This is a genomic window from Romboutsia lituseburensis DSM 797 (assembly GCF_900103615.1).
Classification (GTDB): Bacteria; Bacillota; Clostridia; order Peptostreptococcales; family Peptostreptococcaceae; genus Romboutsia_F; species Romboutsia_F lituseburensis.
This window is the reverse complement of the sequence record NZ_FNGW01000003.1, coordinates 403,701-461,371: the sequence shown is the minus strand read 5'-3', so window position 1 is coordinate 461,371 and position 57,671 is coordinate 403,701. Positions and strand designations below refer to the sequence as shown.

Genomic DNA, 57,671 nt, shown 5'->3' with positions numbered 1-57,671 from the left:
CAGACAAAGTTATAATATCTACTGGTGGTAAAAGCTACCCTCATACAGGTTCAGATGGTATGATGTATGAAATACTTAGAAAATACAATCATACTATAACTAAAATTTATCCAGCTCTTACTCCTATTACAGTAAAAGAAGGGTGGATTAAAAATTTACAAGGTATTTCTATGCAAAATGTAGAAATTTCTTGCAAAATAAAAAAGAAAAAAATAGCTATAATTGGTGATATGTTATTTGCTCATTTTGGTTTAACTGGTCCAGCTGTATTAAAGTTTTCATCTCATATAAATAAATATATAGATGAAAATGAATTAGAATTAAATATAGACTTTTTACCAAATATCAGCGTGGATGAAATATCTAACACTATAAGAGAAAACCCGAATAAAAATGTGTTAAATAACTTGAAAGGAATATTACCACAAAACTTCTTAAAGGAAGTATTTTCTATATTAGAATTGACAGATAAAAAAGCAAATGAGTTAACTAAATCTGACGAAAATAAAATAGTAGAAAGTATAAAAAATATGAAGTTAACATGTAATGGAAGTAAAGGAATAAAAACTTCTCAGGTAACCTGTGGTGGTATTTCTGTTAAAGAGATAAATTCATCAAATATGGAATCAAAAATTATAAACAATCTATTCTTTACGGGGGAAGTAATAGATATAGATGCAGAAACTGGTGGATATAATCTACAAATAGCTTTCTCAACGGGGTATCTTGCTGGAATAAGCGTGTAGGTGATAATATGAATGTATTAGCAATAAGAGGTGCTACAACTGTAACATCTAATAATAAACAAGAAATTTTAGATGAAAGTGCAAAGTTAATTCAAACTATAATAATTGAAAATTTACTTGATGTAGAAGATATAATAAGTATGTGCTTTACTATGACAAGTGATTTAGATAAGGTATATCCTTCTGTCGCAGTAAGAGAAATTTTAAATATTTGTGATGTTCCTATGCTAAACTTCGAGGAAAAATATATAGAAGGTAGTTTAAGAATGTGTATAAGAGTTATGATGTATGTAAACACTGAAAAAAACAAAAGTGATATAAGACATATATATCTAAATAACTCTAAAAATTTAAGGACAGATATAACAAAGGATGAATTATAAATAGGAAGCCTTGTTTTTGGAAAGCAATATTTAAAAATTTAATAGTTAATTAGGAGAACAACATATGAAAAATTTAGTAATAGCAGTTGATGGACCAGCAGGTGCAGGTAAAAGTACAATAGCTAAAATAATAGCAGAAAAACTAAATATAAATTATATAGACACAGGTGCAATGTATAGAGCAGTAACATACAAATGCCTTCAAAATAAAATTGATATAAATAATGAAAATGAAGTTATAAAGATAGCTAAAGATACACAAATTGATTTTAAAGATAACAATATATATATGGATGGAAACTTGTTACAAGAAGAAATAAGAACAATGGAAGTTAGCAACAACGTGTCTAATGTAGCTAAAATAAAAGATGTTAGATATTTAATGGTTGATGTTCAAAGAGAAATAGGTGAAAAAAACTCTGTTATACTAGATGGTAGAGATATAGGTTCTTATGTTTTTCCTAACGCAGATTATAAATTTTTCTTAGTGGCAACGCCTGAAGAAAGAGGTAACAGAAGATATAAAGAACTTGTAAATAAAGGATATGAAGTTAAACTTGACGAAATAATAAATGATATAATAAAAAGAGATGAAATAGACTCAAATAGAGAATTTGCACCTTTAGTTAAGGCTGAAGATGCTATAGAGATAGACACTACAGGAAAAGATATAAATGAAGTTGTAGAATCTGTATTGTCTAAAATAAATTTATAAATTAAATTACAATTATTAAAGTACCTTTAAAATGAGGTACTTTAATAATTGTAATGTTTAAATTGAAGGGAGATAAGCGTGAATTTTTATAAGTTTGTAACAAGTGTATTAAGATGCTTTTCTAATGTATTTTACAAATATAAAGTAATTGGAGAAGAAAACATTCCAGATGAAGGAAATATCATAATAGCAGCTAATCATAAATCTAATCTAGATCCAATATTTTTAGCTTCTGCTATAAGAAATAGAGAGGTAGCAGCAATAGCTAAAAAGGAATTATTTAAAATAAAACCTTTAGGATTTATTTTAAATAAGTTAAATGTTATTCCTATAAATAGAGAAAAGCCTGATGTGTCTACGATAAAAAATATTTTAAGATCTATAAAAGATGGGTATGTATTAGGTATATTCCCTGAAGGGACTAGAATTAAAGAGCCTGGATTTGGACAAGCAAAAGCGGGACTATCAGTTTTTGCAATAAAAGGAAAAGCTCAAGTAGTACCAATATCTATTATAAGTAATTATAAACTTTTTAATAGAGTTACAATATATATAGATAAACCTATATCTTTTGAAGAATACTACAAACAAAAGCTTACAACAGAAGAGAATGAAAGGTTGGCTCAAAATGTATTAGAGGTTATAAAAGAAAATTATTATATACATTCTAAATAAATACATAAATTACACAAAAATCTATAATTTAAATAAGAACTATAGGGAGATAAGAAATGAATGTAAAAATAGCTAAAGAAGCAGGATTTTGTTTTGGGGTTAAGAGAGCTATGAAAATGGCTTGGGATAAATTAGAAGCTAATGAGGACGGAATTTATGCTTTAGGTCCTCTTATTCATAATAAGCAAGCTGTAAGTAAATATGAAGAAAAGGGTCTAGTAACTGTAGAAGATATTTCAAGCATTCCAGATAAAAATAGCATGATAATAAGATCTCATGGAGTAGGAGAAGAAGTATATATAAATGCAGATAAAAAGCAAATAGCTATAGTAGATACTACATGTCCATTTGTAAAAAAAATTCATAAAATAGTTAAAGAATATAGTAAAAAAGGATATGAAATAATAGTTATAGGTGATAGTAAACATCCAGAAGTAATAGGTATAAATGGATGGTGCAATAATAACTCAATTATAGTAAAGACGATAGAAGATTTACAAAAAGTTAAATTAGATAAGTCTAAAAAATACTGCGTAGTAGCTCAAACAACGATCAATTCAGATTTATACCTAAAAATAGTAGATGAAATTTCTAAAAGAACTAATGATGTAATATTTAATAATACAATATGCTCAGCAACAAAAGTAAGACAACAAGCAGCTAGAGAGTTATCTAAAGAAGTAGATTGTATGATTGTTATAGGAGGAACACATAGTTCAAATACTCAAAAACTAGTTAATATATGTAAAGAGTTTGTAAATACATTTGCAATAGAAACCAAAGATGATTTAGATTCAAATTCTTTAAAAAAATATAATACAATTGGTGTAACAGCAGGAGCTTCTACTCCAGATTGGATAATAGATGATGTAATTAAGTTTATAAAATCAATATAAATAAAAAAGTATGTATATTTATTAAATATACATACTTTTTTTATACATCCGTTTAATATAATTTATAGAGTGCTATTTTAATAGTTATATATATTAATATAAATTTGTAATAAAAAAATAATTGTGTTTTAAATTATAAATATCGGGTATTAATATAACATGTTAAAAAATTACCAATATGGAGGGATAATTAATGAAAGTTATAGTTATAGGATGTACACATGCAGGTACTGCTGCAGTTGTTAATATAAAAGACAAATATCCAGAAAGCGAAGTTGTTATATATGAAAAAAATGATAATGTATCATTTTTATCTTGTGGAATAGCACTAAATGTTGCAGATGTGGTAAAAGATACGCAAAAACTATTTTATAATTCACCAGAAAACTTACAAACATTAGGTATAAAAACTAATATGCAACATGAAGTTTTAAATATAGATTTTGAAAATAAAAGTATAATAGTTAAAAATTTATTAACAAGCGAAACGTTTGAAGACAGTTATGATAAACTTGTTTTAACGTTAGGTTCTTGGCCAATAGTTCCAAATTTTGAAGGTGGAAATCTTGATAATATAGTTTTATGTAAAAACTATGATCATGCTAAGACAATAACAAGTAAATGTAGTGATGCTAAGAATGTAGTTATAATAGGTGCAGGATATATTGGTGTAGAGCTTGCAGAAGCATTTGAAATACAAGGGAAAAATACTACTCTAATAGATGCAGAAGATAGAATAATGGCTAAATATTTAGATAAAGAATTTACAGATATTGCAGAAAAGGAATTTAAAGAAAAAGGTGTTAATTTAGTATTAGGTCAAAAGGTTCAAAAGTTTGAAGGAAATGATTCAAAAGTAAGTAAAGTAGTAACAGATAAGGATGAATTTGAAGCTGATTTAGTAATACTATGTATAGGATTTGCTCCTAGTACAAAATTAATACAAGGAAAACTAGATACGCTACCAAATGGAGCTATAATAATAGATGAATATATGCAAACTAGTGAAAAAGATGTATTCGCCGCTGGAGATTGTTGTGTTGTTAAATTTAATCCAGCAAATGATACAAGATATATACCATTAGCAACAAATGCAGTTAGAATGGGTACTCTTATAGGTAAAAACTTAGTTAAACCTACTCTTAAATATATGGGAACTCAAGGAACATCAGGCATAAAAATATATAGCCAATGTATAGCGTCTACAGGAATGACAGAAGAAGTTGCAAAGAATACAACAAATTTAAATATAGATTCAGTAATAGCTACAGACAATTATAGACCTGAATTTATGCCCACATATGAAGAAGCTACTTTAAAATTAGTATTTGATAAAGATAGTAGAAAAGTATTAGGTGGTCAAATAGTATCTAAAATAGACTTAACTCAGTTTGCTAATACTTTATCAGTAGTTATTCAAAATGAAATGACTATTGAAGAATTAGCAATGACTGATTTCTTCTTCCAACCACATTTCAATAAACCTTGGAGTTTATTAAATATAGCTGCATTAAAAGCACTGTAAATGTGAATCAAAAATAAAATACTAAGATATACTATAAAAAATAAAATAAATAATTGAAAATGAGATATACTATAAATAAAAAGACATGGGTTTAGAATTCATGTCTTTTTATTTTAAGATTAAATTTAAAGTACTAAAAATAGATGAAAGGACTTATAAATAAAAATTAATGGAAAATACAACTTTAAAAAAATTAAGACGAAAAGCAAGAAGTATTAATAGAACTTTAGTTTATAGCTATATAAGAGATTTTAATATAAAAGGAAAAAAAATAAAATATGGAGAAAATAGAAAGCAGTATTATAAATTATATCAACCATATACTTCTTTAAATGAAATTAAATCAACTATATTTTTTATCCATGGTGGTGGATGGTGGCATGGAAGCCCATCACTATATAGCAGTGTAGGTAAATATTTTTATAAAATGGGTTATACAACTGTATTAGCTGGATATAGATTAGTTCCGGCTTATAGGTATCCAACACAAATAGAAGATGTATTTTTAGCTTTAAGTAATTTTATAAAAATCAATCCAAATGTAAATAATATAATTGTTGCTGGATACTCTGCAGGAGGAGAACTAGCAGCTCATATTGTATTTGACCACGAAAGACAAGAAAAGTATGGGATTAATCCATCAATATTAAAAGGATTTATTTCAATATCAGGAGTATTAGACTTTTTTAAGTGTAGTTCTACATACTCTAAAATTCTTATAAGAAACTATGTATATAAAGGTAAGGTAGATAAAGCTAATCCTATCAATTTAATTAATAATAAAGAAGTTGATATACCTATTATGTGTATACATGGTGATAGCGACTCACTTATAGATGTAAATACTTCAATTTCTTTTATAGACAAAATACAAAATTTAGATGAAAATACTCTATTAAAAATAATAAAAAAGGCAGAGCATGAAGATACTATAGAACTTGTAAGAGGAGAAGGTAATAAATACTCTAAGTATATTTTAGATTTTATAAAAGAGGTAGAGAACTTGAAAGAAGTTGAAAGATAATGCAAATGATTAAAATGAGGTGCACAGATGGAAGATGTGAAAAACAATTACTTTATAGATAACATTAAATTTATATTAATATTTTTAGTTGTCTTTGGCCATTTAATAGAGAGATATATAAATACAAATACTACACTAATGGGAGTTTATATGTTTATATACATCTTTCATATGCCTTTATTTATATTTATATCAGGTTTTCTTTCAAAAAATATTAATAAAAGTAAAAAAATATATTTAAAAACACTTTTAATTCCATATATAGTACTTAATATAATTTGGTATACTCTAGCTTATATTTATACTGGACAAAATAGTTTTCCATTATTATATCCTGGTTGGACTTTATGGTTTTTACTCAGTTTATTTTTTTGGAGGATATCTCTTAAATACTTAGTTAAAATTAAGTATATATTACCTATAAGCTTTGCATTAGGATTAGTAGTTGGACTTGTTTCGAATGGATCTATATTATCTTTTTCTAGAACTGTAGTATTCTTACCATTTTTCTTGCTTGGGTATTATACAGATATGGAAAAATTAAAAAAAGTAGATGATAAGGTAAATATATGGATTGCTATTTTAGGATTGACTATATTTGTTGCTATAGCATTGTTTATAGCAGAAAATAAAATATTGGATTATAAGTTTTTATATGGTTCTTATTCTTATACTGAACTAGGTTTAAATATATGGCAAGGTATATTTTATAGAATAGTACTTTATTTAAGTAGCATTATTTTAAGTATATTTGTATGTGCTATAACACCAAATAAGAAAACTTTCTATTCTGAAATGGGAAAATCTACAATGTATGTGTATGCATTTCATATTTACGTAGTTATTTTAATTTTTTACTTTATACCAACATGGGATAAACATATTTTAACTAATTGGGTAATTATAATAAGTCCATTGTTTATAACATATATATTATCTTTAAAGATTTTTGAAAAAATATATAATGGTTTATTTAAGTCTATTTTTAAGTTAATAAAATAAAAATCAAAAAAAGCTACAGCATTGATTGCTGTGGCTTTTACTTTTAATATTTAGTTTAATATGATAGCAAAACTTTTAATCTAGTTTTTTTATAGATATGACAGAATTTAAAGGAATATAAAGATCATAATTTTTACTAGAAGCTTTATCTATATGTTCTCTATTTAAAACTATTTCAGCAGGAGTTACTTTGATAATTGTTCCGTATAGCTTTTGTTGAGATAAATAAGTATAGATTTCTACATATTGATGTAAAAATTTTAAAGCATATTCATACATATTATCAACTCCTATATAAGATTTTAAAATCTTACTATAATATATGTGAAGTTATAAAAAAATGTGAATATAACAAGTATTAAATCATATACTTAAATAATTTATACATTATTAAAGCTATAACTAGTTACTTGATTAAACAGCATAAATAAATTAATTGTGGTAAAATAATTATAAAATTAAAAAATATAAAGGGGATGATTATATTGAGTTGGATTAATAGTATAAAAAAATATAAGCCATTTAATGAACAAGAATCTAAAGATAAAGATATTATATTAAAAAGTGCAGATATCTTTGATGATATACTTACACGAAATAATGAAATAGCACATCTTACTTCATCTACATTTGTAGTTAATAAAAATCGTGATAAAGTACTTATGGTACATCATAATATTTATAATACATGGTCATGGATGGGTGGTCATAATGATGGAGATAGTGATTTTTTTAATGTTGCTATGAAAGAACTTGAAGAAGAAACAGGTGTTAAAAATGCTATTATAATCGGTGATGGTATTTTCTCATTAGATGTTTTAGATGTAAAAAGCCATATGAAAAATGGTAAATACGTAGCACCTCATTTACACTTATCTATTGCATACTTAATGGAAGCTGATGAGGATGAACCTTTAAGTATTAAAGAAGATGAAAATAGTGGAGTAATGTGGATACCAATAAATAAGCTAGATGAGTATGTAATAAATGAACCTCATATGCTAAAGCTATACAATAAGTTCATAGAAAAAGCTAATATATATAAATAATACATAAATTCATGTATTATCATCTTGATTTTGACTAATAATAAATCAAGGTGATAAAATGCATATTTTAAATTTAGAAACTAGAGAAAAAAAAGATAAATTTGAAAAAAGCTTTTATAATGAAAATGATTCATACCTAATTTTAAGTTCTGTCGATGAATTAAAGCTTCTAAAGGATATTTTAAAAATAGACGAAATTACATTTAAAGATTGTCTTAAATTTGATGAAAATATAAAGCTTGATTTGTTTGAAAAATATGATTTTCTAAGTGTGAATACTTTTGAAATTGTAGATAATAAAGCTGAAATAGAAGAAGTAAATATCTATCTATCAGATAACTTTATATTGGTTGTTTGTAGCGAAAATCACTTTATATATGAGTTTGTTAAAAATATGATCTTAAATAATATAAAAATGGAAGATACACCTAGCATAGTAAGTCTTTTTAAAATTAATTATTTAATATTTAAAAATATAATAATACATGAATTTGAAAGTCTTGAAAAGGTAGAAGACATGATTCTTAAGTTAGAAGATGAAATTTTAGAAGGTGCTATAGATGATCATGTATCAAAGATAAATTATATAAGAGGAATAACTAGGACTGTTGTAAAAAATACAAGACCACTTTTATATATAGGTGATAGAATCTTAAAAGAAAATATAAGGTATTTAAAATATTCAGATGTAAAAAAATATAATTTAGACAACTTACAAGGTATTGATTTTGGAATAGATAAATTATACAGCTTTGCGTTATCTACAAGAGAATTAGCGGATAAGCTATTAGATATATATTCTTCTCAAGTTGCAGAAAAAACAAATGTATTAATTACAAAGCTTACAGTTCTTACAGGAATAGCAGCTCCACTTACTATTATAACCGGTATTTATGGAATGAACTTCAAAGTTATGCCAGAGCTTGAATGGACTTTTGGATATCCGTTAACTATTTTTGTAATGTTAATTATAATTGTTGTTGGAATAGTTATATTTAAATTGAAAAAATTACTTTAATATTGTTCTAAAAAGCACCTTTAAGAAAAAATTATAGGTGCTTTTTCTATATATATAAAAAGTAATTCAAATTATATAATTTTAAACAATGACTTAATTATTTTAAGTCGCTTCAGTGGATAAAATCGCATTTTACTTTAAAAAATAAATTCAAATGAATAATAAATTTTATTTTTTAAAATTTGAGAAAATAAAAATGTATACAAATAATACTATTTTATACATAAAAACTTTATAAAAGTAACCAATTAGTGTAAAATTACAATTATAAAATAAATTTAATATTATATTCTAACTTATTGGAAGCTAAGATATATGTTAATAGGAGGAATAATGGAAAAATTATATTATAAAGATCAGTACATAAAAGAATTTACTGCAGAGATAGAAGAAATATTAGAAATAGATAATAAATTTCATATACTTCTTGATAAAACAGCATTCTTCCCAGGAGGGGGAGGTCAATTCTGCGATTTAGGTAAAATAGATGTACATGATGTCATAGATACTTATGAAAAAGATGGGAAAGTTTATCATGTTGTAGAAAAAAAACCTATAAAGATACATAAAGTAAAATGTTTTATAGATTGGCAGCGTAGAGAAGATGGTATGCACCAACACTTTGCACAGCATGTACTTTCAGGATGTTTTTATACTTTATTTAAGAAAAATACTGTTGGTTTCCATTTAGGGAAGGAAGTAAGCACAGTAGATATAGAAACAATTCTTTCAGCTGAAGAAATAAAAGAAGCTGAAGAATATGCAAATAAAATCATTGGTGAAAATATACTTTTAGAAACTCTTACCCCTTCTAAAAAAGAATTGAAAAAGATTTGGATAAGGAGAGATTTACCAGACACTGCAGAAGAAATTAGAATTGTAAAAATAGGAGATTTAGATAGTAATGCTTGTTGTGGTGTTCATCCAAAGTCTACTTTAGATCTTAGAATGATAAAGATAAAGAGGTGGGAGAAGAGTAGAGGAGCAACTAGAATAGAGTTTTTGGCGGGTCAAAGAGCAGTTGATTATTCAGCAAAAAGAGATTTATGTTTAAATGATATATGTAAGTATTTACGTTGTGGAGAAGAAGAAGCTATTAAAGGAATAAAAAACTTGCATGAAAGATTAGAAATTGCCTTAGGAGAGAACAAAAAATTAGAAGAAGCTGTATCTGATTATGAAATAAAAGAAATGTTAGCAAATAGCGAAAAGGTTCAAAATATAAATATAGTCAAAAAGGTTTATGATAATCAAAATTCAAAATACGCACTAAAAATAGCTAATAAAATAGTAGAGTTTGAAAATTCTGTTGCATTAATAGGAATTAAAAGTGAAGATAGGGTTAATTTGATATTTGCTTGCAATGAAAACTTGTCTAAGATAAATATGAACAACTTATTGAAAGATACTATCACTCTTGTTGATGGTAGAGGAGGAGGAAGCTCAACTCTAGCACAAGGAGGAGGAAAAAATAACGGTAATTTAGAAGTTGCTATAGATTATGCAATAAAGAAGATAGAAAAATGTATATAATAATATGATAATTTGATTAAATAGGTAGCAGATAGTATCTTGCTGCCTATTTAATTATTCAAAACAATAATCTAAATATAAACAACTTATTTAATAGAAACGTTGGAGGGAAATATGTTTATAGAAACAAATGATAAATTAAAACTATATGTTAAAAAATCTGGAAAAGGCATACCTTGTATTTTTATACATGGAGGACCAGGAGCATGGAGCAAAGACTTTGAAATTTTCTGTGGAAAACAATTAGAGAAAAATTTTGAAATGATTTATTTAGATCAAAGAGGATGTGGAAGATCAGAAGGTTATGAAAATACAGATTACTCTATAAATAAAATAGTAGAGGATATTGAATTAATAAGAAAAAAGCTCAATGTAAAAAAGTGGGTATTATTAGCTCATTCTTTTGGAGGGATAATAGCAACTAGTTATGTAAATAAATATCAAGAAAATGTAGACGGATTAATTTTAGCAAATTGTACTCTTAATTTTAATCAGAGTCTAGAAAGTCAAATAAATAAAGGCTGTGAACTATTAAATATTACAAGAAAAGAAAATGAAATAAGTTTAATAGAAGAGTGGAAACAAATAGCCTACAATTTAGTCAAAGAAGATAAGTATTACATATTACAATATAAAGATTATAATAACTACATTAAAATGAATAGTATAGATGATGAAATTGTAAATACAAATATGTCTAATCAATCATTTGATAATGAAAGTTATTTTTTAGATTATTGTAAGTTTAGTGAAAAAATTAATACTCCTACATTAATAATAACAGGTAGTGAAGATTATGCTATAGGAGTAAGACATTTTGAAAATTTCAAATTCAAAAATGAAGTAATTAAAATAATAAATGGAAAACATACTCCTTATCTAGAAGATACAACTGAATTTATAAAATCAATTACAGAATTTATATTTTCTATTATAAATAGACAATATAAAACAAAATAGTTTACATAATAATGTTAAAGGAAACGAAAAAACTCATTTTTACGTTAAATAACATTTATAATTGTTAAAATCGATTTTAAGCTAAATTCAAGTTATTACGATTAATTATATTAAAACAAAAAACAAACCTTTTACAATAGGATATAAAAGGTTTGTTTTCTTACCAATAATCAACCTAATCTAAATAATGATTCGGAAATTTTATCGCTTGCTTCTGAATCCATTTCTTTAAGTGCATGAGCATATATATTAAGAGTTGTATTAATATTTGAGTGACCAACTCTTTCTGATATAACTTTTATTGGAACTTTTGAATTTATAAGTAAAGTAACATGAGAATGTCTAAGGTCATGAAATCTTATATGTTCTAAATTATGTTCTAATAAAAATCTACTGAATTTTTTACTAATTACATCTTGAGCTATAGGGCGTTCATTCTTGTCAAAAAAGAGTAAGTTTAATTTATTCATAGCTTCTCTTTTTAATTTTAATTCAAGTTGTGATTTTTTATGATTTTTTAACATAAGCATAATTTCACTAGGTGCAGAAATAGTTCTTTCAGATGTTTCAGTTTTGGGATTTTTTAAAATAACTTGTCCGTTATCTCTAACTGTAATTTTATCTATTGTTATAGTGTTTTCGCTAAAGTTTATATTATCCCATGTTAAACCTAATATTTCAGAAATTCTTAGTCCTAGTCCGCTGGCTAAATGAATATATAATTCTAGGGGTGTTCCTTTTGAAATCTCCAATAACTTAATTAAATCGTCTCTATTATATATATTATTTTTAAACTTTTTTATCCTAGGTACATCTATACAATCAACTACATTTTCTCTTATTATTCTTAATCTATAAGCTTTTTTTAGTGCTAAATTTAATATATTTATATGTACTTTTATGGTTTGAGGAGTGAGTATTCCGACTAAATCATCTACATAATTTTGAACATGAACCGGCCTTAACTCATTTAATCTGTAATGACCTAGCATAGGAATTAAATACTTTTTACAAATTCGTAAGTAACAATTATAAGTAGTTATAGATAAATTGACTTTATGTTTTTCTAAAAAATCGATTAAAAAACATTCTAAATTCATAGAATCTGGTGAAGCTAATTGATCGTTATAAATACTATCTCGAAGTTCACTTAGCTTCTTAGAAGCATCTCTTTTTTTCTCGAATGACCCCATATTTTTTTGTTTATTTTTACCGGTAATACTATCCTTATATTCTAAATAAACTATGTAATTTTTACTTCTTTTTCTTATAAATGCAAAACTCATTTTCCCCTCCTTGAAATAACAATTATTAAGTAATTATAACATAAAAACAAAATAAAAAACATTTTAAATTCTGACATATCACTGACATAATATATAAAAAATAGCATAAAGCTGTTGAAATTACTTATTTTATGTAAAATGGCATAAAAGTATATATTTTATGTTTAATAAGAACAGTTATTATATTAGTTTCATAAATTGTATTAAAGATACTTATATAATTTTTTGAAAGGGATATAAAATATGCACAACTCTAACAATTTTAAAATGAAAACTTTAGAGACTTCAAGGTGCATTTTAAGACCTATTTCTTTAGAAGATGCACCATACTTATTTGATTATTATCAAAAAGATATTGTAGTAAAGTACTTGCCATTTAAGCCACATAAAACAATATCAGATACCAAAAAGTTTATAAAATTATTCTTCTTGAAAAATTACAAAGAAGGCAAAATAGGTCATTATGCAATAGTTTTAAAAGAGGAGAATGTAGTAGTGGGTAATGTAGGATTTAATAATATATCACCATCATCTAAAGAAGGGGAAATGGGTATTTGTATAAATCCATATTATTGGGGATATAATCTTTCAACTGAATTAGCTAAGGAAATGATTAGATATGGATTTGAAGATTTAGGGTTACAAAAAATTTTTGCAATAACATTTGAAGACAATAAGTATTCTCAAAAACCGTTAGAAGTTTTAGGCTTCAACTATATAAAGACATTTAATAAAAAGCTATATTCTAAGAACCAATATGTTAAATGCCATAGGTATGAAATGTTAAGAAGTAGTTATATAAAAAATAAACCTAAATTAAATAAAAAGGGATGATCATCTTGGAAATAGATATAAATAATAATTGGATAGATAACCATTTAAGATTTGTCCTATCAAATTCACAAAATAAAGATATTGAAGAAATAACAAAGGATTATTTGCTTACACTTAGAGAATTAGATTTATCCGATTGTGCAATAGAAAAATTAGATGGTATTCAATACGCTACAAATTTAAATAGTCTAAATTTAAGCAAGAATGAAATAGTAGATGCTACACCTCTTTCTAAGTTATCTAGACTTACAAACTTAGAGCTTTCAGAAAATAGAATAGAAGATGTATCTTTTTTAACTAATTTAAAAAAATTAAAAAGTATTGGGCTAGATGGAAACAATATAGCTAATATTGATAATTTAAAAAGTCTAAAAAACTTATCCTTAATAAATATTTCAAATAACAAAATAAAAGATCTTTCTTTTATTGAAACAATCCACTCTAAAAATGTAAAAGTTATAGCTACAGAACAGTGTGTTGTTTTACAACCTATTCATATTAAGTATGGAGAAAGTTTTATATTTAAAAGTCCTATTTATTGGAATAAAGAAACTATAGTACTATTAGACAATGTTCAATTAGATGGAAAATATACTTCTTTGAAGACGAATAAAAGGCCCTCTTTATTATATTCAATATCTAAGATACTAGTTGAAAACATCTGCTCAGATTGCATATTAAAAGCAGATTTTTATCATGAAGTACCTTTTTTAAAGTCTGGAATTTTAAGCGGTATTTTATTACAGCCTATAAAAGTAAAATTACCTAATCAAAATTTAGGGATTTGTCAAAATAATGAAGGTGTTATTTATGGTAAACTACAGATAAGAAGCTTAAATCAAGAGGAAAAGTATAAGTTTAAAAATAAATTAATTACACTTATAAATAGCGATGGGGATAAAATATCTTGTTTAACTGATTTAAATGGATCATATAAATTTAATAATCTAAAAAATGGAAGATACACAATACTATTTCCCTTTTTAAACACTCATAAATATATAACACCTTCTTTATATGTATGCAATTTAAAGGAAGGAGAAATTTTAGAAGTAAATGCAGTGACTGAGAAAAAATAAAAGCGGCCCAAAAGCCGCTTTTTTAATTTTCAAGTTTTTTAAAACCTTCTCCCAAAACTTCATGAACATTGCTTACAATTATAAATGCAGATGGGTCTGCTGTTTTAACCAGCTTTTTCAAGTAAACTTCCTGATTCTTGGATACTACAACTAAAAGAACTTGTTTTTCTTCATTTGTGTAACCACCTCTACCATCTAGTATAGTAAGTCCTCTATCTAGCTCTCTAGTTATAACACTTTTTATATCATCAGCATGATTTGATATTATAAAGAATGCTTTTGAATAATCAAATCCTTCCATTATAGCATCTGCTACTTTTACAACTACATATAACGCTATAGCCGAGTAAAGTGCTATTTCAATATTTTGACTAGCTATTCCAGAAGATATAACTACAAATGCATCTAAACAAATCATAAACTTTGTAGGTTTTATACCTGGGAATTTTTTACTTAATATTAGAGCTATTAAATCTGTTCCCCCAGTAGATGCATCGACTCTAAACATAATACCAATACCGATACCTAATAATATTGCTCCAGATATAGATGATAACAATAAATCGTTAGTAGCCCCTAAATTAGCCAGTGGAGAAGTGATGTTTACTATTAGTGAAAATAGTATTGTTCCAATTAATGTCTTTACTGAATTCTTTGCACCTAATATTTTAAATGCGAATATTACTAATGGAACTCCTATTAATAACATCATAGTTGAAATCGATATCCCAGTGACTTTGTTTAAAACAACCGATAAACCACTAAGTCCTCCTGGCGCTATAGTATGAGGTTTTAAAAATGTGTTTATACCAACTGCCATTGATATGCAACCTACAACTAACCCTAAAAATTCAATTATACCCGTAACCCTTTCTTTTTTCATTAAAATTCCTCCTAAGATGCCTAAATTATTTATATTAATATATTATAACAACAAGATATTGCACAATCAAACATTATTAGCTAAATTTCACTTAAATAAACATATTGTTTATTAATATATATTTTGGGTATATTAATAATATCAAAAACTAATTTTTATCATATTATTAATAAAATTGTCGTCAAAAAGATCGTTTTATGTTAAAAAAATTTAGTTTTTGGAAAAATTTTATATAAATAGTAAAAATCAATTGATTATATACCTAATTAAAGTATATAATATATATGAATTTAAGAAAATTTGAAAGGAAATGATGATATGAAGGTTACTTTACCAGAAACAGCGGTTAAAACGTTAACAGACATCTTAAAAGATAACCAAGATAGACCTAATAATATAAGAGTTTATTTTGCAGGTGTTGGCTGAGGCGGTCCATCATTTGGAATTGCTCTGGATGAGCAAAAGGCTGACGATTTAGAATATGATGTAGAAGGATTACACTTTATAATGAGTAGTGATGATTTTAATAAATATGGAAACATAGTTATAGAAGATACTGGCTACGGATTTAGAGTAGCTCCTGAGGATATGCAAGATGAAGGTGGATGTGGCGGAGGATGCTCTGGCTGTGGTCACTAAAAAATAAAAGAGTATTAGCTTATAAGCTAATACTCTTTATTTTTTTTTAGTATTAATGTATTATAAGAAGATAGTGCATTATTGTAGAACAAATAAAGCATTAATATAGAATATAATTAATAAGGAGTTAGACATGAGAAGAAGAAAAGTAAAAGGTGCAGATCAAAAGCTTTTAAGTTATACAGATTATGTACTTAGAGATGACATAAATGAGTTAAAAGGTAAATGGAATGAAAAGTTTAAAAATAACAATCCTATATATGTAGAATTTGGAACAGGTCGTGGAAAATTTATAACAACTTTAGCTAAACAAAACCCAGATGTAAATTTTATCGCTTTTGAAATAAAGGAAGAAGTATTAATAAAGGGCGTTGAAAAAGCAGATGAATCAAAGTTAAATAATATATTATTTGCTTGGGCAGATGTTAACAATGTACTTGATTATTTTGAAGAAGGAGAATTATCAAGAATTTATGTTAATTTCTGTGATCCTTGGCCTAAGAAAAGGTGGGCTAAAAGAAGATTAACTCATTCTAACTTCTTAAATAAATACAAGTTATTATTAAATAAAGATGGTGAAGTTCACTTTAAAACGGATAATGAAAAACTGTTTGAGTTTAGTTTAAATGAAATATCTAGTAATGATTGGGTTCTTAAAAACATATCTTTAAACTTAGCTGAAAGTGATTTTGAAAATGTTACAACAGAATACGAAGATAAATTCATGTCATATGGTATGAAAATTTTTAGATGTGAAGCTAAAAAAAGATAAACAGGCATAAACAAAAAGAAAGATTAAATAATTAATCTTTCTTTTTTTATGTATTTAAAATATACCATTTTTTTGACTTATCGCATATAATCCAAATATAACTATTAATGAATATATACCGTATAAAGCAATTTTAATAGTTTCCAGTGTAATTCCGAAGAATTCTAAATTAGTACTATCAGGAAGAACAGCTAATACAGCAGCTATTCCTATAAGCAAAGGATTTATAACTATTTGCTTATCAGTTCTTAATACCATAATCTTACCAATCCATATAACAGAAAGTATTAAAAATAATATCTTTACAATAAATTCTATATTTTCTAACATAGTCAAACTCCCCTTAACTCAGTGGATTTATTAGTAGTATTTCCATAATAAGTATGTTTAATCAATTAATACAAATCATGCCTTTATATTTTATGTATATTTCTACTAAAAACATACATAAAATAGATTATAATACTTTTTTATATAAAAATAAATATAAAAGTGATAATAATCTAGTTAAATGTATATTAAGAATTATTAATGATTAAAATATAAAATAGAATATTTGAAAGGAGAAAAATTAAGAATGTGCTTATATAGTTATAATAATAAGTTTCAAACAAATACTATTTTAAACGATGAGGAATATGAATTACTTAGCAAAATATATAAATGTATAGAAGAAAATGACAATGAAAATGCTCAAAAATTAACACAACAGCTAATATCAATTCAAACATCTAAAGAAAATATAGAAACACTTCAAGATGCAATGAATTCATTAAAATAGCCATAAAAAAGGGTTTCAATTTTAAATATGAAACCTTTTTTTATGGCTATTTATTTAATGTATAAAAGTATTTTTAATTTTCTTCTAGGTTTGTAAATATTTGAGAGTAGACTTGCATATTAATTTTATATATGCATTTAGGGAGTGATAATATGAACTTACGGTTTACAAATTGGTATACACAAGCTTTGGGAGGTACATTAGGTATTGCTGCTTGTTTATATTCATATTTAAATGGAGACATGATTATATATAGCAATATAAATACATACTTTGATACATTAGGATTTGGATCATTACTTTCTAGTTATTTACTACTTCCACTTTGTATAATTACATTATTACTAGCAGTGATTAGATCTTATGCATCAAATAAAGAAGTTTTTAATGTTCCATTAGAAAATATCAATATAGTAATTATAATTTCTACAGTTATAATTGGTTTTATGGGTGCTAAAATATATTTTTGTATTCCTGCTATTTTTATTTTATTTAATTTATTAACATATTATAAAATGAATAAACTTTGCAATAAAGAAGATGGCAATATAAAAGAAAAGGAAATTAAAACTTTCAATTATGACTCAAAAAAATATAAAACTAATAAATTAATAATAAAAAAACAAAATACTATAATATTTGATGAAGTTCAATTAGATAAAGACACACTAATTGATGAAAAAATAGTTTCTAACAAGCAAAATGATTCTGATCCATTAAAAATTAAAATAGAAATGGCTAAGGAGCTTTTAGAAAAAAATGCACAAAAACAGTTTATAATGGAACTTACAGGTTTAACATCTGAAGAACTATATAATGTAGAAGACGAATTAAAAAAGAGTTAATTTAACTTAAGTAAAGCACTGATTGATTATCAGTGCTTTTTTATGCTTAAAATTTAATAAATATCAAAATATATTTACAAAGGTAATTTTTGTGATATAATATTAGTACCAGGTAATAATACGAGGGGGTAATTAAAAAAATATGAAAATTAATGAAATCAAAGAATTATTAAATGTTATAGATAAAACTAATTTAGAATTTGTAAAAATAGAGAGCAGTGACTTAAAACTAGAAGTGTCTAAGTCTAGTAATAAAATTGATAATGCTAATAATGATTCGCAAAATAATCACCATGATTTAATGGAAAGTTCAGATTACGAAGAAGTTGTTAGTGATATATGTGAAGAAATTATTGAAACAACAATCGAGGAGAATGTAAATACACATGTTGTATCAGCACCATTAATGGGAACATTTTACTCATCTCCAAATCCTGAAGAGGGAAACTTTGTTAAAGTAGGAGATTTAATTAAAGTAGGTGACACACTATGTATTTTAGAAGCAATGAAGCTTATGAATGAAATAAATAGTACTGTTAGTGGTGAAGTCATTGAGATATTAGTGGAAAATGAAGAACTAGTAGAATATGGTCAGCCTATGTTTAAAATTAAAGCACTATAGGTAGGAGGTATTAGAAAATGATAAAAAAGATACTAGTAGCTAATAGAGGCGATATAGCAGTTAGAATAATAAGAACTTGCAAAGAGCTAAACATTAAAACTGTAGCCATATACTCTGATGTAGATAAAGAATGTTTACATAGATACTTAGCAGATGAATCCATATGCGTAGGACCTAATAATATAAGCAAAAGTTATAATAACATTGATAATATAATTTATTTAGCTCTTAAACTAGAATGTGATGCTATACATCCAGGTTTTGGATTCTTATCTGAAAATATTGAGTTTGCACAAAAGTGTGAAGAAAACAATATTGTTTTAATTGGACCTAAGAAAGAACAAATGGCGATAATGGGTGATAAATCACAAGCTCGTGAAACAATGATGAAATTAAATATTCCAGTTGTTCCTGGTTCAGAAGGTATTTTAGAAAGCAAAGAACAAGCTTTAATTCTTGCCAACAAAATAGGATACCCTGTAATTATAAAAGCATCAAATGGTGGTGGTGGAAAAGGTATGAGAATAGTTACTTGCGATGAAGAACTTTTCTCTAGCTTTGATATGGCAAGTTCAGAAGCTTTATCAGCATTTGGTAGTAGTGCTTTATATATGGAAAAGTTTATAGAAAATCCTAGACATATAGAAGTTCAAGTATTTGGAGATAACTTCTCAAATGCTATTCATCTTGGTGGTAGAGATTGCTCTATGCAAAGAAGAAACCAAAAAGTTTTAGAAGAGTCTTTGACAGACTACTTAAATCCACAAGAAAAAAGCAAACTATATAATACTGCAGTTGACATAGTCAAAGGTATTGGATATTTAGGAGCAGGTACAATAGAGTTTATAGTAGATAAAGATAAGAATTTTTATTTTATTGAAATGAACACTAGAATTCAGGTTGAGCATCCTGTTACAGAAATGATTACAGGTGTAGACCTTATAAAACTTCAGATTTTAATTGCAAGCAATGAAAAAATACCTTTTACTCAAGATGAGATTAAATTCAATGGTCATGCAATAGAGTGTAGGATAAATGCAGAAAATCCATACAATGATTTTAAACCATGTCCAGGTAAAATAACATCTATAAATATACCAGGCGGATTTGGCGTTAGATTCGATACGTTTATATATTCTGGATACACAATTCCACCTATATATGATTCAATGATAGGGAAGCTTATTTGTTGGGCAGAGGATAGACAACAGTGTATAAATAAAATGAATAGAGCTTTAGAGGAAATCATTATAGAAGGTATAGATACTAATATAGAATTTCAAAAAATGCTTATAAATAGTGAAGTGTTTATGAAAGATTGTCATTATACAAAATTTATAGAAAATGATTTTATTGCTGAAATTGCTATAGCTACAGAGTAATCAAAAATGTAGCATTAAAGGAGTAGATAGTTATGATAAAAAAATTTTTATCTTCCAACGAATCGTCTATAAAAAAAATTACTAAAGATAACAAATACGTAACAGTAACTTTAAATAACAAATTTAAAGAAAACAGTGTAGATGATAGATTTTGGATTTATTGTAAGGGTTGTAAAGATCATGTATTTAAAAAAGATATAGAAGAAAATTTAAATGTATGTCCTAAGTGTAATACACATTATAAATTAAAAGCGAGGGATAGAGTAGATTTATTAATAGATAAAGATAGTTTTAAAGAGTTTGAATTTGATTTATCGATACAAGACCCTTTAAAATTTCCTGATTATATAGAAAAGATAAATTCATATAAAGAAAAAACTAAGGAAGAAGAAGGTATAATCTGTGGAGTTGGAACGGTAAACAGCATAAATACTGTTTTATGTGTAATGAACCCAGACTTTATGATGGGAAGCATGGGAAGCGTAGTAGGAGATAAAATAACGTATTCAATTGAATATGCTGCTGATAACAATTTACCTATAATAATTTGTACTGCTTCAGGTGGTGCTAGAATGCAGGAAGGAATGATTTCTTTGATGCAAATGGCTAAAACGTCTCAAGCCTTAAGTAAATTAGATGATAAGCATTTACCTTATATAACAATACTTACAGATCCAACTACAGGCGGCGTTACAGCAAGTTTTGCTATGCTTGGAGATATTATTTTATCTGAGCCAAATACTTTAATAGGATTTGCAGGTCCAAGAGTAATTGAGCAAACTATTAATCAAAAACTACCAGAAGGCTTTCAAACAGCAGAGTTCTTACTAGAACATGGCTTTATAGATATTATTGTAAATAGAGAAAATATGAAAGACATGATATTTAATATACTGTCTCTTCATTAAGATACCCATAATTAAATAAATCAAATCAACGAATAAATGATAAAAATTTATTCGTTGATTTTGTATATAGGAGGAAGTTAATTGTTTATGCTTATTAACGATATAAAAAATCAAATACAAAATCTTGAAGATGATATAAAGAAGCTAAAATTAATCTCAACATCAAATGATATTGACTTAAGTGATAAAATTAACCATTTAGAACAAAAGCTTAAAGAGCTTCAAAATAAAGCTTGCACAAAAACTCCATACGAAAAAGTGTGCATAAGTAGAGATATAAAAAGACCAACAACAAATGATTATATAAAAAGAATTTGTTCTACTTTTATAGAACTTCATGGAGATAGACTTTTTAAAGATGATCCTTCAATAGTAGGTGGGATTGGAAAAATTGACAATTTCAATGTTACAATTATAGGGCATCAAAAAGGAAATGATGTTCATGAAAATATAAAAAGGAATTTTGGAATGCCTCATCCAGAAGGCTACAGAAAAGCACTTAGACTTATGAAACAAGCAGAGAAGTTTAAAAGACCTATAATAACCTTTATAGATACACCAGGAGCCTTTTGTGGTTTAGAAGCAGAACAACGTGGTCAAGGTGAAGCAATTGCTAAGAATTTACTAGAAATGAGCAAACTATCTGTACCTATCCTATGTTTTGTTATAGGAGAAGGGGGAAGTGGAGGAGCACTTGGAATTGGAGTAGGTAATGAAATCTGTATGCTAGAACACTCAGTTTATTCTGTAATTTCTCCAGAAGGGTTATCTAGTATACTTTTTAAAGATCCATCAAAATCTAAAGAAGCTAGTGAAGTCATGAAGTTAACGAGTCATGATTTAAAAAATCTAAAAATTATTGATAAAATAATAAAAGAACCTTTTAATGGAGCACAGGAAGATGTTGACTTGATCTCTAAAAAGATTAAAAGCTTTATTGTAGATAGACTTAGTTATTATGAAACGCTTAGTGAAGCTGAAATAATTTCTCAAAGATACAACAAATTCAGAGAAATTGGAAGATGTTTGTAAAAAAAATAAAGGTTTTTTTTGGTATATATAGAAATATAATTTAAATATATATATTGAGTTGGTACTTTTTTTATAATTAGTCTATATATGATATGGTTCAAACAAGGGAGGTTGTTGAAATGGAAGTCTTAAAAGTTTCATCAAAATCTAATCCAAATTCTGTAGCAGGAGCTTTAGCTGGAGTACTAAGAGAAAAGGGAAGTGCTGAAATACAAGCTATTGGCGCAGGAGCTCTTAATCAAGCTATTAAATCTGTAGCTATAGCTAGGGGATTTGTAGCACCTAGCGGAATGGATTTAGTTTGTATTCCTGCGTTTACAGATATTTACATTGATGGAGATCAAAAAACAGCAATAAAATTAATAGTAGAACCTAGATAAAACATAAATTATAAAATCATAATAAAAGCTATTTGTAGGAAATTTTCCTATAAATAGCTTTTTATTTTTATAAAACTTGTTTTAATTTTAAGTAGAATAATTTTTAAAATAAAAGGTTAATTTAATATAGATTTTAAATATTATATATATAAATGAGGAGGATAATTATATTATGCAATTAAGAAGGGCTGCAGAAATAGTAAATTCTAAAGAAAATGAGAATACAATAGTTTATTACCAAAACAAGCCAGTAACTATAGTTACAGTTGATAATAATATAGGAACTGCATATGTAAAATCAGTTGATGAAAATAATAGATTTGAAGTAAATTTAGAAGATTTAAGCGAAAATCATTAATTGAATTGGAAATTTAAATTTTAAGTATAAAACAAATAAAATTTAAAATATAATATTATTATAAGTATATTTGATTTTATTAACTTAAAGGGACATTTAAATTCACTTAGCAAGATAATCAAGATAATTATGATGTTAAAATCATAAATCTGCATGCAGATTACAAAAAATAATAAAAAACAAATTTGCATGCAGATTATATAAATACATATCAAGAGTAGTTATAAACATATATAATGTATTGGATTTTTGACAATATATAACTAGTCTTTAAATGTATATTTAGGGAATAGTTATTAAAATAAAAAATAACTATACTTTAGTTTATAAATTATTACTTATAATTACTCATTTCTAAAATTTATAAATCTGCATGCAGATTTACTTCTCTTTTTGATTATTATTTTAATAAAATGAAAATTTAATTATAAATATAAATATTATAAAGAATTTTTGTTTTGATGTTTAATTTAACATGATATATATAATTAACACTAAAATATTAAATATTATGTCTTAGTTAACTTGTTTTTCTAACTATTCCTTATTATTATAATCCATTTACTTATTCAGTTGCTTAAATCTACATTTTTATCATTTTATATATTATCTTAATATTTAAGCCCCTAAACTTTAAATAACCTATTTTAATATTTATCTATTACATTAGATTCTATTTATACTAATCTTTATTAAGCTTCTTTATATAGATTTTTACACTAAAATCTATATTGTTTCTTATTTTTAAGGAATAGTTGAAAACAAAAAAATCTTATGTTATTTTATATTTATAATATATAAAATTTGGAGGTAACATTTTGTGAGTAATTCTAAATCTTTAAAAATACATAATAAGTCAGACAAACCAGACAATATTGTAATTCGAGATAATAACGTAATAGAAAGATGTATATCAATCGAAAATAGTCTTCCTAAATTTATGAAGGATTATTTTATTTATTTAAAAGGATCAGTTGCCGTCTCTACTCGTTTAGCATATTTAGTAGATATTCAATTTTTTTGTTCTTATTTGGTAGAGATGCAAGAACTAACAAGTGCAAAAGATATCAAGGATATTAGTTTAGAAGAGTTTAATAAAATAAAAGCTAGAGACGTTAACTTATTTCTAGGTGATTACTGTACAAGGTACTATAAACAAACTAGTAAGAATACGTTAATTTTTGAAAATAACAATAGAGCTTTAGCTAGAAAAAAATCATCTATCTCTACTCTATTTAAATTCATGTATAGGAACGAACAACTAGATAATAATATTACTGATGGATTTAATCCAATAAAGCTTCCTAAGCCTCAACCAGACGCTATAAAGCGACTTGAAATAGATGAAGTTGCTAAGATGTTAGATTCCGTTGAAAATGGTGATGGTCTTACAGAAAAAGAAAAAGTCTATTGGAAAAAGACTAAACTTAGAGATAAGGCAATTTTAGCACTATTTGTTACATATGGTCTTAGATTAAATGAGCTTCGAGAATTGAATATCTCTTCTTTTAATTTTTCTAGAGGTGAATTTAAAATTTATCGAAAAAGAGGTAAAGAAGTTTTAATGCCTATAAACCATACTTGTGAGTTAGTTGTTAAGGATTATATTTATAATGAAAGACCTCAAAGTGAACTATTAAATGATGAGTACAAGGATGCTCTATTTTTATCATTACAAAACAAAAGATTAACAGCAAAAGCAATTAGGCAATTGGTAAAAAAATATACATCTATCTCAATGGATACATCTAGAGATAATGGGTATAGTCCTCATAAATTAAGAGCAACTGCGGCAACATCTCTCATTCAAAATGGTTTTTCAATTTATGACGTTCAAAATTTACTAGATCACGATAATGTAACTACTACTCAATTGTACGCTGCCCATAAAAAGCATGTTAAACGTGATATTGTAAATAACTTTGAGTGGATTGATGATGAAAGTGATTTAGATAGCTTAGATTTACTAAATGAAGAGATAATTAATTTGTCAAAAGATAACTAGCATAGATTGTGAAAATAGGCATGGAATGAGCAAAATTTGTAAATTTTGATTGATAATAAAAATAAATTTCCTAATTTTAGGAACGAATGTTTGTAGAAATAGAATCATTGTGCTACAATATAAATATAAAATGACAAAAATAAGAAAGGAGAGGTTTTATGTATTTCGACTTAAGTAGTAAGCAAATATTAATCCTGGAGTTTATAAAAGAACAAATCGCGTTAAAAGGATATCCGCCATCAGTAAGAGAGACTTGCTTAGCTGTAGGCTTAAAGTCTACATCTACAGTACATTCTCATTTAAATAAATTAGAAAAACTTGGATACATAAGAAGAGATCCAACTAAACCTAGAGCTATAGAGGTTTTAGATCAAAATAAGTATCAACCAGATTATGGACATATGCCTGAAATTTTACAACTTCCATTAGTTGGTCAAATAACAGCAGGTGCTCCTATTTTAGCTAAACAAAATATCGAAGAATACATTTCTCTGCCAGCAAACTTAGTAAAAGGAACAAATAACTTTGTTTTAAAAGTTAAAGGTGATAGTATGGTAAATGCAGGGATATTAAATGGGGACTATGTTATAGTAGATAAAAAACATTCAGCTTCTAACTCTGAAATAGTAGCTGCACTTATACATAAAGAATACGCTACTGTCAAAAGATTTGAAAAAGATGGAGATGTTATAACTTTAAAACCAGAAAATGATTTTATGGAACCAATAGTTCTTACATCAAAAGATGTTGAAATTATAGGAATTGTAACAGGTGTATTTAGAGTATTATAATAAAAAAGAGTAATTAGCAAATTTAAGATGTTTTGCTAATTACTCTTTTTTATTTGTAAGCTATAAAATCAACCCTAAAACTAAAGCAGATACACCTGCAAATAAGAAAGTAGTTCCATTTTTCTTTAATTTATCTAACTCTTCTTTTTTAGTTTTATTTAGATTTTTAGTGTTTTTGAAAGCATATATAGAGTATGTGTTTAAGATAAGACCTAAGACAATAAATAATACACCTAATATTTTTAACATATGTATCTCCCCTATTTTTTTAACTATGCTAACTCTAATGCGATTTCCATCATTTTAGTAAATGCTACTTGTCTGTCATGAGCAGAACATTCTTCTCCAGTAAAAGGACAATCTGATATTGTAAGTATAGCAAGAGCATTTACGCCCGCTCTAGCTGCATTCATATAAAGTCCAGCAGCTTCCATTTCTACACAAAGAACGCCCATTTTTTTCCATTTAGCTAAATTATCTAAACCTGCATCAGAGTAAAATACATCATTTGAAAGTATATTACCTACTGTTACCTGAGTTCCCTGCTCTTTTGCTTTTTCAATAGCTTTTTGCATTAATTCATAACTAGCAATAGGAGCATAAGTTCCTGGTAAATCGTATTGAGCAGCATATCTTGAATCTGTGCAAGCTCCCATTCCGATAACAACATCATGTGGTTTTAAGTTTTCATTTATAGCACCAGCTGATCCTATTCTAACTAAATTCTTTACTCCATAAAAATGTATCAATTCGTAAGAGTAAATTCCTATAGAAGGTATTCCCATTCCACTTCCTTGAACAGATATTTTTTTACCCTTATAATAACCTGTATATCCAAACATACCTCTTACAGTATTATACTGTACTACATCTTCTAGATAAGTTTCAGCTATGAATTTAGCTCTTAGTGGATCTCCTGGAAGTAATACCGTTTCTGCGATATCTCCTAATTTTGCATTATTATGTGGTGTTGGTGTACTCATTATAATTCCTCCTCAACTTTTATGTATAAGACATATGTAAATTAAAATCTTAATAAATTTTTAACCCTTTAATTCATTTTTTATGTCTATAGTAGTATACTATAAATAAGGAGATATTTTCTAGACATAAAATTCAAATCTACTATCGTTTATTAGTATATTTAACCATTCTATTAAAATTAATTCAAAGTAATGTATTATAATTTATAGAATATTTTGGAGGTGTTTTTATTAGGAACAATGCACGAAATAATCAGTTAATAGCATTTTTAATACTTGTACCGATGTTAATATTTACATTCTGTGTGACAGTAAAATCTGAGGGGTTTGGACCTATTGAAGATGCTGAACAAGTAGTTCGTGAGTATTTTTTATTAAAAAACGAAAAAAATGTAGATAAATTATCTAGTCTACTTGTGACTAATGAAAGTTTATCTTCTATAGAAGAACAATTAAAGTATTTAGATAAAACTTCATTAATCTATATAAAAGAAGAAACTAATGAAAGCATCTTAAATGCATATCTTAAGAACAATCAATTAATCAATCCACAAAATTTAAAAGTTTATAAAGTTAATTATGAAGTTTCATATAATGATTCGTCACCTACCCGTTATAAAAATGGTATGTATGAATCTTGGTTTTTTGTAGTTCGTAAAAATAATAATTCAAAATGGCTAATTGACATCAATGATATTCATTAATTATATGATAAATTAAAAGAGTAACCCTTATTGAATTATTAAGAGCTACTCTTTTTTATTACTTATCCAAACTTATTTCGTACTTTATTTCAACTCTTCGTGAAGAATCTCTATCTATACTTCCATCTTTATTTTTAATTAATTCAGCTTCGGATCTTCCAATTGCTTCAATATCTTTTAAAACTCTTTCTTTATACTTATAGTTTCCTATTTCATCTCCAACAATAAACTGAGCTACACTAAATGCTCTTTTTTGAGAAAGGTCTAAATTGTATAAATAGCTCCCTACATCGTCTGTATGGCCTTTCACTACTATTTTAGATATATTTTCACCGTAGTCTTTATAAATAGCTTCTACATACTTAGGAATAAATATTTTAAGCATTTCTTTAGCTTCTGGCTTTAACTCAGAACTGTCTACATCAAACATAGTTTTTTCACCAAAAGTAACTAATCCTGTAGTTTCATCTACGGTAACAGGTAATCCACTTTCTTTTAGAGTTTCTTTAACAGAGGTATCTACTTCTTTAGCAAGATCTTTTTCTACAGAACCGGTAATAGACTCAACGCTAAATAACATAAGCATTACAACCATTAATACAGTTGAAATCATGTCTGTAAAAGTAGGCCAAAAGCTACTTTTCTCAAATTCTCGATTAACAGTTCGTCTGTACTTATTTATCATGTTTATCATCTCCAAGTAAATAATTTGATGACTTGTTTTCTAGTCTATTATTTTGTTTGGACTCTACTCTCTTTCTTAAATAAGGATTTGTTCTTTTTCTACCTCTAACTAATTCATTTGATTGATATGAATTTTTTTTGATAGAGTCAATACCGTAATCATCTATATCGTAAATTTCATCTTCAGATCTTTTATGATTATCATCTTGCATAGATGCCATTGTAACAGCTTCTTTATAAATATCTACATAATCAAATATCATATTTAGCTTTTGTTCTATATCTTGAGTAGAGATGGCTATAACAGAAGCTAAATGTTTTACAGTCTCGTCTAGGTTTATTTGTTCATTATTTAAATTTGATTGAGTGTCTGTTATCTGTTTTTCATGATTAACTAACTTTTGCAATAAATCTTGAGCAGTCCTTTCATACAATGCAAAGCTAGATGATAGATTTCTTATGTATTCTCTTATTTTAAATTGATTTTCAGTAGACTCAAATACATTTTTAGATGTTTGCTTTATATCTATTAAAATTTCTTTATTTATATCTTCTTGATTATCATACTTATCAAATAGTTTATTGAATTTGATATTCATTATATTCATTTGCTTATCTAATTTTCGAACACTTTGATCAAAAGTTTTTATAGAGTCCTGTGAACCTAATAGCAAGTTTTTAAGAGCTTCTATTCCACCCATAAACTCATCATTGAATTTATGTAAATCTTTAGCTATTTGATCAAATTTCTCGATAGATTCAATAGACTTACTAATTTGTTTTATTGTATTTTTTACATCTTCAATTTTAGAATCTATTGTTTGTGACTTTTCGTGAGTTATTTCAGATGTAAGTAAATTTTCACATTTTAACATTAGTTGAATCAATACTTGCTCACAGTCATTATAGTTTAATAAAACATTTATGATTATAGAGCATATAATACCACAAATACTAGTAATAAAAGCTGTTTGCATAGAACTAATAGTTGCTGGTAGTGAATTTATTATGTCATTAGTATTTATAGTAAGCAACATTAAAGATAAACCTACAAATGTTCCTAGGACACCTAGTAATATACATGTAGATGATGAATTTTTGATAGATTTAATTTTTTCGAGAATAGGTCTATTTTTGAATTTAAATCCTGTGCAAATTTCTTCAATAAAAGTAGTTATGTTTATTTCAGCATAAGAATTATCCATTAAATATAAACTGTATTTAGTTTTTATATTGTTATATATGAGACTTCTCTTATAATCTTCCTCCAGCTTCCTCAAATCGTCATTAATATAATTGTATAGCTTTTTATTTGCGATTATATTTATTATAGAATATGTAATTGTAATAATTAGAAATACTATTGTTATTATGTTTATCAAAATACTCTCCAAATTAATCTCCTCCCCTAGCCTTGTAAAGGCTGTTTATTTTATATAGTTAATTTATATGTACGTGCAGTAACTATAATACAAAAAATAAAAAATTCGCTTCGCTCATGTCGCCAACGACTTCGTCCGTTGCTCAAAATGTTTTTTTTGCCTAAAAACAATTTATTGATATAACTTACTTTTATGAGTTATCAATAGAAAATAAAGTATCATAATATCATTAAGCATAAAAAAGTAGCCTGAAATTTCAAGCTACTTTAAAACTATTATACCAGCCTACATTTAAAATGGAATTATTGGTTTTATCTATATGTTTCTAGATAACTTTTGTCTCAGAAGTTATTGTAGGGGGTATTTAATAGTGTTAATAAATATTATGATTTTAATATTAAAAATGTTACTAAAAAAATAATTATATAATAAAATTATAATCAAGAAATAATTTTTACAAAGTTCGTAAATGAACGTATATTTTTACAGTGAACAAAAATATAAACCTCGATATTTTTAGCATTTCAACGAATTATTTCATAAAATATTTTTTAAAAATTCGACAATCCGTTCCATTCAATACTCTTATGGCTTTGTTTTTCTTCGTCAAATATATAAATATATCTAGAATTGAATGTTCTACCAAATATCTCCCATTGAACTGGACTTACTTTATTTATAAATAACTTAAGATCGTCTATATCTTCTTTAGAAACTAAAAGACCATAGCACTCTCTTAAACTATTATATCCTTTTATATTTTTTTTACATGATTTTCCTATAATTATATTACCAAAAATATTTCTGAAATTTTTTTCATTATTAAAGATTCCTGTATATAATTTTACATATTCTAAGTCATCTATTATTTCACAGCTGCTATTATATTTTTCATTGTCTATATATATCTGTTTAGGATTCCAGTATGTTTCAAATTTTTTTAAAAGTATTTCATTATAATACATAATTTACCACCTCTTTATGTATTATTGTACACATATAGATTTATATTCATAACATTTTAGACATTTAACAATACTTATTAATTAAATGAAAAAAATTGCTTATTTTGATAACATTTTGTCGTTTAATTCATAGTATATAGGGAGGGTGACTTCAAATAAAAATATTTCAGGAGTGATTTTTAAATGAGAAGAAATTGTAAATTTGGCTGTAATAATAAATGTGGATGTCAAAAAGAAAAAAAAGTAAATTGTAACTGTGTAAAACCTTCTATAGATTCTGAAAAATGTGAAAATCTTGCTGAAAAATCAAGAGAACTTTATGACCAAGCTCTTTGTTGTAATAAGAAAATAGAAAAATTCACTACGCTAGCAGCTCAAGCAGAGTGTAGAGCTAAGCAATTAGAAGAAGAAGCCAGAGCAGCTTGGTGTGAATGCAACCAATTAAAACAACAAGCTAATAATGCAGCTGTTAAAGCAGAAGAGCTAATGAACCAATCTTGTCAGTTTTTACAAAAAGCTCAAGATTGTTATAGCCAATTAAATAATAATAATTGTAATAATAATAACAATACTAATAATAATGGATGTAGCTGTAACTGCAGTTGTAACTGTAACTGTGGTCGCTAAAATAAAAATCAAAGCCCTTATTGGATATAAGGGCTTTGATTTTTTAATTTGTTATCATATTTATATAAATCATTTCATAAATTTAACTAAATGCTTGTTTAAAAATTTTAGTTAGTTGGTGATAAATTGAGATTCTTAAGAAACTATAAAAAACCTGTAAAGTTAGAAGTTCTAACTAGCGTTTTTTTAATTTTAGCTACTGTATGTGCTTTATTCATGTACAATAGTCCTTTAAAAAGTACTTATGAGTATATTTTTGAAGAAATTTATATTACTAAAAACTTTTCATTACATATGTTTATAAATGATTTTTTAATGGCAATATTTTTCTTAGTTGCAGGACTTGAGATAAAACATGAAATACTTCATGGAAACTTATCCTCGTTTAAAAAAGCTTCTTTCCCTGTTATAGCATCATTAGGTGGTGTTATCGTTCCTGCCATAATATTTATAGCTTTTAATAAAAATACACCTTTTATGAGTGGATTTTGTATTCCAATATCAACAGATATAGCATTTGCTGTTGGTGTTTTTCTTATATTTTCAAAAAAACTAAATCCTTCATTAAAAATATTTTTATTATCACTTGCTGTCGTTGACGATTTAATGTCTATACTTGCTATTGGTATTGTTTACTCTATAGACATAAATTTAAAATTTTTAATAATTGCTTTTATCATACTAATTACTCTTATAATTTCTAATAAAGTATTAAATATTAAAAGTATTTTTTATTATTTAATAGCTGGTTTATGCATGTGGTACTTTGTGTATTTAAGCGGTGTTCATTGTACCATAAGTGGCGTTTTACTTGCTATTGCAATACCATCTGATAGTAGCTCAGGTACAAGTACCCTTGAGAAGTTACAACGAATTTTAGTTCCTATAAATAGTTTGATTATTATTCCGCTATTTGCTTTTGCAAACACAGGGATTTCCTTTATGTATAATATCGATATATCATCTGCAAATTCATTAGTATATGGTATAGTACTAGGTCTGTGTATAGGAAAACCTCTAGGGATTATGCTCTTTAGCTTTATAGGATGCTCTTTAAAGATAACTGAAAAACCATCAAATATAAGTTGGACGGCTGTATTTTTAGTATCCCTAATTGCAGGTATAGGATTTACAATGTCTATATTCGTATCAGAAATTGCATTTATACATAATTTAACTTTAGTTAATATTGCTAAAATGTCTATATTGTTTTCCGCATGTTTATCCATAATATCTAGCATCATGGCAATACTTATAGTAGATTTGAAGTTAAAACTAAAAATGAAAAATCATTCTGCTATTGTAAATAAGTACTATATATCCTAACCACATAATAATTAATAAAAAAGTATTAAAAATAGTTTTAATAAGCTACTTTTAATACTTTTTTATATTATAGAATGATTTATTATACTATATAAAACCTTGATTAAGATATATAACTATAATATACTTAAATGTATTGTTTAAAATATATTAAGAGTAAAATAAGTAAGGAGATAAACATGAGATTAAATAACTATATTAGCTCTACAGGAATGTGCTCTAGAAGAGAGGCTGATAAGTTAATTCAGCAAAGAAAAGTTTTAATAAATGGTAAAATCGCTCAAATTGGACAAGCTGTTGAACCGAATGATGTTGTAAAAGTAAATGGAAGAAAAATAACACCTAAAAAACAACATGTCTACATAGCATTAAATAAGCCTGTTGGAATTACTTGTACAACTGAAAGACATATAAAAGATAATATAATTGATTATATAAACTACCCAGAACGTATATTTCCAGTTGGTAGATTAGATAAACCATCAGAAGGATTAATAATATTAACTAGTGATGGAACTATAGTTAACAAAATACTAAGATCAGAGAATAATCATGAAAAAGAATATGTAGTTACTGTTGATAAAAATATAACTGATAAGTTTATATCTGATATGCAAAATGGTGTACGTATTTTTAATCCTGTAAATAATAAATATGTTATAACTAATAAATGTAAAGTAACTAAGGTAAATAATAAGACATTTAAAATAATATTATCTCAAGGTCTAAATAGACAAATTCGTAGAATGTGTGAAGTATTTGGATATAATGTTACAAAACTTCAAAGAATAAGAATAATGAATTTAACAGTTAAAGGAATAGCTCCTGGAAAATGGAGAAAGTTGACTGATAAAGAAGTTCAGTCTTTAATAAAATAATTAAATAAAAAAAGAAGTGCTTATTTAAACACTTCTTTTTTTATTATCATATATAATTTCTTTTAGAATTACTATTCATATAAATAGCTTTATATGCTCTATCGAATCCATTTATAGCAGGTTTAAATACCCATAAACCTATAATGAAATTAGATATAGCATGTATTATATCAAATGAAATTCCATTTAGCCAATATGTTATAGCATATGTTTTATCAATTGGTAAATAAACAATAACAAATAAAAATCCAAAACATATACCAAATAAGCCTAAAATTAAAGCCGCTCTAAATTCATTTGTAATAAATCCTTTTAGCAAGCTACATGCTATAGCAAAAGCTCCCCAGACTCCAAAATATCCAATAGATGCTGGATTAATTCCCCAGATCAGCATATTTAATACAGAAAATACAGTAGTTATATAGAGAGTCTTTTTAGCTCCTAATTTTATAGCAAATACTAGTATTAAAAGACTAACAATTTCTATATTAGGTAAGAAGCTTAGAATTGCTTGTGATGCTTTAAGCAGTGCAGCTAGTAAACCCACCAACACAATATCTTTAGTAGTCATACATTCACCCATTCATCTTAAAATATTTATACGGTAATTATAACATATTTTTAAAACTTAAACATACATAAGCATAGATATAAGAGCTATAAAGGATAGCAATATTCTACTTATATTAAACTTATTTTTATATAAGAATAGACTTAATAAAGCTAGAACTATCAAGGTTAGACAAATAAATCTTTCTTTTATGTAATTAGAAGGGAGCGCTGTTATATTTATAAATAAACCTATTAATACAACAAAATCTATAATTATAAACATTGAGTTTCTCTTTACAAATTTTCCTTCTTTATAATTTAATAAAAATACTATTATAAATGTAAGTAATAAAAATATAATAGTAAAAAGACCCATAAGAAATATTGCCATATTACTAATTCTCCTTTCAAATTTATAATTAATCATATAGTGAATTAATTATAATAATAGTATCTCACATTTTACTATAATTTACATGTAAAAAACAAGACTTTGAAGTGTTATAATAATCTTGCAATATACAAAGGGGAAATTTTGTATAACGTAAATATAATTTTGGGGGATCTAGTGTAATGAAAGGTATTTCAGAAAGAGAAAAATTCGTATGCCCTAAGTGTAATAGCACAAATTTTGATTTAATTACTTCTTCTACTAATTTTGCATATGAATATTGCACAAAGTGTAAATACAATTTAAAGGAAGCAAAAAAACAAGTAGAACTTGATTTAATATTCAAGTATCTAACTGATTACTTAAAAAATAATAAGTATAAAAATTTAAACATTGAACTTATAAAAAATAGTGATTCTTTTGAACTAGTTATAAATGGGATTTCTATATTAAATCATAATTTTACATATGAAATATCAAATAAAGATATATACTTCATTGAAAATACAGTGTTTGAATTAGTAGAAGATATTACTAAAGATTTAAATATTGAAAGTAATATAATAATTTGTGCATAAAAAATATTAGAAAAAACAAAAGCTCTATTAATAAGGGTTTTTGTTTTTTATTTTTTTGACTCTTTAAAAATATGTGGATTTGCAATATAATGATTGTATTCGATTAATACATATGAAAGGAATTTAACATATATGAGTAATAAAACAGTACTAATAACAGGTGCTTCTAGGGGGATTGGTAGAGCCACTGCTAGATTATTTGCACAAAATAATTATAATGTTTTAATAAACTATAATAAATCAGAAAAAGAGGCATATTCTCTTCTTAAAGAATTAAAAGATAATGGATATAGTGCAGATATTTATAAGGCTGATGTATCTAATCCTTTTGAAGTAAATTTAATGGTAAAACATTGCATAGGTACATTCGGAAAAATAGATGTTCTTATAAATAATGCTGGAATAGCTACAGCTAGATTATTTACAGATATAACACATGAAGAATGGAATGAGATGATAAACACTAATTTAAATAGTGTGTTTTATACAACACAAGCTTCTCTTAAATATATGATTAGCGAACATGCTGGAAAGATAATTAATATCTCTTCTATATGGGGAATGGTTGGAGGATCTTTAGAAGTTCATTACTCTACTTCTAAAGCTGCTATAATAGGAATGTCTAAAGCTCTAGCCAAGGAATTAGGTCCATCTAATATTCAAGTTAACTGTATTGCTCCAGGAGCAATTCAAACTGATATGTTAAAAAATGTTAGTGAAGAAGTTCTAGAGGGCTTAAAAGAAGAAACTCCTTTAATGAGATTAGGAACACCAGAAGATATTGCTAATTGTGCACTTTTTTTAGCTAGTGATAATGCAAGCTTTATAACTGGACAAGTAATAAGCCCTAATGGTGGATTTGTAATAGTTTAATATTTTAAAGTTATACAAAAAATATTAGAAGCTCTGATTTTTAACAATTCAGAGCTTTATTTTACATTGAGTATACATCTGAAAACTCAACATTACATTTTTCAATTCTTAAATGTTCATTATCCATATCAAATTTCTCAATGCTATTTTCCTGTATTACCCTTATTGGAATTTCAAATATAAATTCAGAACCTTTTCCAAGTTCACTATTTACGTAAATATCTCCATCATGCATATTAACTAAAGATTTTACTAGTGATAAACCTATCCCACTACCTTCAGATTTAACTCTATATTTACGGTCATCTTGCACATATCTTTCAAAAATATGAGGTAATTTTTCTTGACTTATTCCGCTTCCGTTATCTCTTATAGACACACGAACTTTTGATGGGAATGTGTTTATTAAAACATTAATTTCTCCACCATTATCTGTATACTTAATTGAGTTTGATAGTAAATTAAGTACTATTCTTTCTATTTTATCTGGATCACAAGCAACTGTTAGTTCTTCACAGTCTGTATCAAATACTAAATTTATTCCTTTTGTTTCCATATAACTAGATACAGAAAGAGTAATCTCTTCTATTATATTTATTATATTATGATTTCCTAATTGTAATTGATAGTACCCAGTTTCTATTCTAGTCATATCTATAATATTGTTTGCTAGTCTTAATAATCTATATGAGTTTTGCTTTATACACTTTGTATGTCTGTTTAAATCTGTACCATTCACTGAATTTATATTCCCTTTAGCAACGTTTTTTTCTATTAGCTGAATTGTCCCTAAAATTAAATTTAATGGTGTCTTGAATTCATGAGATATGTTTCCAAAAAATTCATTTCTCATCTCTTCTTTATCTGTACTATTACAATTACAAATTATAACAAAAGCATCTTTATTTTCAAAAGTAGATTTTTTTATATTTCCATTAAATAAAACTTTATCTTTTGCACTATTGTAAAAGTATAAATCTATATTATGTACAGATTTATTTTCATTCAATTGCTCTATAATAAAATTAAAATCTTTATCCACTAAAATTGAATTTAGGTCTCTAAGTTCATCAAGTGTATATTTTAGCTTGTTTAATAAGGATGTATTGGCAAACATTATACACCCATTTTCATCAACAACTAATACATAATCAGTTATTGTATTTAAAATATCTATCATTAGTAGCACTCCCCCTAAAAACTTTCCCCTAATTCTATCTAGCTATATACATTATAGCATGTTATTTAACAAAATGTGAATTATTCTATGAAAATTGTTAATAAACGTTTTATTACTGTTGATAAGTTGCAAGTTTCTGTTAACAACATTTAACAAATTACTTAAATTCTATTAAAATTATTTTGAGTAAATTTTCATTTTATGGTAATATTAATAATTGAAAATGATAGAAAGATATAGGTGATTACATGGACTTATTACAATTTACAAATCCAAATTTATTTAAAAGTATCTCATTAGATCAAGAAACATTAATATTGGTTAGTAAAGACTCTAAATATACTTTCCATATAAACTTTAAAGATGAAATAAAAGGTGTAGATTTTTATGAATTAGCTTTAGCAACTAAAAATTCATCTGGATATATAAACAAATCTGGTACAGTAAAAGTAATACAAAAATTTGTACTAGATGTTTTAAGTGATAAAATTAAAAATGTAGAAGATGAAGACACTACAGAAAATAAAAATTATAAATCAAATAATGATAAAAAAATAGCTAAAAAATCTGTTAATAATAATACTAAAAGTAAATTTTATAAAAACTTAAAGAAGCGTTAATAACTATTACACAACATGGAAAAATTTTTAAAAAAGTTCATGTTGTGTATTTTTATTTACAAAATCCAGCTTCTTTATTTGTCATTACTTTACTAGAATTACAAAGCGGACAAGCGATTTTATTATTTAAATAATTCACCATGTAGGTTTCTCCGCATACAGCACATCTAAATTTACAAATAGTAGTTATCTTTTTTTCAGGTATATTTTCTTCTATTGTGATTGGTATATTTTCTATAATTGATGTTGCAATTTTTTTTCTAGCACTTAATACTAGATCACTAAATTCATCATCTGACATTTTAAGCCTCTTAGCACATCTTTTGTTTTTTAAATTCTCTATATCAATAAGTTTTATAGCTTCTACTTCAATAGGTGTTATCTTGATACTTTTTTCTGAAGGTTTATTTATATCTTGATTATTAATATGATTGATACTCATATTTCACCCTCCTTAAAAAGTTATAAAACAATTAATGATATATACTATGCTTATTAAAGATAAATGTTAAATTACTTATTTAAGATACAAGTTTTTATATGTTTTTAAAAATCCAGAAGCTAATTTATCTACTTTACCATCCCAATTTTTACCTTTTCCTTCATCTGGGCAATAATTTATCTGTACATCATCAACAGCAACACCTAGATAATATGGTCCGCTTTTTGATAAATAGTTTTTTGATAAATGCCTGGCAGTTTGTACTACAGATTCATATTGACTTGAAAATAAATGTCCTTCTGAATCATCACTATAAACTTCATATCCAGTTAAATTATTATCCTCTACTGCTCTTCTTGATGTAGCAAATCCACTTTCTAAAGCTACAATTGCTGCCATTGTAAAAGCATTTACACCATATTTTCTCTCAGCATCAACAATTGCTCTTGACAAATGAGCCATAGTAGATGCACCTGTATAATTCATAAAAACATTATTTAGTTCTTTCTCAGTAATACCACTTACTAATGTCATATCATCTCTACTATAATCTACGCTTTGTTTTCTTATTTTTTCTTTTAATAAAATTTGTTCTCTTTGAGAATTATCAACATTTATACTAGTACTGCTTTTAACAATAGTCTGTTCAATTACAGTATTTTTGCTATAATAATCAAAGTCTATTGAGCATAAATTTGAATCATTATATGATGAACTACTTTTAGATGAAGAATTAAATCCTAGCATTAAAGAAGTCAAACATATTAAGCTAATAACTTTTTTACTCAAATTCATATTATTTGTCTCCTTGCTTTTATATAAAATCACCCCTTAGATAGTTATATATAGTTCAATATGTTACTAAAATATCCTTTATGTAAATTTATATTGCATTTTATCTAGTTTTTATATTTTTTTGCATTTAAAAATTTTTTTCGACTAGTTTTTATATAAGTTTTAAGTGTTTATTGTAAGATTATATTTATTAAAGTATTTTATTTTTGTCGTAATAGATAAATAATTCTTGTATAATTTTTTTATGTCAAATAAAATACCTACACTAATATATAAATCAAAGTGTAGGTATTTTTGTTATCTTATTAGTTTTTAAGTTTTTTATACTGTTCTTTTGTGGCTCTAAGTACAAATTTTACAATTTCATTTAGTAAAAGTACTGTTGATGCTAAAATTACTATCTTGAACCACATTATATGACTTAGCGAAACAGAATTAAAGAAACCTTTAAATACTTGTGTAAATAATATCTGTGCTATAGATGTTATAAGTATAACTTGTAGTGCTAGTTTATTTTTAAAGAAATTTGGTATAGTACTATTTAATCCAAATTCTCTACAGTTTAAAGCGTTAAATAGTGCACAAAATGCAAATAATGAGAATACAACAGTTGGTTGTTCTGTTGGCGTAGCTTTTAATATATTAAATAGATACTGTCCATACACAATTGCTATTATTAAAAATGCATTTATAAATATATTTACTGCCATGCTTCTTGCAATTATACCAGACTTTCTATTTATAGGTTTCCTATTTAAAACGTAGTCTCTCACAGGTTCTAAGCCTAATGCTAAAGCTGGGGGTCCATCCATTATTATATTTACCCATAATAGCTGAATAGTTGTAAATGGCATTTCTTTTCCCATAAGCTGAGAAATAACAGCTATTGCAAATGCAACGATATTTACTGTAAGCTGAAATTGTATAAATCTTTGAAAGTTTTCATATATACCTCTACCCCATTTTATACCATCAACTATTGTACTAAAGCTATCATCAGTTAATATTATATCTGCTGCATTTTTAGAAACTTCAGTTCCTGATATCCCCATAGCAATACCTACATCAGCTTTATTAAGGGCTGGAGCATCATTTATACCATCACCAGTAACAGCAACAACTTCTCCATTTTTTTGAAGAGCTTGAACTATTCTCATTTTAGTATCAGGTTTTGAACGTGCTACTATTGAAATATCATTTATCTCATTCATTAAATCTTCATCGGTTAAAGCATCTATATATGTAGCTTCTACAGCTTTCTTACCATTTTTTAATAATCCAATTTCCTCTCCTATTGCTTTTGCAGTATTTATATTATCTCCTGTTAACATTTTTACAGAAACACCAGCATTTTTTGCAATATTAATAGACTCTTTTACTCCATCTCTAAGTGGATCTATTATTCCTACGAAACCTCCGAAAACTAAAGATTCTCCTCTATCTAAACTAATGTCAGATGTAAAAGCCGCTTCTATATAAGCTCTACTTACTTCTTTATATGCAAATCCTAATGTTCTCATTGATTTTGTTTGTAGTTTTTTTATCTCCGCTATCATATTCTCTCTAAGGCTATTTGTCATAGGTACTACTTTTGAACCTTTTTGCATATACATGCATTCTTTTAGAAGAACTTCTGGTGCACCTTTACAAAGAATAACACCTTGATTATCCTTTACTATAGTAGAAGTCATACGTTTTTTTTCTGAGCTAAAAGGTATTTGAGAAGCTATCATTGTACTTTGTCTCATATTTTGATAGTCTTTTTCTTTATGATATAAAAGTAATGCACATTCTGTTGCACTTCCTATATATTTAAATGAATTATCTTCTTTTTCTATATCTGCAGTCGAATTTATTATACAGTTTTCTTCAAAGTAACTATTACTTTTATAACTTGAGCTATCTACATAATTACCATCTATATATGCAATTTCAACTTTCATTTTATTTTGTGTTAATGTACCGGTTTTATCAGAACAAATTACTGAAACAGCACCTATAGTCTCACAAGCTTCCTTTTTAGTTACAAGAGCATTTATTTTAGCCATTTTTTGCATTGTGATAGCCAAAGTAACATTTATCATAGTTGGTAGTCCCTCTGGAACTGTTGCAACTATTAAAGCAATACATACCATATAAATATCTTTAGTTGGTTCTAATGATTGTAAAAAAGGTATAAAACCTGAAGTATTTATTTGTATTTGACCTTTTAACTGCATTTCCATTATCATGTAAAGACAAAGCAGTGTAGCTACTAAACCAGATATAGATGCTATTTTTGTGCCTAATTTTCCTAATTTTATTTGAAGAGGTGTTTGTACATTATCTTCACCTAGATTTTGAGCTATCTTACCCATTTCAGTATTATCGCCTATAGAGGTAACAACCATGACACCTCTACCGTAAGCCACTAAAGTTCCTCCAAATACCATATTTATTTGCTTAGCAGGTATTGTATCCTGTTCCATTATTTCTGTTTTTCCATAAATAACATCCATATCTACAATAGCATTTGCATCTTTTAATACATCCGCAGATTCTCCTGTTAACATATCTTCTCTTAGCTTTAAGTCATGAGATTCTAATAGTCTGCCATCCGCTGGTATCATATCACCAGTTTCTATATGTACTATATCTCCAGGAACTAAGTCATTTTTAGATATTTGAATTATTTTCCCGTTTCTAATAGCTTTAACCTCTATATTTTCTGTCATTTTAGATAAGGCTTGAGCAGCTTTTTTAGATTTGCCCTCTGTCACTATTCCTATCGAAATACCTAATAAAATAGCTATAATTATTCCGATTGAATCATGTATTTCCCCAACAAATGAACTAAGAACTGCAGCTCCTAATAATATAAGTATCATAGGTTCCATTAAGCTTTCACTTAACTCGTCCCAAAATGTAGGTCCATCTCTTACTGTAAACTCATTTTTACCATATCTTTTTTTTCTCTCTTCTATATCTACATCATCTAAACCATGTTTTGAGTTTACTTTTAGATAATTTAATGTTTCTGATATAGATTTGTTGTAGTATCTCATATAATTCATCCCCTTGGTTCTTTTATATACTTTAAGAAATTATATGAGCCTGTCCTTAGAGTTATTCCACTAAATCTCCTTTTAACATAATCTTTACTTTAAAATGACAATAAAAAAATGATGTAATAAAGCTATTATGCTTTTTACATCACATTTTTAAGTAACGGACGAAGTCGTTGGCGACATGAAGTGTAGCGCCCACACAGTGGCTTAAGCGAAGCGGATTTTTTATATCTTAAAGTTTATTTATATTTTCTTTTATATCATTATAAAAATCAGATAAATTAATTACCTTGTGACTTATTCTAGAATATTCTGCTGCAAAAGCCATAACATGACTTTGTACTGATTTTATAGCAGTTGTTTTTAACTCTCCATCATTAGAACTTATAGAACTTATAAAATCTTTAATAAGTGAATAATCACCTCCGCCATGCCCACTTTGATTTAACTTTGGATTAATTATAGTATGAGTATTGGTACCAAACTTATGAATATCTATTATATTTTGTGTAAAATTACCTCCAACTTCTCCATGGCTAAACATTAGTTTTATAGTTCTACTACATTCTTGTGTAAAAGCAGATAAATTAAAAGTTGCAGTAACTTTGTTTTTAAATTCGATTATATTTACCATATGATCTACAACATTATTATCACATTTGTATACACATCTTCCATATGGACCATTTTGTAGTGCTTTTTTTAAATTATACTTTGTAGGATGGGGGTGAACTGCATTTAACGATCTAACTATTTTATCTTCTTCTAGATAAATTTTGACTGCAGAGTAAGGACATGTCTCTTGTAGATCACATTTTACACAGTGATCTTTCATACTTGTTTTAAATGAAGCACTTGTCAAATGACTTAAATTTCCAAATGAAGATATATATTCACCAGGACTATCAACTAACCATAAAAGTATATCTAAATCATGGCAGCTCTTGGCTAGAATTAAAGGGCTAGTTTCAATGCTATTTCGCCAATTACCTCTAACATAACTATGAGCAAAATGCCAGTATCCTATATTTTCATTGTGTTGTATGCTTATTAGCTCCCCTAGCTCTTTGCTTTCAACAATTTTTTTTAACTCATTAAAAAATGGTGTGTATCTTAGTACATGGCATACCATGAACACCTGATTATTATATTGTTTTGCCAGTTCACCTAAGCTTATAACTTTATTTAAATCATTAGACATAGGTTTCTCTAACAATACATGGTATCCTTTTTCTAAGGCTAATTTAGCAGGTTCAAAATGAGAGTCATCATTGTTAGCTATTATTATAGCATCAGCAATCTTATCATTTGCCAGTAAGTCTTGCCAAGAGTTAAATATATTTTTTGAATCAAGATTATATTTATTTTTAAAAAGATCTCTTTTTTCATCAATAGGTTCTGCTATTGCAACAATTTCTCCTAGTTCTGGGTTATCCAATAAATAAGGTGCATAAGCATACATTCCTCTAGACCCAGCACCTACTACAGCTATTTTTACTTTTTTCATAAAATCTCTCCCGTATTAAGAATATTAATATATACCTTATATAAATAGTATCTAAATAAAAAAAATATTCGCATTGTAATATCAAAAGATAATCAAACTTAAAAAAAGCCATAAATTAAACTTATACAAGTTAATTTATGGCTTTAGTTGATGTATCTAATAAATTAATATAGTTTTTAAAAGAGCAAAAAATTCACGTGTATAATATACAGGAATAAAGGCTAACTTGGATTTACTAGAATAAAACGTAACATTGGTATATTCATTTCTTTTAGCTAATACAGAGCTTCTTAAGCTATGAAAATCTGTTGTAACTACCTTTATTTTAAGATCTTTTATAGAAGATGAGCTATGTTTTTCAATTTTCTCTCTAGAATATTTAAAGTTCTCAAAGGTATTAGTTGACTTATCCTCTAATAGTATTTTAGATGGATTTATATTTTTATCTACAAGATATTCTTTCATAGCTTGAGCTTCAGATGTTTTTTCATCTGAGCCTTTACCACCAGATACAACTATAAAGCAATCATCTTTAGTTTTATCTAAATACTCTATTGCTGAATTTAATCTCGCTCTTAAGGTAAGGCTTGGCCCATTTTTTTTAACCGCAGCCCCTAGTATAATTAAATAATCACACTGATTAGTTATGTCACTTTTAGGATATAAAATCATCAAAGCTTCTCCTATTATAAAAATTGCTACAATAGTTATTATTGTTAACTTTATTATTATATTTTCAAGATAGTTTTTCTTTATCTTATTTTTTATAACTCCATATAAAATAAAACAAATTCCAAGGAATAAGAAAAATTCATCAAATGCTAATCCTCCAAATGCAATATTTATATAAGAATAATAAATAATAGAAATTAATCCTATTATAAAGTAAATATAACTACTTTTTAATATAGACATATGTTTTTTAATTGTTATCACCCCCAAGAAATTATATCAATTATGTAAATATATGTAAATAAAAAAGTCGCTTCGCTCATGTCGCCAACGACTTCGTCCGTTGCTAAAAAATGTAAATTTTTCCTTTTACAAAGATATTGATGTTACTATACTCTATAGGTTATCAACTGTTTTTGATGTATCATAATATCCTTAAACGTAAAAAATAAAGTAGGATATTCCTACTTTATTTTTTATTACATATATTAAAGAGCTCTAATAGTTAATATAGGCTTTCTTAACATATAATCTTTTTCAACATCTATATCTAACTTCATTTTTACTATTTGTCTTGCATGAGGAGCTGATTCTATAGGTTCATTTTTTTCATCATACATTTCTAATATGTTAGCTTGCATAGTTTCCTTAAATGGACCAATAATTTCTATTTTATCTCCTACATTCATCTTATTTCTTTGTTCTACTATAACTAAATCAGAATCTTCTTCGTGACCTCTTACAATACCTATGAAGTCATAATTTCTTATATAAGAAGCTGACTCATAGTTATGAGCAGTATCATCTGGTCTATTGAAATAAAACCCTGTTGAATAATCTCTGTGACTACCTTTTTTTAGTTCATCTAACCACATAGGATTAAACTTCCAATTTTGAGGATCTTTATAATATTCATCTAAAGCCATTCTATATGCTCTAACTGTTGTAGCTACATAATAAGCTGTTTTCATTCTACCTTCTATTTTTAAACTTGTTATTCCGCTTTGTATTATTTGAGGTATGTATTCTATCATACATAAATCTTTAGAGTTAAAGAAGAACGAAGAATCGATTCCTTCTACTACTGGTTCATATTCTCCTAAACTTACTTCATCAAATAAAGTATATTTCCATCTACATGGTTGAGCACAAGCACCTCTATTTGCATCTCTACCTGTTGTATAGTTACTTATAACACACTTACCAGAATAAGACATACACATAGCTCCATGAACAAAGGCCTCTATATCCATATCCTCAGCGGCATTGTCTCTTATTCTTTTTATCTCTTCAAATGATAATTCTCTTGCCATGACAACTCTTTTAGCGCCTTGATTATACCAGAAGTTTGAAGCTAATGAATTTGTCGTACTAGCTTGAGTACTTATATGTATTTCCATATTAGGAATAGTTTCTTTTACTACACTAAATACACCTGGATCACTTACTATAACTGCATCTACACCTATTTGATCTAACTCTAATAAGTATGCTTTTAATTGGTCTAGCTCTTCATTTCTAGGTATTATATTTATAGTTACAAATACTTGTTTACCTCTTTCATGAGCGAATTCTAAACCTTCTTTCATATCTTCTATTGTAAAATTTTTAGCTGCAGATCTCATACCAAATATTTCGCCACCTAGGTATACCGCATCTGCACCATAAGTAAATGCTATTTTTAATCTTTCTAAATCACCTGCTGGTGCTAGTAGTTCTACTTTTTTCATATGTTTCTCCTTTGCTTATATATTAAATTAAATCATAATATTTAATGTCACAAATCGTTTTATATACTTATATTTTACCCAAATACATGGTTATAAAACTTGCTTAAATTATTAAAAAATTTATTATAACTAATTTATTATACATTATATTGTCGATTTTATAAAGAATTCTGTTTGATTAAAATTAAATATTAAAATATATATGAATATAAAAATAAAAGAGAGTAATAATTTTAAGTTACTCTCTCTTAGTATTAATTCTAGTTTAAATTTTTAAAATGATTAAATTACTCATAAACTCAACTTCATATAAAGATGATTAAAAATATTTATTTATTTCATCTAAAAATTGTTGTTTTTTATTATCATTACTTGATGCTAAGTTGTTATTTATCCATTTAATGTTATTCATTCCTACAACCTTTAAAGTTCCATTTATTATAGTATTTGTTATAGGATCATTGAGTTCATTTTTTATATATTCAGTGTCTGATTCTGATGTTGTTATTAATATACCAGATTTTATGTTTGTTAAAAGTCCCTTAGGTCTTTTGTATTCTTCCGTAAATGCAAATTCTTTTACAAAGACTTTGTCAAAAAATCCTTTTAACATAGCAGGTACATTATTGTACCAAATAGGAAATATTAATATTATTTCATCACTTTCCTTTAAATTAGACTGATACTCTTTAACTAAATCATCGTCAGTTTGTCCACTTGAATAAAGCTCTAATTGTTTTTGTGTCATAATAGGATTAAAGTTGTCTTCGTATAAATCTATAATATTATAACTTTTATTTTTTCTATCTAATCCATTTTTAACTGATTCTAATATTTTTTTACTAAACGAGTCTTTAGATGGATTAGATACTATTATTGTTGTATTCATTTTGTCACCTCTAAATATAAATTTTATATTGTTTAGTATAAATATTTATATATATTTGTATTCATAATAAATACAAACTTTAAATAAAAGTTAAACAAATTGCTATTTATTCATTTCTTGAGATTTTTTTATACAGTTTTCCATAGCTTTTATAACAGCATTTCTTAGGCCTTTTTCTTCTAATGTTTTAACTGCTTCTATAGTAGTTCCTCCAGGAGAACAAACCATATCTTTAAGTTCACCTGGATGTTTACCGCTTTCTAAGACCATCTTTGCTGAGCCCATTACAGCTTGTGATGCAAATTTATAAGCTTGAGGTCTAGACATACCCGCACTAACTGCAGCATCTGCCATAGCTTCTATAAACATAAAAACATATGCTGGAGCAGAACCACTAACACCTATTACAGCATCTATCATATTTTCAGAAACAACCTCGCTTTTACCAAATGAATCAAATATACTTTTTACAGTATCTAATTCATCATTAGATATATTTTTATTTTTACAAAGAGCACTCATTCCCTCGTTAACAAGCGCTGGTGTGTTTGGCATAGTTCTTACTATTTTTTTATCGTTTCCTATAATGTTTTCAATTGATGCTATTGTCTTTCCAGCTGCTATAGTAACTATTATCTTATTATTGTCTATTAAATCTTTTACAGATTCTAGAACTAAATCATATACATTAGGTTTTACTGCTACAATAACAATGTCTGATTTTTCAACTACATCCCTTGAATCTGTAGATGTATTTACATTAAATTCAGCATTAACCTTATTTAATGTGTCTTGATTTAAATCAGAAACATTTATTTTATTTGAAGGTACTAATTTAGACTTAACTATTCCACCTATCATAGCTTTAGCCATATTACCTGATCCTATAAATCCTATTGTTTTATTCATTTACATTTCTCCTTTGATTTCAAATTTATTTATTAAAATGTTTGCTCAGTTCTTCCTATTATTTCATCTTGCAAAGCTCTACTTAAGTTGTTAAAGTGATCACTATATCCTGCAACTCTTACTATTAAATCATTGTATTCTTCAGGATTTTTTTGAGCTTTAAGTAATATATTTTTATCAAACACATTAAATTGAATATGATGTCCATCCATATTAAAATATGCTCTTATTAAGTTAGACATATTTTCTATACCTTCTTTATCCTTTACTACAGAAGGTGCAAAACGTTGATTTAATAAAGTTCCTCCAGTTTTTAAGTGATCCATTTTAGAACAAGACTTAATTACAGAAGTAGGTCCATTTATGTCGGCTCCTTTTTCAGGAGAAATACCCTCTGACAATGGCTTACCTTTTAATCTTCCATTTGAGCTTGCTCCCATAACTTCTCCAAAGTAAACGTGGCAAGTAGTAGGTAACATATTTATTCTATAAGTGCCACCTATAGGTGATCTTCTCCCTGTTACTTCTTGATAAAATGAATTAAATACATTTACCATTAAATCATCAACATAATCATCATCATTGCCATACTTAGGTGTTTTATTTTTAACTAAGTTGTGAATTCTTTCATATCCTTCAAAGTTATTCTCAATAGCATTTAACAATTCTTCCATTGTAAACTTCTTATTATCAAATATATTATATTTTATTGAAGCTAAACTATCTGTTATAGTTCCTATTCCTACACCTTGAATATACTTAGTGTTATATCGAGCCCCTCCTGCATTATAGTCTTTTGCCGTTTTTATACAGTCATCTACAATAACACTCATAAGAGGAGATGGCATGTGTTTTGCATAAATAGATTCTATTACATTATTTCCCTTTATCTTAATATCTACAAAGTGTTTAAGTTGGTTTTTAAATGCATCAAATAAATCTTCATATGTACTAAACTCTTTAGCATCTCCTGTTTTTAATCCAATTTGTTTTTTAGATATAGGGTCAAATCCATTATTTAAAGTAATTTCGAGAATTTTAGGTAAATTTAAATAACCAGTTAAAACATAAGCCTCTTTTCCAAAGCATCCTGTTTCAACACATCCACTTGTTCCTCCATGCCTAGCATCTTCTAAGGTCTTACCTGCATCTAAAAGCTCTTGTAAAATAGCTTCTGTATTATAAAATGCCGGTTGTCCCCATCCTTGTCTAGAAATCTCACAAGCCCTTTGTAAAAATTTCTGTGGTGTTTTTTTACTTATTTGAACATTAGAACTTGGCTGCAAAAGTCTCATTTCATCCATAACATCTAATATAATATAACTTACATCATTTACACCATTTTTACCATCACTAGTTATTCCACCTGTGTTTATGTTTGCAAAATCGGTATATGTTCCACTTTCTTTTAATGTTATACCAACCTTTGGAGGAGCAGGCTGATTATTAAATTTAACCCATAAACATTCTAATAATTCTTTTGCTTTGTTATAGTCGATTATACCATTTTCTAAATCATCTTTATAAAAAGGATATAAATGCTGATCTAACCTACCAGGGCTAAAAGCATCCCAAATATTAAGTTCAGTTGTAACACCTATATGAACAAACCAATACATCTGAAGAGCCTGATGATATGTATTCGGTTTATTCATTGGAACGACTTCACAATTGTCTGCTATTAGTAAAAGTTCTTTTTTTCTATTTTCATCAGATTCATTTTGTGCCAATTCTCTAGCGTATTTAGCATATCTTTGAGCATAAATAATAATTGCATCACAAGCTATATCCATAGCTTCTAGTTGAGTTTTTTTATCATAAGCATTTAAGTCATTTATAAAATCAAGATTATCTATTTCATCTTTTATCTCTTTTTTTAAATCTAAAAATCCTTTTTTATATATAATATCACCACATACAGTATGACCTGGAGCCCTTTGTTCCATAAATTCAGTGAAAATTCCATTTTCATAACAATCTATCCATTGTTTATCCATTGAATTTATTATTTTACTTCTTAATTGCCTATTTTTCCAAAAAGGTATAATTTCCTCTTTTTGTATTTGTCGTACATCCTCACTTACTTTAAAAGATATCTTATCTCTCTTATCCATAATTTCTAAGTCATCCATTGTATGACAGCAAAGCTCCGGATAAGTTGGAGCGCCTTGTGCAGAACAACCCTTTTCTCCTACAATTAGCTCACCTTCATTTATACAAAGACTTCTATTTTCCATGTAATACTTAAACGCTAATGCCCTAAGTATCGGAGTTTCAACACTACCTTCATATTTTTTATATGCTTCTGTTATAAGCTTTGCTCTTTCTATACTTATATATGGTTTTGTATCTACACTTTCTTTTCTTAGTTTTTTAGTTCTATCAAAGCTTCCCCTTAACATATTCATCCCCCTATTTTAGTTATAAAATGATTATTTTCAAATAATGAACTGATCTCTTTTAATTTTTCTTCACTTGGAGCTTTAAATTCTGTACCATAATATTCTTTATTTAACTTTGTGTATTTATAAACTCCTATATCATGATATGGAAGAAGATTTATGTGTTTTATATTTAATGGTAATAAAAATTGTATTATTTTTATTATCTCAGTGTTGTCTTTATCTACATTTACACCTTCTATTAACGGTATTCTAATAGTGATACTAACATCTTCTTTAGATAATCTTTCTAGATTATCAAGTATTAGTTTATTGTCTACATCTGTAACTAATAGATGCTTTTCGTTATCTATTAGTTTAACATCATATAAAAATAAATCTGTGTATGGTAAAATTTCTTTAAAATTTTCAAATGAAGTAAAACCACAAGTATCAATTGTAGTATGTATACCTTTATCTTTGCATGATTTAAGTATTTGTTTAATAAAAAATATATCTGATGTCATAACTTCTCCCCCAGATAAAGTAACTCCACCATTAGATTCTTCATAGAAAATCATGTCTTTTTCAATTTCATGAACTAGTTGATTGACAGTGTATGTTTTACCTACTATTTCACGAGCATTATTTAAACAATAGTCTAAACAAGTTTCGCAAAATTCACACTTTTCTTTATGCAAATATATTCGATTATTTTCTTTATATATAGCATGATTAGGGCAATTATTCATACATGAATTGCACTGTGTACATTTTTCTTGATTATATAAAACTTCTTTTGTGTATTTCTGACTTTCTGGATTGTGACACCAAGTACATTTTAGAGGACAACCCTTAAAAAAAATAGTAGTTCTAATACCCGGTCCATCGTGAATGCTACATTTTTGTATGTTTATAACTAATGGATTATTCATTTTACCCCCTATTTAAATTGAATTTTCATCTATATTTTTAACATACTATACTAGTAATACTTTGTCTATATAAGTTTTTAAATTTCTATACACTTACTTCAAAAACTAAAAAAATATCTTAAAATATGTTAGATTAAGATATCTTTTTTTTAGTTTTAAATCAATTATCTTTAAATATGTATTGCTTAATATAATTTATAGATATAGCTTTTTATCTATTCGTCTGTCATACTCTGACCAACTATTTTCTTTGGTAACTTCTTTTATCTGGTTGATTCTATTTAAAGTAGCATCTACACTATCTGCATAATTTAATATAAAGGATTCTTCCATGTTAGCCTCTCTTGGAGAACCATATTCAATTTTTCCGTGATGTTGTATTATACATCCTTTTATTCGTCTTATAAAGTCATCACTAAATGGATAGTCGATATTATTAAAAGCTCTGTCTATTAATTGAATACCTATGGCTATATGCCCTTCTAATTCACCTTGTAATGTATACTTAAAAGGACCATTGTAATCAAGCTCATAAATTTTACCTATATCATGCAATTTAGCACTAAGAACTGCTATTTCTCTCCGTCTACAATTGTATCTATCACATAACACTTTAGTTAAATACATTACACCTAGTGTATGTTCACATAATCCACCTATGTAATTATGATGCATAGATATTCCTCCAATAGCTACTTTAAATTTAGATATAAAATCTTGATCTTTAAAAAAGTAATCATTTAGAAGCTTACCTTCTTGTGAAGTTATACATTCCTCTGATATTATTTCTATTTCATTAATAATGTCATCGATAGATCTATTTACAGTAGGAAGATAGTCTTCCAAGCTGTAATCTGTTAACTTTTCAATTTGTGAGATATCTAATATAAAAGTTTTTTGAGTATTAATGCTTATGACATCTCCTATCTCTAGCTTAATTCGAGCAGGTATTTTTGCTTTTATTTGTTCACTTTTATCACTTAATAAATAAACTACTTTGTTAGTATCTTTGTATAGTCTCTTCATGACTAAAAGAGATGTATTAAATTGTTGTCCATCTTCTATATCTTTTAAAAAAATTTTTTTACCCATAATTTATATACACTCATTTCTTTTAAATAGTTTTATTTAAGTTTATTATTTCTATAGTTAATCTTTTTTATAAGTATATTTAAATTATAGGAAATAGAATTATTAATATATATCAGAAAATTCAATACTCATTCTTTCTACTAATTCATTCGTATTTATTAACTTATCATTTATTTTTGAAACTTTTTTAGTATTTAAATGCTCCTTAGTAGATGGTATTTTCACTATAAACTCAGTTCCTAAACCTATTTCACTGTTTACCGATATATTTCCATTATGAATTTCAACAAGTGACTTAGTTAATGATAATCCTATACCACTTCCTTCACTATGTTTTGTTAGTCTATTATCAATTTGTTTAAACCTTTTAAATATTTCATCTTGCTTCTCTTTAGGTATTCCAATACCAGTATCTTTTACCTTTATTTCAAATATATTTTGCTTTAATTTTAAAATTACATCTATCCTTCCATGAGGTTTGTTATATTTTATTGCATTAGATATTAAATTTAACATTATACGCTCTATTTTTTCCATATCAAAACTCATAATGCATTCTTCTATATAAGTATCAAAGATTATAGTCAATCCTTTTTGATGTACAAACTCCGAAACAGAATCACAGATATTTTCTATAAATTGTACAATATCACCATTTTGAGCATTTAATTCTAAATATCCATTGTTTAACCTATTAGAATCTATAAAATTATTAATTAACCGTAATGACCTTTTAGAATTTTGTTTTATAATATCTAGATATGATCCACATGAAGCTTTTATATCATCATTGTCTTTTATTTTTAAGTCTATCATCTGTAAACAACTGAATATTAAGTTAAGAGGTGTTCTTAGTTCATGTGATAAATTAGCGAAAAAGTCTGCCTTTATTTTTTCCTCTTCTACTTCCCTTAATACACGATCTGTAATATCTCGTGATATTCCAACAATCCCAAGGATTCTATTTTCACTATCAAAGCACGGTGCTTTTATAGTTTCAATATGCCTTAAATCATTTCCAAAGTAAATTACCTCATGGAATACTTCAGATTTTTTACTTTGAAGTATTTTATCATCAGATTCTTTAAAGTTTTCACTAAGATCTCTAAATATTTCAAGATCATAATTAGTTTTTCCTATAACATCCTCTTTTAATAACTTTGTATCTTGCAAAAAACTTCTATTTACATCCATATATCTACCTTCTAGATCTCTATAAAATATATGGTCCGGAATAGAATCGCTAACAATATCCAATATTTTTTTATGATCAAACTCTAGAGCTATTTTTTTATTATATTCTAAAATATTTTCGGTATCATTATAGCCTTCATAGGTAGGATAAAAGTAAATTATAAAATAACTATCATCTATATTTTGAATAGTTATTTTAAACCATTGTAAGGCTTTAGCTATGTAGCATATAAAATTTTGATTACATAGTTCAGTTTTGCAACCATCTTTATTTAAATTGTAATTAACTGTTTTAATAAAATCTTTCAAAAATTCTTTTTCTGATAAATTATAGTCTTTTAATAAATTATTTATTAAAGAGCTATAACTTTTTATCGAAGTTAATTCTATACCATTTGTATTTATTTCAAATTCTCCCAATACAGCTGGTATAGGTATATTTTCTATCATATTAATAACTACACTACTTAAACTCTTCATTATATATCCCTTCCAAATAATATTTACATTTAATTAATCTTTCCCCTTTATGCAAATTATATCATTTTAAAAGTATTTATGACAACGATTGAGCGTAAGGTTTTCATAACTTTCATTTTATAGATTGAAAAATAATAAACACCCTTTATAAAATATCTAAATAAAGGGTGTTTATTATTTTATTTATTCTTTTTTACTTTTACAAAATATTTTGTATGTAAAAGTTCATGAGCTTTGTGGCTTAAAGGATGATCTAAGTATTTATCATAAATTGCAAGTACAGCTGGATTTTCATAAGATCTTCTAATTGGAAGAGATCTATCTATGCTATTTAATCCTTCAGCTCTTTTTTGTAATACTTCATTTCTTTTTCTTGCTTTTGGTTGTCCACCACCGCCAACACATCCATATGTGCAAGCCATGATTTCAATAGCATGGAAAAACTCTTCGCCTTCTTTTATTTTATCTAACATTTTACCTGCTTCTTTTAGTCCATACGTTATACCTATTCTTAGCTTTAAATCTCCTACTTCAAGTTCACATGCTCTAAAAGAATCCCATCCTCTTAATTGTTCAAATTCTATATTATCAACTCTTTTACCTGTCATTTTCTCAACTGCAGTTCTTGTAGCTGCTTCTATAACCCCACCTGTTCTACCAAATATGACTCCTGCCCCTGTATATTCACCTAACACTTGGTCTATAGGCTCGTCTTCAATTGTACTTAAATCTATACCTGAATCTTTAAAAATCTTTACAAGTTCAGCTGTTGTAATTACATAATCAACATCGTAGTTAAGTCCTCTAGAAAACTCAGGTCTTGAAGCTTCATATTTCTTTGCTATACATGGCATAATTGCTACTGATGTAATTTGATCTCTTTCTAGTCCATGTTCTCTTCCCCATAAATCTTTAGCTACCGTTGCAAACATTTGCATTGGTGACTTAGCTGATGATGGTACATCTAGCATATCCCCGTAGTTTTGTTCTATGAATTTTACCCATGCAGGGCAACATGATGTAAGAATAGGAAGTTTTACATCCTTATCTCCAGCTAAATGTTTTTCTAGCCTTTCTTGAAGCTCAGCTGCTTCTTCCATTATGGTCAAATCTGCAGCCCATGTAGTATCAAATACATATTCTACACCTAATTTTCTAAGACCTGCAGCTATTTTATTTTCAACATTTGTACCTGGTTCAAACCCAAATGCTTCTCCGATAGCAACCCTTACTGCGGGTGCCATTTGTGTTATTACAACTTTATTTGGAGTAGCTAAATCTCTTAAAAACTTAAATGTATTATCTCCTGCTGTTATAGCATTTACAGGACATGCAGCTATACACTGACCACAATGTGTACATCTTGTATAATCTATGTAATGTTGTTTTTTAGGTTCTCCATTTATACAATCAACAGGACATGCTCTTTTACAAGCTCCGCATCCTATACATTTAGATGTTATTCTTAGTTTTATTAAATGATTACATTGTGATGTATAACATCTATTTTCCTCTATATGTTCTTTGATTTCTTCATAGAATTTATCTATTATTTCCTCTATTATGTTATGTTTTTGATTTACCTTTTCTTTAACAGTACCTGTGAGTCTTCTTAATAGGTATACATCTCTCATATTAGCTCTACCTTTACTTATTCTATCAAGAAGCTTCCAAATCCTAATTATCTCCTTTTTAGCAACATCATATTCCTCAAGTCCACCGTCTTGAATTTTACCCAATAAATAATCTACATAGAATTTAGCATACTGTATTATACAATCCTCTTGAGAAAGTATTATTATATTTCTACTTGTTACATTATCAAAAAGTTTAAAATCTAATTCTTTATCTAAACTATCTTCTGTTAAAAAACCTCCAAATGGAATACCAAGTTGGGCAGCTTTAAAACCACTATCATTTAATAAACCTCCAGCTTGAGTTATTACTTCAGCTAAAGTAGCATTTTCAGGTACTTCTATTATCCCAGGGTTATTTATTTTACCAGATATAGCAACAGTTCTTTTATTCTTATCTGTTATTTTTTTTAACTCATCTTCACTAAAAACTGAAAATACAGATCCTAATGAACTTTGTATTAATGTTTGTTTTTTGTTTTGCATTTTTTACTCCTTATATATTTAATTTTAAGATTTTATTTACTTTATTTACTATTTAATTTTTCCATCTATATCTAATCTTATACTAAAAAAGGAATAAGAGAGTTTTCATATGAAAACTCTCTTGGTTAAATTGATTTATTTTAATTTTTCTATAAGTTTTTCTAGCAATATTTTTTTTAGCTGTTGATTTAAATCATTAGTAGATGCTTTTGATTTATTTTTACTTTTACTTAATTTTTTTGAATTCTTATTGTTCTTAGGTACTCTACCTTTATTTGATTTATTGTTTGTGTGCATGTATATACCCCCAATAAGTTCTGTAAATTTTACTTCTTATTGTATAAATATGTATTTTTTTTCATATTGTTACATTTTACTTATAAATAAAATAAAGCTATCTCATTGAAATGAGATAGCTTTATTTTAACTCTCTTCCTATTGGAAAAATAATATTAATTTCTGTTCCTTTATTATGTATAGAGTTTAGCGTTAATCCTATACCTAATTTATCACATAGCTTCTTACATAGATACAATCCTATACCAGTAGATTTGCCATATAACCTTCCATTTTCACCAGTAAATCCTTTTTCAAAAACTCTATTTAAATCTTTTGGTGAAATACCCACTCCATTATCCTTTATTGTAAGTATAGTATTATTTTCATTTTTAGTAGAATATATACTTACCTTAGGATTTTCAGTTGTACTATACTTTATAGAGTTTGATATAATCTGATTTATTATAAATTCTATCCACTTTGAATCACTATATACAAATCCACTTAAATTGTGCATATCTATAGCTATTTTTTTATTTATAAAATCACTAGCATTTTTCTTTACTACATTTCTAACTACATATTCTAAATCCATCTTTTTTATTATATAATCTTTACTTACATCATTACTTCTTGAATAATATAAAACTTGATCTATATAGTTTTCAATTTTTTTGATTTCATTTTTCATAGAATATGGAACTAGTTCCTCATTATTCTCTATTATAAGCATCGTAGAAGCTATAGGTGTTTTTATTTCATGTACCCAAGTCTCTATATATTCTTGATACTCTTTTTGAATATTTTTATAGTAATTAATCTGTTCTCTCATGCTACGATTAGTTTCAGTTAATATATCTTTAATTTTTTCCTCTTCATGGTTAGATGGCTTTTTCATAATTTCAGATAACAAATATTTTTTATCAATATTTGCAAGAATATCTTCTAATTCATCATAAAATTTTTTCTTATTATTAAATTCTAATAGAATATATGACATTAATGGAACAAACCATATGAACATTATTATAGCTATTAATTCAATTTTAAACTTGAATGCAACCATAATTAAAACTATAGGTAAAGCCAGGATTAAATTTATTGATAGAAAAAGGCCTCTATCTTTTAAGAATTTTGATAGCTTCATTTAATTATATACCCCAATCCTCTTCTTGTTTCGATATAGTTATCTAGTCCTATTTCCTCTAGTTTTTTTCTAAGTCTATTAACATTTACAGACAATGTATTATCATCTACAAATACATCTGAATTCCACATATAGTTCATTATTTTATCACGAGATACTATTGTTTCTTTGTTTTTCATAAGATAA

General features: G+C 26.5%; 61 protein-coding genes (2 of these 61 cut by a window edge). 33 read left to right on the top strand and 28 right to left on the bottom strand.

Going from position 1 to position 57,671, the window contains the following annotated elements:
- The 8 genes from BLP75_RS08055 to BLP75_RS08020 all read left to right on the top strand — a co-directional run.
- A protein-coding gene (locus tag BLP75_RS08055; RefSeq protein ID WP_092725151.1) for a BaiN/RdsA family NAD(P)/FAD-dependent oxidoreductase crosses the window boundary here: on the top strand, positions 1-746 show its 3' portion. Its footprint begins 469 nt before the window's first position; 746 of the gene's 1,215 nt are visible here — the last part of the coding sequence; its start codon lies off the left edge, out of view; its stop codon occupies positions 744-746.
- Between the two features lie 8 nt (positions 747-754).
- Positions 755-1,129: a chorismate mutase gene (gene aroH, locus BLP75_RS08050; RefSeq protein ID WP_092725150.1), complete on the top strand. Its 375-nt coding sequence runs from the start codon at positions 755-757 to the stop codon at positions 1,127-1,129.
- A gap of 64 nt (positions 1,130-1,193) precedes the next feature.
- Positions 1,194-1,844 carry a (d)CMP kinase gene (gene cmk, locus BLP75_RS08045; RefSeq protein WP_092725149.1) on the top strand — a complete coding sequence of 217 codons (651 nt, stop codon included), beginning with the start codon at positions 1,194-1,196 and terminating at the stop codon, positions 1,842-1,844.
- Between the two features lie 78 nt (positions 1,845-1,922).
- Entirely contained in the window at positions 1,923-2,519 is a 597-nt protein-coding gene (locus BLP75_RS08040) for a lysophospholipid acyltransferase family protein (RefSeq protein ID WP_092725148.1), read from the top strand.
- A gap of 56 nt (positions 2,520-2,575) precedes the next feature.
- The gene (locus BLP75_RS08035) at positions 2,576-3,415 is read left to right on the top strand and encodes a 4-hydroxy-3-methylbut-2-enyl diphosphate reductase (protein WP_092725147.1); all 840 of its coding nucleotides are present in this window, start codon (positions 2,576-2,578) and stop codon (positions 3,413-3,415) included.
- Positions 3,416-3,608: 193 nt separating this feature from the next.
- A complete protein-coding gene (locus BLP75_RS08030; protein WP_092725145.1) occupies positions 3,609-4,940 on the top strand; it encodes an FAD-dependent oxidoreductase in 1,332 nt (443 codons plus the stop codon).
- Between the two features lie 169 nt (positions 4,941-5,109).
- Entirely contained in the window at positions 5,110-5,964 is an 855-nt protein-coding gene (locus BLP75_RS08025; RefSeq protein ID WP_092725144.1) for an alpha/beta hydrolase, read from the top strand.
- Positions 5,965-5,991: 27 nt separating this feature from the next.
- Positions 5,992-6,966, top strand: coding sequence for an acyltransferase family protein (locus BLP75_RS08020; RefSeq protein ID WP_092725142.1), 975 nt, complete (start codon positions 5,992-5,994; stop codon positions 6,964-6,966).
- A gap of 75 nt (positions 6,967-7,041) precedes the next feature.
- Here the strand turns inward: BLP75_RS08020 and BLP75_RS08015 are convergent, their stop codons facing one another.
- A complete protein-coding gene (locus tag BLP75_RS08015; protein WP_092725141.1) occupies positions 7,042-7,245 on the bottom strand; it encodes a hypothetical protein in 204 nt (67 codons plus the stop codon).
- Between the two features lie 206 nt (positions 7,246-7,451).
- Here BLP75_RS08015 and BLP75_RS08010 point away from each other — a divergent pair, with 206 nt between their 5' ends.
- The 4 genes from BLP75_RS08010 (at position 7,452) to BLP75_RS07995 (ending at position 11,526) form a co-directional block, all read left to right on the top strand.
- Complete coding sequence (locus BLP75_RS08010) at positions 7,452-8,015, top strand: NUDIX hydrolase (RefSeq protein ID WP_092725140.1); 564 nt, start codon at positions 7,452-7,454, stop codon at positions 8,013-8,015.
- Positions 8,016-8,073: 58 nt separating this feature from the next.
- Complete coding sequence (locus tag BLP75_RS08005) at positions 8,074-9,033, top strand: magnesium transporter CorA family protein (protein WP_092725139.1); 960 nt, start codon at positions 8,074-8,076, stop codon at positions 9,031-9,033.
- Between the two features lie 333 nt (positions 9,034-9,366).
- Complete coding sequence (locus BLP75_RS08000; RefSeq protein WP_092725138.1) at positions 9,367-10,566, top strand: alanyl-tRNA editing protein; 1,200 nt, start codon at positions 9,367-9,369, stop codon at positions 10,564-10,566.
- A 114-nt stretch (positions 10,567-10,680) separates the two neighbouring features.
- A complete protein-coding gene (locus tag BLP75_RS07995) occupies positions 10,681-11,526 on the top strand; it encodes an alpha/beta fold hydrolase (protein ID WP_092725137.1) in 846 nt (281 codons plus the stop codon).
- Positions 11,527-11,696: 170 nt separating this feature from the next.
- Here BLP75_RS07995 and BLP75_RS07990 read toward each other — a convergent pair whose 3' ends face one another.
- Positions 11,697-12,812 (bottom strand): tyrosine-type recombinase/integrase, encoded by a 1,116-nt coding sequence (locus tag BLP75_RS07990; RefSeq protein WP_092725136.1) that lies wholly within the window; start codon positions 12,810-12,812, stop codon positions 11,697-11,699.
- 243 nt (positions 12,813-13,055) lie between these two features.
- On the opposite strand from BLP75_RS07990, the gene BLP75_RS07985 reads away from it, so the two are divergent.
- Complete coding sequence (locus tag BLP75_RS07985; RefSeq protein ID WP_092725135.1) at positions 13,056-13,646, top strand: GNAT family N-acetyltransferase; 591 nt, start codon at positions 13,056-13,058, stop codon at positions 13,644-13,646.
- A gap of 5 nt (positions 13,647-13,651) precedes the next feature.
- On the top strand, positions 13,652-14,725 hold the full coding sequence (locus tag BLP75_RS07980; protein WP_092725133.1) for a leucine-rich repeat domain-containing protein: 1,074 nt from the start codon (positions 13,652-13,654) through the stop codon (positions 14,723-14,725).
- Between the two features lie 22 nt (positions 14,726-14,747).
- On the opposite strand, the gene BLP75_RS07975 is transcribed toward BLP75_RS07980, so the two are convergent.
- The gene (locus BLP75_RS07975) at positions 14,748-15,608 is read right to left on the bottom strand and encodes a YitT family protein (protein WP_092725131.1); all 861 of its coding nucleotides are present in this window, start codon (positions 15,606-15,608) and stop codon (positions 14,748-14,750) included.
- A 507-nt stretch (positions 15,609-16,115) separates the two neighbouring features.
- Between BLP75_RS07975 and BLP75_RS18500 the strand changes: the two genes are divergently transcribed.
- Entirely contained in the window at positions 16,116-16,247 is a 132-nt protein-coding gene (locus BLP75_RS18500; RefSeq protein ID WP_278335049.1) for a hypothetical protein, read from the top strand.
- Positions 16,248-16,380: 133 nt separating this feature from the next.
- Positions 16,381-17,019 carry a tRNA (guanosine(46)-N7)-methyltransferase TrmB gene (gene trmB, locus BLP75_RS07965; RefSeq protein WP_092725120.1) on the top strand — a complete coding sequence of 213 codons (639 nt, stop codon included), beginning with the start codon at positions 16,381-16,383 and terminating at the stop codon, positions 17,017-17,019.
- 54 nt (positions 17,020-17,073) lie between these two features.
- Here trmB and BLP75_RS07960 read toward each other — a convergent pair whose 3' ends face one another.
- Complete coding sequence (locus tag BLP75_RS07960) at positions 17,074-17,349, bottom strand: hypothetical protein (RefSeq protein WP_092725119.1); 276 nt, start codon at positions 17,347-17,349, stop codon at positions 17,074-17,076.
- Positions 17,350-17,596: 247 nt separating this feature from the next.
- Here BLP75_RS07960 and BLP75_RS07955 point away from each other — a divergent pair, with 247 nt between their 5' ends.
- From BLP75_RS07955 to lexA, 10 genes are all read left to right on the top strand, one after another.
- Positions 17,597-17,800, top strand: coding sequence for a hypothetical protein (locus BLP75_RS07955; protein ID WP_092725118.1), 204 nt, complete (start codon positions 17,597-17,599; stop codon positions 17,798-17,800).
- Positions 17,801-17,952: 152 nt separating this feature from the next.
- A complete protein-coding gene (locus tag BLP75_RS18285) occupies positions 17,953-18,645 on the top strand; it encodes a hypothetical protein (RefSeq protein WP_207645427.1) in 693 nt (230 codons plus the stop codon).
- A 142-nt stretch (positions 18,646-18,787) separates the two neighbouring features.
- Positions 18,788-19,267 carry an acetyl-CoA carboxylase biotin carboxyl carrier protein gene (gene accB, locus BLP75_RS07945; protein ID WP_092725117.1) on the top strand — a complete coding sequence of 160 codons (480 nt, stop codon included), beginning with the start codon at positions 18,788-18,790 and terminating at the stop codon, positions 19,265-19,267.
- A gap of 17 nt (positions 19,268-19,284) precedes the next feature.
- On the top strand, positions 19,285-20,649 hold the full coding sequence (gene accC / locus BLP75_RS07940; RefSeq protein WP_092725116.1) for an acetyl-CoA carboxylase biotin carboxylase subunit: 1,365 nt from the start codon (positions 19,285-19,287) through the stop codon (positions 20,647-20,649).
- Between the two features lie 32 nt (positions 20,650-20,681).
- Positions 20,682-21,557 carry an acetyl-CoA carboxylase, carboxyltransferase subunit beta gene (gene accD / locus BLP75_RS07935; RefSeq protein WP_092725115.1) on the top strand — a complete coding sequence of 292 codons (876 nt, stop codon included), beginning with the start codon at positions 20,682-20,684 and terminating at the stop codon, positions 21,555-21,557.
- An 87-nt stretch (positions 21,558-21,644) separates the two neighbouring features.
- On the top strand, positions 21,645-22,589 hold the full coding sequence (locus BLP75_RS07930; RefSeq protein ID WP_092725263.1) for an acetyl-CoA carboxylase carboxyltransferase subunit alpha: 945 nt from the start codon (positions 21,645-21,647) through the stop codon (positions 22,587-22,589).
- Positions 22,590-22,708: 119 nt separating this feature from the next.
- Positions 22,709-22,969 (top strand): stage V sporulation protein S, encoded by a 261-nt coding sequence (locus BLP75_RS07925; protein ID WP_092725114.1) that lies wholly within the window; start codon positions 22,709-22,711, stop codon positions 22,967-22,969.
- A gap of 172 nt (positions 22,970-23,141) precedes the next feature.
- Positions 23,142-23,327 (top strand): H-type small acid-soluble spore protein, encoded by a 186-nt coding sequence (locus BLP75_RS07920; protein ID WP_092725113.1) that lies wholly within the window; start codon positions 23,142-23,144, stop codon positions 23,325-23,327.
- An 820-nt stretch (positions 23,328-24,147) separates the two neighbouring features.
- Entirely contained in the window at positions 24,148-25,332 is a 1,185-nt protein-coding gene (locus tag BLP75_RS07915) for a tyrosine-type recombinase/integrase (RefSeq protein WP_092725112.1), read from the top strand.
- Positions 25,333-25,490: 158 nt separating this feature from the next.
- Entirely contained in the window at positions 25,491-26,123 is a 633-nt protein-coding gene (gene lexA, locus BLP75_RS07910) for a transcriptional repressor LexA (protein ID WP_092725111.1), read from the top strand.
- 60 nt (positions 26,124-26,183) lie between these two features.
- Here lexA and BLP75_RS07905 read toward each other — a convergent pair whose 3' ends face one another.
- Complete coding sequence (locus tag BLP75_RS07905; protein WP_092725110.1) at positions 26,184-26,372, bottom strand: hypothetical protein; 189 nt, start codon at positions 26,370-26,372, stop codon at positions 26,184-26,186.
- A 23-nt stretch (positions 26,373-26,395) separates the two neighbouring features.
- Positions 26,396-27,106, bottom strand: a complete 711-nt coding sequence (gene deoD, locus BLP75_RS07900; RefSeq protein ID WP_092725109.1) for a purine-nucleoside phosphorylase — start codon at positions 27,104-27,106, stop codon at positions 26,396-26,398.
- Positions 27,107-27,390: 284 nt separating this feature from the next.
- Here deoD and BLP75_RS07895 point away from each other — a divergent pair, with 284 nt between their 5' ends.
- Entirely contained in the window at positions 27,391-27,810 is a 420-nt protein-coding gene (locus BLP75_RS07895; RefSeq protein WP_092725108.1) for a DUF4829 domain-containing protein, read from the top strand.
- A 58-nt stretch (positions 27,811-27,868) separates the two neighbouring features.
- Here BLP75_RS07895 and BLP75_RS07890 read toward each other — a convergent pair whose 3' ends face one another.
- The 3 genes from BLP75_RS07890 to BLP75_RS07880 all read right to left on the bottom strand — a co-directional run bounded on the left by BLP75_RS07890 (position 27,869) and on the right by BLP75_RS07880 (position 30,841).
- Entirely contained in the window at positions 27,869-28,495 is a 627-nt protein-coding gene (locus BLP75_RS07890) for an OmpA family protein (RefSeq protein ID WP_092725107.1), read from the bottom strand.
- Positions 28,485-29,888 carry a MotA/TolQ/ExbB proton channel family protein gene (locus BLP75_RS07885; RefSeq protein ID WP_092725106.1) on the bottom strand — a complete coding sequence of 468 codons (1,404 nt, stop codon included), beginning with the start codon at positions 29,886-29,888 and terminating at the stop codon, positions 28,485-28,487. Before BLP75_RS07885 ends, BLP75_RS07890 begins: the two co-directional genes overlap by 11 nt.
- A gap of 539 nt (positions 29,889-30,427) precedes the next feature.
- Entirely contained in the window at positions 30,428-30,841 is a 414-nt protein-coding gene (locus tag BLP75_RS07880; RefSeq protein ID WP_092725105.1) for a hypothetical protein, read from the bottom strand.
- A 183-nt stretch (positions 30,842-31,024) separates the two neighbouring features.
- Here BLP75_RS07880 and BLP75_RS07875 point away from each other — a divergent pair, with 183 nt between their 5' ends.
- The 3 genes from BLP75_RS07875 to rluF all read left to right on the top strand — a co-directional run bounded on the left by BLP75_RS07875 (position 31,025) and on the right by rluF (position 33,672).
- Positions 31,025-31,468 carry a hypothetical protein gene (locus BLP75_RS07875; protein ID WP_092725104.1) on the top strand — a complete coding sequence of 148 codons (444 nt, stop codon included), beginning with the start codon at positions 31,025-31,027 and terminating at the stop codon, positions 31,466-31,468.
- A gap of 126 nt (positions 31,469-31,594) precedes the next feature.
- Positions 31,595-32,794 (top strand): Na+/H+ antiporter NhaA, encoded by a 1,200-nt coding sequence (gene nhaA / locus BLP75_RS07870; RefSeq protein ID WP_092725103.1) that lies wholly within the window; start codon positions 31,595-31,597, stop codon positions 32,792-32,794.
- A 179-nt stretch (positions 32,795-32,973) separates the two neighbouring features.
- Positions 32,974-33,672 carry a 23S rRNA pseudouridine(2604) synthase RluF gene (gene rluF / locus BLP75_RS07865; RefSeq protein WP_092725102.1) on the top strand — a complete coding sequence of 233 codons (699 nt, stop codon included), beginning with the start codon at positions 32,974-32,976 and terminating at the stop codon, positions 33,670-33,672.
- Between the two features lie 46 nt (positions 33,673-33,718).
- Here the strand turns inward: rluF and BLP75_RS07860 are convergent, their stop codons facing one another.
- Positions 33,719-34,243 carry a hypothetical protein gene (locus tag BLP75_RS07860; protein ID WP_092725101.1) on the bottom strand — a complete coding sequence of 175 codons (525 nt, stop codon included), beginning with the start codon at positions 34,241-34,243 and terminating at the stop codon, positions 33,719-33,721.
- Positions 34,244-34,300: 57 nt separating this feature from the next.
- Entirely contained in the window at positions 34,301-34,615 is a 315-nt protein-coding gene (locus BLP75_RS07855) for a hypothetical protein (RefSeq protein WP_092725100.1), read from the bottom strand.
- A 182-nt stretch (positions 34,616-34,797) separates the two neighbouring features.
- Between BLP75_RS07855 and BLP75_RS07850 the strand changes: the two genes are divergently transcribed.
- Positions 34,798-35,193, top strand: a complete 396-nt coding sequence (locus BLP75_RS07850) for a hypothetical protein (protein WP_092725099.1) — start codon at positions 34,798-34,800, stop codon at positions 35,191-35,193.
- A gap of 132 nt (positions 35,194-35,325) precedes the next feature.
- Positions 35,326-36,066, top strand: coding sequence for an elongation factor P 5-aminopentanone reductase (gene ymfI, locus BLP75_RS07845; RefSeq protein ID WP_092725098.1), 741 nt, complete (start codon positions 35,326-35,328; stop codon positions 36,064-36,066).
- A gap of 61 nt (positions 36,067-36,127) precedes the next feature.
- On the opposite strand, the gene BLP75_RS07840 is transcribed toward ymfI, so the two are convergent.
- Entirely contained in the window at positions 36,128-37,246 is a 1,119-nt protein-coding gene (locus BLP75_RS07840) for a sensor histidine kinase (RefSeq protein ID WP_092725097.1), read from the bottom strand.
- Positions 37,247-37,494: 248 nt separating this feature from the next.
- Here BLP75_RS07840 and BLP75_RS07835 point away from each other — a divergent pair, with 248 nt between their 5' ends.
- A complete protein-coding gene (locus tag BLP75_RS07835) occupies positions 37,495-37,866 on the top strand; it encodes a hypothetical protein (RefSeq protein ID WP_092725096.1) in 372 nt (123 codons plus the stop codon).
- A 52-nt stretch (positions 37,867-37,918) separates the two neighbouring features.
- Here BLP75_RS07835 and BLP75_RS07830 read toward each other — a convergent pair whose 3' ends face one another.
- From BLP75_RS07830 to BLP75_RS07760, 16 genes are all read right to left on the bottom strand, one after another.
- A complete protein-coding gene (locus tag BLP75_RS07830) occupies positions 37,919-38,308 on the bottom strand; it encodes a DUF134 domain-containing protein (RefSeq protein WP_092725095.1) in 390 nt (129 codons plus the stop codon).
- Positions 38,309-38,383: 75 nt separating this feature from the next.
- Positions 38,384-39,103, bottom strand: coding sequence for a glucosaminidase domain-containing protein (locus tag BLP75_RS07825; RefSeq protein ID WP_092725094.1), 720 nt, complete (start codon positions 39,101-39,103; stop codon positions 38,384-38,386).
- Between the two features lie 305 nt (positions 39,104-39,408).
- Positions 39,409-42,147: a calcium-translocating P-type ATPase, PMCA-type gene (locus tag BLP75_RS07820; RefSeq protein ID WP_092725093.1), complete on the bottom strand. Its 2,739-nt coding sequence runs from the start codon at positions 42,145-42,147 to the stop codon at positions 39,409-39,411.
- A gap of 235 nt (positions 42,148-42,382) precedes the next feature.
- Positions 42,383-43,657: a Gfo/Idh/MocA family protein gene (locus BLP75_RS07815; protein ID WP_092725092.1), complete on the bottom strand. Its 1,275-nt coding sequence runs from the start codon at positions 43,655-43,657 to the stop codon at positions 42,383-42,385.
- Positions 43,658-43,813: 156 nt separating this feature from the next.
- Positions 43,814-44,593: a YdcF family protein gene (locus tag BLP75_RS07810; protein WP_242872404.1), complete on the bottom strand. Its 780-nt coding sequence runs from the start codon at positions 44,591-44,593 to the stop codon at positions 43,814-43,816.
- Between the two features lie 224 nt (positions 44,594-44,817).
- On the bottom strand, positions 44,818-46,059 hold the full coding sequence (locus BLP75_RS07805) for a peptidase U32 family protein (protein WP_092725090.1): 1,242 nt from the start codon (positions 46,057-46,059) through the stop codon (positions 44,818-44,820).
- Between the two features lie 319 nt (positions 46,060-46,378).
- The gene (locus BLP75_RS07800) at positions 46,379-46,948 is read right to left on the bottom strand and encodes an NAD(P)H-dependent oxidoreductase (protein WP_092725089.1); all 570 of its coding nucleotides are present in this window, start codon (positions 46,946-46,948) and stop codon (positions 46,379-46,381) included.
- A gap of 102 nt (positions 46,949-47,050) precedes the next feature.
- Positions 47,051-47,857, bottom strand: coding sequence for a pyrroline-5-carboxylate reductase (gene proC, locus BLP75_RS07795; RefSeq protein ID WP_092725088.1), 807 nt, complete (start codon positions 47,855-47,857; stop codon positions 47,051-47,053).
- Positions 47,858-47,889: 32 nt separating this feature from the next.
- Positions 47,890-50,259 carry a trans-4-hydroxy-L-proline dehydratase gene (gene hypD, locus BLP75_RS07790; protein WP_092725087.1) on the bottom strand — a complete coding sequence of 790 codons (2,370 nt, stop codon included), beginning with the start codon at positions 50,257-50,259 and terminating at the stop codon, positions 47,890-47,892.
- A gap of 2 nt (positions 50,260-50,261) precedes the next feature.
- Complete coding sequence (locus BLP75_RS07785; protein WP_092725086.1) at positions 50,262-51,173, bottom strand: trans-4-hydroxy-L-proline dehydratase activase; 912 nt, start codon at positions 51,171-51,173, stop codon at positions 50,262-50,264.
- 195 nt (positions 51,174-51,368) lie between these two features.
- Complete coding sequence (locus tag BLP75_RS07780; protein ID WP_092725085.1) at positions 51,369-52,265, bottom strand: HD domain-containing protein; 897 nt, start codon at positions 52,263-52,265, stop codon at positions 51,369-51,371.
- 102 nt (positions 52,266-52,367) lie between these two features.
- Positions 52,368-53,939 carry a sensor histidine kinase gene (locus tag BLP75_RS07775; RefSeq protein ID WP_092725084.1) on the bottom strand — a complete coding sequence of 524 codons (1,572 nt, stop codon included), beginning with the start codon at positions 53,937-53,939 and terminating at the stop codon, positions 52,368-52,370.
- Positions 53,940-54,118: 179 nt separating this feature from the next.
- Positions 54,119-56,059 (bottom strand): [FeFe] hydrogenase, group A, encoded by a 1,941-nt coding sequence (locus BLP75_RS07770; protein ID WP_092725083.1) that lies wholly within the window; start codon positions 56,057-56,059, stop codon positions 54,119-54,121.
- A gap of 135 nt (positions 56,060-56,194) precedes the next feature.
- Positions 56,195-56,356 (bottom strand): hypothetical protein, encoded by a 162-nt coding sequence (locus BLP75_RS18135; protein WP_170139110.1) that lies wholly within the window; start codon positions 56,354-56,356, stop codon positions 56,195-56,197.
- A 121-nt stretch (positions 56,357-56,477) separates the two neighbouring features.
- A complete protein-coding gene (locus BLP75_RS07765; RefSeq protein ID WP_092725082.1) occupies positions 56,478-57,485 on the bottom strand; it encodes a sensor histidine kinase in 1,008 nt (335 codons plus the stop codon).
- On the bottom strand, positions 57,482-57,671 hold the 3' portion of the coding sequence (locus tag BLP75_RS07760) for a response regulator transcription factor (RefSeq protein WP_092725081.1). The gene runs 482 nt beyond the window's last position; 190 of the gene's 672 nt are visible here — the last part of the coding sequence; the start codon falls outside the window, past its right edge; the stop codon is at positions 57,482-57,484. The genes BLP75_RS07765 and BLP75_RS07760 overlap by 4 nt, the downstream gene beginning before the upstream one ends.

Bases quoted from the DNA above. Each gene is read 5' to 3' on its own strand.
- aroH (WP_092725150.1), top strand. From the start codon at position 755: ATGAATGTATTAGCAATAAGAGGTGCTACAACTGTAACATCTAATAAT.
- cmk (WP_092725149.1), top strand. From the start codon at position 1,194: ATGAAAAATTTAGTAATAGCAGTTGATGGACCAGCAGGTGCAGGTAAA.
- BLP75_RS08035 (WP_092725147.1), top strand. From the start codon at position 2,576: ATGAATGTAAAAATAGCTAAAGAAGCAGGATTTTGTTTTGGGGTTAAG.
- BLP75_RS08030 (WP_092725145.1), top strand. From the start codon at position 3,609: ATGAAAGTTATAGTTATAGGATGTACACATGCAGGTACTGCTGCAGTT.
- BLP75_RS08025 (WP_092725144.1), top strand. From the start codon at position 5,110: ATGGAAAATACAACTTTAAAAAAATTAAGACGAAAAGCAAGAAGTATT.
- BLP75_RS08020 (WP_092725142.1), top strand. From the start codon at position 5,992: ATGGAAGATGTGAAAAACAATTACTTTATAGATAACATTAAATTTATA.
- BLP75_RS08015 (WP_092725141.1), bottom strand. From the start codon at position 7,245: ATGTATGAATATGCTTTAAAATTTTTACATCAATATGTAGAAATCTAT.
- BLP75_RS08005 (WP_092725139.1), top strand. From the start codon at position 8,074: ATGCATATTTTAAATTTAGAAACTAGAGAAAAAAAAGATAAATTTGAA.
- BLP75_RS08000 (WP_092725138.1), top strand. From the start codon at position 9,367: ATGGAAAAATTATATTATAAAGATCAGTACATAAAAGAATTTACTGCA.
- BLP75_RS07995 (WP_092725137.1), top strand. From the start codon at position 10,681: ATGTTTATAGAAACAAATGATAAATTAAAACTATATGTTAAAAAATCT.
- BLP75_RS07990 (WP_092725136.1), bottom strand. From the start codon at position 12,812: ATGAGTTTTGCATTTATAAGAAAAAGAAGTAAAAATTACATAGTTTAT.
- BLP75_RS07985 (WP_092725135.1), top strand. From the start codon at position 13,056: ATGCACAACTCTAACAATTTTAAAATGAAAACTTTAGAGACTTCAAGG.
- BLP75_RS07975 (WP_092725131.1), bottom strand. From the start codon at position 15,608: ATGAAAAAAGAAAGGGTTACGGGTATAATTGAATTTTTAGGGTTAGTT.
- BLP75_RS18500 (WP_278335049.1), top strand. From the start codon at position 16,116: ATGAGTAGTGATGATTTTAATAAATATGGAAACATAGTTATAGAAGAT.
- trmB (WP_092725120.1), top strand. From the start codon at position 16,381: ATGAGAAGAAGAAAAGTAAAAGGTGCAGATCAAAAGCTTTTAAGTTAT.
- BLP75_RS07960 (WP_092725119.1), bottom strand. From the start codon at position 17,349: ATGTTAGAAAATATAGAATTTATTGTAAAGATATTATTTTTAATACTT.
- BLP75_RS07955 (WP_092725118.1), top strand. From the start codon at position 17,597: ATGTGCTTATATAGTTATAATAATAAGTTTCAAACAAATACTATTTTA.
- BLP75_RS18285 (WP_207645427.1), top strand. From the start codon at position 17,953: ATGAACTTACGGTTTACAAATTGGTATACACAAGCTTTGGGAGGTACA.
- accB (WP_092725117.1), top strand. From the start codon at position 18,788: ATGAAAATTAATGAAATCAAAGAATTATTAAATGTTATAGATAAAACT.
- accC (WP_092725116.1), top strand. From the start codon at position 19,285: ATGATAAAAAAGATACTAGTAGCTAATAGAGGCGATATAGCAGTTAGA.
- accD (WP_092725115.1), top strand. From the start codon at position 20,682: ATGATAAAAAAATTTTTATCTTCCAACGAATCGTCTATAAAAAAAATT.
- BLP75_RS07930 (WP_092725263.1), top strand. From the start codon at position 21,645: ATGCTTATTAACGATATAAAAAATCAAATACAAAATCTTGAAGATGAT.
- BLP75_RS07925 (WP_092725114.1), top strand. From the start codon at position 22,709: ATGGAAGTCTTAAAAGTTTCATCAAAATCTAATCCAAATTCTGTAGCA.
- BLP75_RS07920 (WP_092725113.1), top strand. From the start codon at position 23,142: ATGCAATTAAGAAGGGCTGCAGAAATAGTAAATTCTAAAGAAAATGAG.
- lexA (WP_092725111.1), top strand. From the start codon at position 25,491: ATGTATTTCGACTTAAGTAGTAAGCAAATATTAATCCTGGAGTTTATA.
- BLP75_RS07905 (WP_092725110.1), bottom strand. From the start codon at position 26,372: ATGTTAAAAATATTAGGTGTATTATTTATTGTCTTAGGTCTTATCTTA.
- deoD (WP_092725109.1), bottom strand. From the start codon at position 27,106: ATGAGTACACCAACACCACATAATAATGCAAAATTAGGAGATATCGCA.
- BLP75_RS07895 (WP_092725108.1), top strand. From the start codon at position 27,391: ATGTTAATATTTACATTCTGTGTGACAGTAAAATCTGAGGGGTTTGGA.
- BLP75_RS07890 (WP_092725107.1), bottom strand. From the start codon at position 28,495: ATGATAAATAAGTACAGACGAACTGTTAATCGAGAATTTGAGAAAAGT.
- BLP75_RS07880 (WP_092725105.1), bottom strand. From the start codon at position 30,841: ATGTATTATAATGAAATACTTTTAAAAAAATTTGAAACATACTGGAAT.
- BLP75_RS07875 (WP_092725104.1), top strand. From the start codon at position 31,025: ATGAGAAGAAATTGTAAATTTGGCTGTAATAATAAATGTGGATGTCAA.
- rluF (WP_092725102.1), top strand. From the start codon at position 32,974: ATGAGATTAAATAACTATATTAGCTCTACAGGAATGTGCTCTAGAAGA.
- BLP75_RS07860 (WP_092725101.1), bottom strand. From the start codon at position 34,243: ATGACTACTAAAGATATTGTGTTGGTGGGTTTACTAGCTGCACTGCTT.
- BLP75_RS07855 (WP_092725100.1), bottom strand. From the start codon at position 34,615: ATGGCAATATTTCTTATGGGTCTTTTTACTATTATATTTTTATTACTT.
- BLP75_RS07850 (WP_092725099.1), top strand. From the start codon at position 34,798: ATGAAAGGTATTTCAGAAAGAGAAAAATTCGTATGCCCTAAGTGTAAT.
- ymfI (WP_092725098.1), top strand. From the start codon at position 35,326: ATGAGTAATAAAACAGTACTAATAACAGGTGCTTCTAGGGGGATTGGT.
- BLP75_RS07840 (WP_092725097.1), bottom strand. From the start codon at position 37,246: ATGATAGATATTTTAAATACAATAACTGATTATGTATTAGTTGTTGAT.
- BLP75_RS07835 (WP_092725096.1), top strand. From the start codon at position 37,495: ATGGACTTATTACAATTTACAAATCCAAATTTATTTAAAAGTATCTCA.
- BLP75_RS07830 (WP_092725095.1), bottom strand. From the start codon at position 38,308: ATGAGTATCAATCATATTAATAATCAAGATATAAATAAACCTTCAGAA.
- BLP75_RS07825 (WP_092725094.1), bottom strand. From the start codon at position 39,103: ATGAATTTGAGTAAAAAAGTTATTAGCTTAATATGTTTGACTTCTTTA.
- BLP75_RS07820 (WP_092725093.1), bottom strand. From the start codon at position 42,147: ATGAGATACTACAACAAATCTATATCAGAAACATTAAATTATCTAAAA.
- BLP75_RS07815 (WP_092725092.1), bottom strand. From the start codon at position 43,657: ATGAAAAAAGTAAAAATAGCTGTAGTAGGTGCTGGGTCTAGAGGAATG.
- BLP75_RS07805 (WP_092725090.1), bottom strand. From the start codon at position 46,059: ATGAAAAAAGTAGAACTACTAGCACCAGCAGGTGATTTAGAAAGATTA.
- BLP75_RS07800 (WP_092725089.1), bottom strand. From the start codon at position 46,948: ATGAATACAACAATAATAGTATCTAATCCATCTAAAGACTCGTTTAGT.
- proC (WP_092725088.1), bottom strand. From the start codon at position 47,857: ATGAATAAAACAATAGGATTTATAGGATCAGGTAATATGGCTAAAGCT.
- hypD (WP_092725087.1), bottom strand. From the start codon at position 50,259: ATGTTAAGGGGAAGCTTTGATAGAACTAAAAAACTAAGAAAAGAAAGT.
- BLP75_RS07785 (WP_092725086.1), bottom strand. From the start codon at position 51,173: ATGAATAATCCATTAGTTATAAACATACAAAAATGTAGCATTCACGAT.
- BLP75_RS07780 (WP_092725085.1), bottom strand. From the start codon at position 52,265: ATGGGTAAAAAAATTTTTTTAAAAGATATAGAAGATGGACAACAATTT.
- BLP75_RS07775 (WP_092725084.1), bottom strand. From the start codon at position 53,939: ATGAAGAGTTTAAGTAGTGTAGTTATTAATATGATAGAAAATATACCT.
- BLP75_RS07770 (WP_092725083.1), bottom strand. From the start codon at position 56,059: ATGCAAAACAAAAAACAAACATTAATACAAAGTTCATTAGGATCTGTA.
- BLP75_RS18135 (WP_170139110.1), bottom strand. From the start codon at position 56,356: ATGCACACAAACAATAAATCAAATAAAGGTAGAGTACCTAAGAACAAT.
- BLP75_RS07765 (WP_092725082.1), bottom strand. From the start codon at position 57,485: ATGAAGCTATCAAAATTCTTAAAAGATAGAGGCCTTTTTCTATCAATA.